Genomic DNA, 43175 nt, shown 5'->3' on the forward strand with positions numbered 1-43175 from the left:
TAAGTGTTTTTTCATCTCCATCAAATTGAACGGCTACAGTTTCAGCATGGTCTGTTTGTTTTAAATCTTCATAACTTGTTTTTTCAGTATTTCCATTAGCATAACCTACTTTAGTATTTTTAACTCCCTTAATGTCCTTAAAATATGCTTCAACTCCCCAAAAACATCCACCTGCTAAATATATTATTTTTTTCATTTTTTCTTTCTCCAATCATATTTTTTACTTGGTTTTCTAAATTTAAAACCCATGAGTGACTTAGATATAGATGACGCTAATAAAATCCCAAATGAAATTGCACTTGCTGTTACAAGTGTTTCAAATAGATTTGTGAAAGCTAAGGACTTTTGGTTATCTACAAAATAAAATAAGGTGTTATATATTCCCTTTCCTGGAACTAAGTTTATTATGCCCGGAATTATAAATAATATAGCAGGCATGTGAAAAACTCTTGCAAATATCTCTCCAAGAATACCTGTAACATAAGCTCCAAGTAATATTGGAAGAAAAACCCCTCCTATTAAATCTCCTGCTATGTTATAGATTAAAAATCCTATTGCACCAGCTAGTGCTGAGAATTTAATAGCTCTTTTTGGGGATGAAAATAACATAGCAAATCCTACTGATGAAATATAAGAAAAGATAAATCCTAAAAATAAGTGCATATTTCCCCCTTAAAAAATCGTCATTGGTACTGCAACACCTATAGCCAAGGCTAAGGATACAAATAAACTCATAGTTATTCCAACAAGTCCACTTGTAGAATCTCCACTCATTAAATCTCTTATTGAATTAGTTAAGGTAAATCCAGGAACATAAGGCATCATTGAAGATACTATAACATTTGCTGAATTAAATCCTACAACAAACTTACCTATTATAATAGTTAAGATTGAAACTAAAAGCCCTGCAATGAAATTTTCTATAAAATAACCGAACATTTTCTTTTCTACTCCTATAAAGAGGATATAAGTTATTAAAGAAACTATAAAGGTTACAGGTAAGTCTATAAAATTAGGATTCTTGCTATTAACTAAAATAGGGAAGGCCGTTGATGCAAGAACAGCTCCTATAATATTTATATATTTTTTAATTTTTGATGAATCCCTAATCTTATCTAATTCATATAGAGCTTGATCAAGACTGTATTCATGGTTACAAAAATTTCTAGAAAAAGTATTAACTTTATCAACCAAGATAAGATTATTACCCCTATTTTTTACACGCTTAACATTTGCATAGGTTTTGCCATCCACATTAAATGAGTACATCATAGCATTGAAGGTTGCGAATACATCTATATCTCTTGCATCATAAAAAGATCTTATAATTCTTTCTACAGTATCCTCAACCCTATAAATTTCCGCTCCATTTTTAAGCATCATAGCTCCTGCTCTTGACGAAATTTCTAAAAGTTTATTTATATCATCTTCATTATGTTTCATATTAGTTTCCTTTTCTAATATAAAAAACTTTCCTCAAAAAAATAAGGAAAGTTTTAGATATAGTCCTACATATTTTTATACTTTTTAATATTTTCTTGAGATAAGAAATTATAAGCTTCATTAATTTTTTGAAACTTTTCTGTGGCATTTGGATCATCACTTACATCTGGGTGGTATTTTTTTGCAAGCTTTCTATAGGCGAGTTTTATTTCATACTGATCTGCATTAGGATTAACCCCTAAAATAGAACAATAATTTTCATACTTTTCCTTAAAGCCTAAATCATTTACAAAGGCACCCTTATATCCATTATTATTCCTATATCCACTGTAGCCTTCATTAGAATCATAGCCTGTAAAGCTAAATCCTTTGAAAAATTCTTCAAATCTTTTATTGAATTCTTCTTGTTGTCTTTGTCTTTCTTCTTCAGCTTTTCTTCTTCTTTCTCTTTCTTTTTCCATCCTATACTTCTTAGCATAATCAGATATATTATCAAAACCCTTTTTATCTCCAGTAATAAGGCTATCCGCCTTATCATACATCCACTCTATTAGGGTATAGTTTCCATACCTTAAAAGTGAAATAAAGGACTTTCCTAAAAAAGGAACTACTGCTATAAGTAAGATTAAAAACACAAGCTCAGATGGCAAGGCTATGAAAAATATCGGAAATATAAAAATAACCGAACAACCTATTAGCATAAGAACTTGGCCTAATCCTTCAAAAATCATAACTATAGCATTTAATATATTAATTAATAAATTAAATATTGAATTTAATGCACAAGCTATACTATGGATGAATTTTCCAAATATAATTTTCAATTTTTTCTCTCCTATTATTTGATTATACCAAGTTATAATTTCAATGTCTAACCAAATAAATCTTCGTTATTAGAATTATAAAGCTTATAATATACACCTTTTTTATCTAAGAGTTCATGGTGGCTTCCTCTTTCAGCTATACCATCTTCTGTTAATACAATAATTGAATCTGCGTTAATAATTGTGGAAAGTCTATGAGCTATTGTAAGAGTAGTCCTTCCCTTGGTTAGCTTTTCAAGAGATTCTTGAACTATTGCCTCGCTTGTGTTATCAAGCGATGATGTAGCCTCATCTAGGATTAATATTGGCGGATTTTTCAAAAATACCCTTGCTATTGATATCCTTTGTTTTTGACCTCCTGAAAGCTTGACTCCTCTTTCACCAATATAGGTATCAAAACCATATGGAAGATCCATAATAAAGTCGTAGGCTCCTGCTAGCTTACTAGCTTCAATTATTTCTTCATCTGTGGTGTTTTCCTTACCATATTCAATGTTTTCTCTTATAGTTCCCCCAAATAGGTAAACATCTTGTTGAACTATACCGATATTATTTCTTAAAGATTCTAAAGTTAAATTATTAATGTTTATTCCATCTACTCTAATTTCACCTTTATTTACTTCATAAAATCTTGGTATAAGCTTAGTTATTGTTGACTTACCAGCACCAGATGGACCTACTAAGGCAATATTTTCTCCTACATTTATATTAAAGGATATATTATCTAATATCCAAGGATCATCTTCAGCTTGATCTGGATACTTAAAAAACACCTTATCAAATACAATGCTACCTTTAACATTTTTAAGCTCTTTCGCATCTTCTCTATCAAAAATATCACTTCTAAGATTCATAACCTCATTAAATCTTTCTATACCAGTTATACCTTTTTGGTATTGATCAGTAAACTCCACAAGTCTATTTACTGTAGCAATAATAGTATTAAGGTATAAAACAAATGCAACCAAGTCACCTGGGCTCATGCTTTTTTTGATAACAAAATATCCCCCGACCACGATCAAAACTCCATACATAAGTCCTGCAAATAATTGATTAATCAAATTATAGCTTGCCATGTTGTAGTATTTTACCTTTTTAATATCTACAAACTTATCATTTCCTTTTTTAAATTTCTTCTTTTCAAGTTCTTCATTAGCAAAAGATTTTACAACATCAATTCCTAAAAGAGTATCCTCAATCGAAGCATTAATTTCGCCTATTTGTTTTTTCTCACTTTTTACAGATTTTGAAAAGGCTCTTCTTTTAATCCTCGCTGCATAAACCATAATCGGAATTATTATATATATCAAAAGTGTAAGTTGTATGTTTATAGTCATTAAAACAATAAATGATATACTTAATTTTATAAAACCTATAAAAAATTCCTCTGGACAGTGGTGAGAAAATTCAGTTATATCAAATAGGTCTGTAGTCATCCTACTCATTAGCTGACCTATCTTTGTTTCATTAAAAAAGGCTGTTGACATAGTCATAAAATGTTTAAATATATCAGCCCTCATGTCCTTTTCTATATGAGCTCCCATAATATGTCCATATGATTGCATAAAATACCTACCTGCTACTTCAACTAATTTTGTCAAAATATAAAGTAATGTTAATTTTATAATAATATCAAAAGTTAAACTAGAGTTTGATGCATTGTCTGTCAATATTGATAAAAGTATAGGAAGCAAAAGTTCACATACAGTTGTCAAAAATGCAGAAAACAAATCTTTAGCAAGTATATCCTTATAGTTTTTATAATAAGGAATAAACTTTTTGATTAATTCTTTATCAGAATATGTTCTATTTTCCATTTCTCCTCCTTATCATAGATATTATACTATTTTACTATATAATATTGAGTAATTCACTTGATTTTTTTTGATATATTGTTAAAATATTAATGAGAAACATATAGGAGGAAACATGGCAAGGATAATTGAAAAAACAAACCTTAATAATTCAACCATTAAGTTTGTTGTAAATTCTCCAGATATTGCTAAAAGAGCAAAACCTGGTCAATTTATAATTTTAAGAATAGATGAAAAGGGTGAGAGAGTTCCCTTTACTATTTCTGAAACCGATGATGAAAATGTTACAATTATCGTTCAAATTGTTGGTGGAACTACCATTAGGATGAATGAATTAAAGGCAGGAGATGGATTCTTAGATTTTGTAGGTCCTTTAGGAAAACCAACTGAACTTGATCAATATAAGGGTAAAAACGTGTGTGTAGTCGGTGGAGGACTTGGAACAGCTATAGCTTATCCTCAAACAAAATACTTACATAGAATAGGTGCCCATACTGATGTAATAATGGGCTTTAAAAACAAAGACATAATTATACTTGAAGATGAACTAAAAAAATCTTCTGATAATCTATATATTACAACAGATGATGGTTCTTATGGAAAACAAGGATTTGTTACAGAAGTTTTAAAAGAAAATATAGAAAATGGAAAAAAATATGATTTAGTCTTGGCAATAGGTCCAATGATTATGATGAAAAATACAGCTCTTGTAACAAAAGAATATGATATACCAACTATAGTATCTTTAAACTCAATTATGGTTGATGGTACTGGTATGTGTGGATGCTGTAGGGTAACTGTAGGTGGTCAAATGAAATTTGCTTGTGTAGATGGACCTGATTTTAATGCCTTTGAAGTGGACTTTGATGAAGCTATGAATAGGGGTCGTAATTACCAACAAGAAGAAAGAGAACACATTTGTAGACTAACAGGAGATATAAGAAATGGCAAAATTTAATATGAGTAAAACTAAGGTTCCTATGCCTGAACAAAATCCAAGTGTTAGAAATAAAAACTTTGAGGAAGTAGCCTTAGGTTATGATTTAGAAATGGCTCAAGAAGAAGCTCAAAGATGTGTTCAATGTAAAAACAAACCTTGTGTAGGTGGTTGTCCAGTATCTGTAAGAATACCAGAATTTATCCATCAAGTTGTTGAAGGTAATCTTGATAAGGCTTATGAAATAATAGCAAGTACAAATAACCTTCCTGCCATATGTGGAAGAGTATGTCCTCAAGAAAATCAATGTGAAGGTGTTTGTACTAGGGCTAAAAACGGAGAAGCGGTAGCAATAGGTAGACTCGAAAGATTTGTAGCAGATTATCATATGAATAAAGATTATAATAAACCTGTTGAAGTTACAGGACAAAATAAAAAAGTCGCTGTAGTAGGAAGTGGTCCTTCAGGACTTTCTTGTGCAGCAGATCTTGCTAAACTTGGATATAAGGTTACTTTATTTGAAGCTTTTCACACTGCTGGTGGAGTATTAATGTATGGTATACCTGAATTTAGGCTACCAAAAACCCTTGTTCAAAAAGAACTTAAAAATGTAATTGGTCTTGGAGTTAAGCTTCAAAGAAATACTATAATAGGAAGAACAAAAGAGATAAATGAACTTTTTGAAGAAGGATATGAGGCAGTTTATATATCAACAGGTGCAGGACTTCCAAAATTTTTAGGAATTGAGGGTGAAAACTTAAATGGAGTTTACTCTGCAAATGAGTTTTTAACTAGGATGAACCTAATGAAGGCATATAAATTCCCAGAATATGACACACCAGTTCACATAGGTAAAAAAGTATGTGTTGTAGGTGGTGGTAACGTAGCAATGGATGCTGCAAGAAGTGCTAAAAGAATGGGTGCTGATGTAACTGTTGTTTACAGAAGATCATTTGAAGAGATGCCTGCAAGAGCTGAAGAAAGTCACCACGCCAAAGAAGAAGGAATAAACTTTATGAACCTTCACAATCCTGTCGAAATAGAAGGAGAAAATGGTTGGGTTAAGAAAGTTAAACTTGAAATAATGGAATTAGGAGAAGAAGATAAGTCTGGAAGAAGAAGACCAATACCTACTGGAAAATATGAAGAAGTAGACTTCGATTCTGTAATAATTTCAATAGGTCAATCCCCTAACCCACTTATCAAACAAACCAATGATGATATAGAAACCGAATCTTGGGGTGGAATTATAATAGATGATTCAACAATGACAACAAAAGATGGTGTATTTGCAGGAGGAGATGCAGTAAGTGGTGCTGCAACAGTAATCCTTGCTATGGGAGCTGGTAAAAAAGCTGCTGAAAATATTGATAAATACATCAAAAACAAAGAGAATAAATAATTTAAAAGAATAGGTTTAGATCCTATTCTTTTTTGATTTTGAAATTATATCTTTTATAATTTCAAATCCTTCTATAATTTCTTTTTCGCTCAAATTGGCAAAACCTAAGATAAAAAAACAATCTAGGCTAGATTTTTTATTAAATAAAAACCTACTTAAAGGTATTATCCTTATGGAATTTTTTTCTAGTAAGGACATAAATTTACCAATATCGACAGACTCGTCTATTTCAATGGGAAGTATAAGTGAATTTGGTTTTGAAATAAATTTAATTTCATTAATTTCTCCAATTTTTCTTACTATTAATTCGAATTTCTTATAGTAAATATTTTTCATCCTATTTATATGTTTTTCAAATTCACCACTTTCTATAAATGATGCTAGGGCCTTTTGTAAAAAGTTGGAAACTGTATTTGATAAATCTTTAAAATTTTCTTCATATTTTTTAAGTAACTTATCAGGTAAAACCATATAAGAAATTCTTAAAGATGGGGCTAGAAGCTTTGAAAAAGATCCAAAGTATATAACATCAGAGTTTTTGTCCATAGACTTTAAACTTTCTATAGGAAAACCTCTAAATTTAAACTCACAATCATAGTCATCTTCAATTATATATCTATTTTCAGACTTTGAAGCCCAATTAAGTAACTCCACTCTTCTTTGAATAGACATAACTGTACCCATAGGAAATTGATGAAACGGGGTTACAAAAACGCAAATTGACTTAAAGTCTGATATCTTATCTATCCTTACCCCATCCTTATCCATATCAAGAGGAATTGGATTTTCTAAATCAAAGGTGAAAAACTTATTACCAAAAGCATAACCTGGATTTTCAAAGGCATAAAGACTTTGGTCATTTAAAAGCATTTTCACTAGGGTAAATAAGTGTTCTGTTGATGATGATATAATGATATTTGAATAAGATATATCTATATTCCTTGCACTTTTAAGATAAGTTGATATAGCAGCCCTTAAAGGTTTATATCCCTTAAAAGATCCCTTATCTAAAATTTTAATATCTTTTTTATCGATAGCTTCTTTCATGTATTTTTGCATAATCTTATAAGGAAAGTTTTCATAATCTACCCCACTTATACCAAAATCATACTTATAAACTTTTATATAATCACTTTCTTTAAAATTTTCTCTCTTATCTAAGACAATTAAATCATCAATTTTTTTTACATAAAAGCCACTCTTATCCTCTGCTTCAACATAACCTTCTTCTTCTAATTTATAATAAGCTTTTTTTATTGTATTAACAGAAACATTTATGTCCTTTGATAAATTTCTAATAGAAGGAAGCTTGTCATATGCCATAATATCCCCATTAATAATCTTCTCTTTTAAAGCTTTATATATCTTCTCATATAGGAAAGATTCATCATTTTTTAAATTTAAATACATCTGTACCCCTTTATTTTCTATATATTGTTGCTTTTATTAGTTACAGTTTAACATATAATTGTAGGTAATTAAAGAAAGGAGAAAATTATGACTAGTAAAAATTTAAATGAAAGATATAAAAAAAGAGTAATAATGGACGTAATGAATGTTGAACAAGCAAAAATTGCAGAAAATTCAGGTGCAAGTGCTGTAATGGCTCTTGAAAGAGTTCCTGCAGATATACGTGTAGCTGGTGGTGTATCTAGGATGAGTGATCCTAAGATGATTGAAGAAATTATGAAAGCTGTCAAAATTCCAGTTATGGCGAAAGTAAGAATTGGGCACTTTGTTGAAGCTCAAATTCTTGAAGCTCTAGGAGTTGACTATATAGATGAGTCAGAAGTTTTAACAGTAGCAGATGACTATAACCATATTGATAAAACAAAGTTCAAAACTCCTTTTGTTTGTGGAGCAAGAAACATATCAGAAGCCTTGAGGAGAATTTCAGAAGGTGCTTCTATGATTAGAACAAAAGGAGAAGCAGGAACTGGTAATATAGTTCAAGCTGTAAGACACTTGAGAGAAATAAATAGAGAAATTGAAAGAATCTCAGTTCTTAATGATGATGAAATCTATTCTTATGCAAAAGACTTGGCAGTAGATGTTAATCTATTAAGATATGTAAGAGAACATAAAGAACTTCCTGTAGCAAATCTTTCTGCTGGTGGAGTTGCAACACCTGCTGATGCTGCCCTCATGATGCAATTAGGTGCATATGGCGTTTTTGTAGGAAGTGGTATTTTTAAATCTGGAAATCCAGAAAAGAGAGCAAAAGCTATAGTAAAAGCTGTAGAAAACTATGATAATCCCGAGATAATTCTTGAGATTTCAAAAGATTTGGGAGAAGCCATGGTTGGAATAAATGAAAATGAAATAAAAGAAATCTATGAAATGAGATAAATTTAAATCATAAATAATCCGAAAACTACTGCTATTATAAACTTAAAGTGTTTTTGAGGTTAAAAAAGGATCTGTGAATTGTTTACAGATCCAAATAACCTTTTTTTAAAAACTTTTAATTAATAAATATTCAACTAAAACAAGTGAATTTAAACAATTTATCAACTTATTTAGTTAGTAGCTCTTTAAGCCAAATTTCATCTTCAGGATCATTAGAATATCTTTTTTGGATATCCAATGATTTAATAGCCTTCATATCATCATCACTGAGTTCAAAATCAAATATATCTATATTTTCTTTTATCCTTGCAGGATGAGATGATTTTGGTATAACCATAGTTCCTCTTTCTATATGCCAACGCAAAACTATTTGGGCAGGTGTTTTATTATATTTATTAGAAAGATTCTTTATTACATCTTCTTCCAAAAGATTAGATCTTCCCCTAGCAAGAGGTGACCATGCCTGGTGGACAATTTTATTTTCTTTTAAAAACTCAAGCGTTTTAGAGTTTTGAAAATGAGGGCTTGATTCTAGTTGATCAAGAACTGGAGCTTCTCCTATTTTTAAAAGCTCTTTTAGTTGCTTTATTTCAAAATTACATACTCCAATAGATTTTACAATACCTTGCCTTTTATATTCTTCAAAAACCTTCCAAGCCTTATCATAATCCTTACCATACCAATGTAATAAAATAATATCTATATAATCTGTCTGTAAATTTTCAAGTGATTCATCTATAGATTTTTTTGTTAAGTCTTCTCCAAAATATGTTGGCCAAACCTTTGTTACAAGTTGATATTCTTCTCTTTTCTTATTGGAGTTTTTAAGCTCAGCCCCTATTATATCTTCATTATCATAAAATTTGGCTGTATCTATATATTCATAGCCAGACTCAAAGGCAGCTTCTATAACATTTGCCATCACTTTTCTTTCTGTTATTTTGTAAGTTCCTAAACCTATTTGAGGTATCTTTTTATTATCATTTAACTTAATATACTTCATATAAACCTCCTATTTTTATATATTACCCTTATTCTTATGTTATAATCAAAGTATGAAAACAGTAATTATTACAGGTTCGTCAAGAGGAATTGGTGAAGCCATAGCAAGAAAATTAAATAAATCTTATAAATTGGTCTTAACTTATAATAAAAGTGAAGAAAAAGCAATTAAGCTTATGGAAGAACTTAGACAGGACAATCCTTTTGTTATAGCTGTTAAATGTGATGTAAAAAAGAAAGAAGACATAAATAGACTATTTGATTTAGCTGAAAAAAACTTCAACAATGTTGATATACTCATTAACAATGCTGGAATTTCATACTTTGGACTAATACAAGATATGAAATATGAAAAATGGAGGGAACTTATAGATACAAATCTCTCTTCTATATTCCTTACTTCAAAAAGAGCTATTCCAAATATGATCAAAAATAAAGATGGGGTCATTATCAATATTTCATCTATATGGGGTGAGTTCGGATCAAGTATGGAAGTTGCTTATTCAGCGTCGAAGGGAGGTATAAATGCTTTTACTAAAGCTCTTTCAAAAGAACTTATACCATCAAATATAAGGGTAAACGCCATAGCTCCTGGTATAGTTGATACAGACATGACAAAAAATGACCTTACATATGAGGATATATTATATCTTAAAGAAGATTTAATCCAAAAAAGATTTGCAAATTCAGAAGAAGTTGCAAATCTTATAGAATTTTTAATATCAGATAAAGGAGCTTATATTACTGGCTCTATTTTTGATATTAATGGTGGATTTTATTAATTTCCTCAAATTCTTTAAAGTTATACCAGTATATATATAACTTTGAAACTTTTTTAGATAAGGCTTCTTCGATAGCTTCTTTATATATTTGAAGTTGTCTATCATAAAAGCCTTCTCTTTTTATAGTGTCAGTTTTAAAATCTATAAGTATAACGTCGTCCTTTTCAAACATCATATCTATCTGACCATTTACATAAAAGTCAAAATATTTCATAAGAAAAGATTCTTCTTTCTTTATATTTATATCTTTCTTTATAAGATCTTTTATTATTTTTGAATTGTAAAAAGCCAAAATCTTATCAATTTCTATATAAGCTAAATAATCTTTTTTGATTTTTCCCAAATTTACCAACTTATTTAACTGTTCTTTAACTTCATTCTCACTGTAAACTTTCACTTCTAGTTCTTGAAAAACTTTATGAATTAAAGATCCCTTATCTGTTGGAGTTAGTTTAATCTTATCATCAATAAAAGATGGTTTTCTAAAATCCAATTCAATCTCCTTTATATCAAAAGATGATTTTTCATACCCTTCACTAGATTTATCAAAATCTTTAGCAATTTCTGTTACTGATTTTTTCAAAGATCTATTAGTTTCATCAAGTTTAGGATAAGTAAAATCGTGGATTTTTTTAAGATCCTTATAAATATTTTCATCAATTGATTTTGAATCTATGAAATCATCTACAGACAAGTATTCTTTTTCTATACCCTTAATCTCTTCGTTTATATAAGAAATTTCTAAAGAACCTCCTGAAAAGCAATCTGTTGTAAAATCCTTATCAATAAACTCACCCATAATCTTATCTTCCATAAGAATTTTTATAATCCAATCCATATAGGAATTCAAATCTAGAAGAGAATCTTTACTATCAAGTTTTAATAGGCTGTCTTCATCCAAATCTTTTTTACCAACTATTATAAGTTTTCTTTCACAACGAGTTAGGGCTACATATAACACTCTCATTTCTTCTCTTTTATCAGAAAGCTTCGACTTTTCAAGTATTAAATCTCTTCTTATTGATGAGATTTTAACCTTATTAGTCCAATCAGCTACATTTATTCCTATTCCTAAATCCTTATCTAATAGTAAATCTTCTTTGCTATTTTGGGTATTAAATCTTTTAGCTGAATCTGCAAGAATTACAACCTTAAACTCAAGCCCCTTTGACTTGTGTATTGTCATAATTCTTACAAGATCTTCTTCATCTGATAAATCTCTTGAACTTTGAAGATTTCCTTTATTTTGTCCTTTAAGATTATCTACATATGATAAAAATCCAAATAATGAATTATCATTAGTCTTATCATAATCATCCATTAGTTCTATAAAAGCCTCTATATTTTTTACCCTTTCATCACCCCTATCTCTTGCCTTAAGAAAATCATATAGTCCTGATTTTTCAAAAATAGTATTAGCAAAATCAAAAAGGTTTGATAAAGATAATATATAGGTAAAGTCTGTAAAGATTGTTAAAAAATCCGAAATCTTTAAGGCAATTTCATCATCAAACATTTCATGATAGGATTCAAAAGCCTTATAAAATTCTCTTCCCTCACCTTTTAACCTTATAAGAGATAAATCATCTTCACTAAAGTTAAATATCTCACTTCTAAGTATAGCCAAAAGGGTTATATCATCCTTTGGGTTTGCTATATATTTTAATATATTAATAAAGAAATCAACTTCTATTGTGTTAAATGATATTTTAGATATATCAGATACAAAAGGTATAGACGCTTTTTTTAGCTCATTTTCAATTAGATAGGACTTTGATGATGACCTAAGTAAGATTGCTATATCTCTATATTCGATTCCAGATTTTATAAGATTTTCTATCTCATTTACTATATATGTTTCTTCTTTTATATTTTTATTTAATGCTCTTATAGAAACCTTAGGATATGGATCGTCAAATTTATTGTGAGGATTTAACCTATGATTATCATCTTTGTAGGCTATATTTGATAAATCTTTTGTCATTAGCCTATCAAATATATAGTTATTAAAATCGATTATATCCTTATCAGTTCTAAAGTTTTTAGATAAGTTTATCCTTGTAGATTTTGAATCTTTCTCATATAAGTCAAGTTTTTCTAAGAACAATTCTGGTCTTGCATTTCTAAAGCCATAAATTGACTGCTTAACATCTCCTACAAAAAACAAATTGTTATCTCCTTTAATTTTATCAACTATATAATTTTGTATATCATTTGAATCTTGGTACTCATCAAAGAATATATATTTAAACTCAGATTTAAGTTTATTTCTTAAATCTTCATTTTCTAATAAATTTATAAATTCATGCTCCATATCAGAAAAATCCAAATAATTTTTCTCTCTTTTTTTTCTTTTGTATATCTTCGAAAAATCTTTTACTAGTCTATTTATCTCTTTTAGTAATCTCTCTTCTAAAGGATTAAAAAATGACCTTGTAATAGAATCTGTATTTTTAATCATTTCCTTTAAAGCATTATAATCATCCTTATATGAATTCTTTTTTTGCTTTATATAGGAGTTATTATAAGGATCATCTGCTTTTGACTTTGTTACCATACGTGCTAGCGAATTATCAAATAAATTAACCACTCTATCCCAATTGCCATCATTTATATGAGTTAATATTTTTTCAAATAATTTCCTATCTTCTTCAATCATTGAAATATACTTATCTCTCATAGCCCTATCTATTATATAAGTCTCAAGGACTATGGCTTTTTTAAGTAAATCTTTTACCTTTTTCTCTATGAATTCAGTAAATTTATTAAAATCATTATCTATATTTAGCTTTTCATCAAGCCAATTTTCTGGATTAATTTGACTTTGGCTAAAATCATAGACTTTTTCTATTACATATTTAGCATCTTCATCATTACGACTTTTAGCAAAATTATGTAAATATTGCCTAAATGAATCATAATCTTTGGCATAATTTTCTTCAAATAATTCATCTACTGCATCTTTTCTTAATATAGCTTCTTGTGAATCGCTTGCTATCTTAAAGCTAGGAGATAGTTTATCTACTAGATAAAAATTCTCCCTTAACATATCAGCACAAAAAGCATGAAGAGTTTTTATATAAGCATCATTTAATGATCTAATCTGCTCTTTTATAAAAGACCTATCAAAATTTTCTTTATTTAAAAGTTCATTTAATTTAAGTCTTATCCTATCTTTCATCTCAACTGAAGCCTTGTTGGTAAAGGTAACTATAATCATCTCCTTAATTGAGATTTTTTCTTCAAGCATAAGTCCTACTACCCTATCAACTAAAACTCTCGTTTTACCACTTCCTGCAGCAGCCGAAACAATTATATTTTTACCTCTTTCATTAATGGCTAAGGCTTGATCTTTTGTAGGATTGAACTTACTCATTATCGAGCTCCTTTTTTATATCTTTAATACTTAAGTTCTTATCTATATCCTTAAATTTGTCTTGATCTATACTATAGTCGAATTTACAAATAGATCTATATGGACAAATCTGACATTCATAAGTAGATTCATTTATCCTTATAGGATTTAGGGCTATATTTCCACTTTTAATTTCTATTATATAATTTGAAATAAGTTTTTTAATAAACCTTTCAAGAACTTCTTCTTCCTCTACAGTAAATATATTTTTTGCTCCTCTTTGAATTTTAAATATATCTGAATTTTTCCCATCATAATCTGTATCAAGAAGTTTTAAAACTTCTTCATTTATCTTAATTATAAGTCCATTCATTTTAAGTTTATCATTATAAATTTTTTCTATATTTTCTTTATCATAACTTGACTTAAGACTTTTGACCTCATCTTTTAGAGGAAGATAAAAGCTTGCTACAGGTTTTAAATAATCTTTACTTTTCTCTGAAATTTTTCCCTTTACAGAAATCATATATACAAACAATTGAAGTTCAATTCCATTAAGGATATTTTCAATTTTTATATCTTTTGAACCAGTTTTGTAGTCTATTATTCTTATATAGTCGCCATACTTATCTATTCTGTCTATTCTTCCTTCAAGATAATTTTTACCATCTACATAGACTTCTGGGTAGGCTTGATTTTTTCCATACTTTTCTTCAACAGTATCTATCTTAAATCCACCTTGTTTAATTTGTTCTAGTATTTTTTTAGATGAATTCTTACTGGATTCATATATATTTGATAGAATAAATTTGTTTTTATTATCACTTGCCCTAACCTTATCAAGTGAAAGCTTAATGGATTGCTTAAAGTTATCTTCTACAAGCTTATCTAAACTTTCCTTATCTATCTTATCTATATCTTCATTTATAAGTTTTCTAGAAATCTTCTCCATATTATAATGAACTATGTTACCAAGTTCCATATAGTCAATATCTAAGCTTTCTAAGTCTCTTGCTTTAAGTCCATAATTTACAAAATACTTATAAGGACACTTGGCATATGCTTCTATTTCTGATACAGTGAACTTATTTTTATTATATAAATTAAATGCTATATTTTTATTTAAGATCTTTTTATCTTTACTATAATTAAAGCCCTTTAAAAATAAGTCATAAGATCTTGTTTTGGCATCATTGTAAATTTTATCTTCCTTTGAATCTTTTTTAAATTTTAGATAGGTTCTTGTTATATTTTTCTCATCATCCTTTATTTTTTCATTTCTTTTAACCTTCCACAGATTTGCATAAGAAAACTCATCAAGCTTATCTTTTGAATACTTCAATAGGTCATATCTTTGGCCTATTATTTTTCTTATACTTGCTTTTGGAAAAATCTGTATGATATCAGCAAGACTTGATGAAATATTCATAGCTTCATTTGACTTATTTATGAGAGAATAAGAAAAGAAAATTTTCTTAGATGTAGTTATCATCCTCAATAAATTAAGTAATTTCTTATCATCCTTATTATCTTCATATATTTTAAGATTTATATTTTCATTTTTTAGTTGATTTTTTTCTTTTTCAGAAATTAAAGTATATGAATTGTTAGAATTTGGAAAATATAGGTCATTCATACCAATAAAGATTTTAATATCCCTATCATTGATTCTATCTTTATCAAAATCCCCAATTAATACTTGATCTATGGCAGGTGGAATGATTGATATTGTAGTGTTTTCACAAGCTTTTTCTATAAGCTTATATATCATATTTAAACTAATCATACCTTCACCTAAAATAGCTACAACTTGCTCTAATATAGTCATAAACTTATTCCATATTTGACTATTTTCTTCATATATAGAAAGATCTTTTTCTTTAATATTGTCTTGATAATGTCTAAATCCATTTTTTATAATATTGTTGTCGAGTGTATAATATATAAGATTTACAAGTTCACTTGCCTTATGTATGTCTTTCCTATACTCATAAAGTGGTTTTATAAGCTCAACTATTGATTTTCTAATAGAATTTACAGCTAAAAGTTCTTTTTGCTTCTCATCTTTAAGCTCTTTTTTCCCTTCATAATATTCTTCATCAAGTTCAAAATACTTGTCTTCGAAAATCATAGAACCTTTTATTTTTCTCTCACTCATATAATTTTGAAAGCTAATTACTCTTTGAAGGGAATTTTCTCCAAAATCTAGCAAACCACTTCTAATAAAGCTTTCTAAATCTTCTTTTCTAAAGTTAAAGACGATTATCCTAAGTAAAGATAGCCAAGTTTTGAGAACAGAATTTTCTGTCATTTTTTTAGACTTGTCTATAAATATAGCTATATTAAGCCTATCAAAAATTCTTTTTATAATATTTTCATACTCACTGGCATTTGCCATTACTATGGCTATTGATGAAAAAGAAGTTCCTTCTCTTATTAGTTTTTCTATAATTAAACTTGCATTTTCGACTTCATTTGTTGATGAAATAGACTCGAGAAAATATATATTTTGAGGCTCTTTAGGATAAATTTTTGGCCTATATTTTTCAAAATTTTCATAAAGATGTTTTATATCTTCAAAAGAATCTCTTTTATTTATTGGTATAATCCTTATCTTATCAAGTTCTTTTAATCTTTCTATGAAATTAAATCCTTGATCAAATATGGATAAGTCATTTGACATATTGTTTTCATAATATTCCTTATCTACAGATATAGACACACTTATTTTTGCTCCTATTTTTATTAATTCCTTAATAAAATCAAGTCTTAAATCAGATAATAAATCAAACTTATCAAAATAAAAATTAGTGTTTTTTAAAAATTCACAATTTTTAATATTTTCCTTTATAAAAGATAACTCATCTTCACTATCAAGATAAGTTTTTTTAATCTTCTCACAGTATTTGTCATAAATAAGCTTAATTTCCTTAAATTTAAGTCTTGTCATAGAGTCTATATTGTCATTTTCTTCTATTGATTTAAAAAAATCATCATCAAAATAGTATTCCTTGATATTTGAAAAAAATTCAGATAACTCATTTACAAAATCTACATCATCAGCTTTATTAGAAAAAATTTTTAGCTTATCATCTAATTTGTATAAAATAGATGTAATAATAATTGTCTTAGATGTTTTACTCAAGCTCTCTTTTTTATTTATAGTAAGTCTTTGTTTTAAGTAAGTAATTAAAGACTTAAATGATAAAACCTTAGCATCCATAACAGCATTAAATTTTATGCTATTTATAAAATCCATATCACTTTCAAGAGTATATTGTTCTGGAACTATTAAAAAAGATTTTTCCTTATTTTCTAGTTTATTTTCTATTTCCTTATATATATAAAGTGAATTTTCTTCTGGAAATTTACTCATAATTATATTAATCATACAATGACCTCCAAACTTGAACCATCAGTTTTTGAGTATGTGACTTCAATTTTTGCATCAATTGCATCTTTTAATTCCTTAACATGGGAAATTAGACCTATAAATTTATTGTTATAAGATAGTTTTTCTATAGTTCTTATAGTCTTATCTAAATAATCATCAGACAATGTTCCGAAACCTTCATCTATAAATAAAGTATCTATTTTAATACCACCATTTTCTTGACTAATAGCATCTGATAGACCAAGGGCTAAGCAAAGTGATGCAATAAAACTTTCTCCACCAGAAAGTGAAGCTTCGCTCCTAAGTTTTCCAGTATTGGCATCTAATATTTCTATATCAAGACCAAAGTTTTTTCTTTTGTCAGAACTTTCAGTTTTTCTTTTCATAATGAATTGTCCATCAGTCATATCTTTAAGCCTAATATTTGCATAATGTAAAATTTTTCTAAAATAATTAGTAAGGACAAATGTTTCAAGATTAAGTTTTTCTACACCTTTTTTCTTAGACAATGAACCATCGCATATCTTTGATAACTTATACAAAATTGCATCTTCTTTATGAAGTTCATTTAGGTTTCTATCTATACTTTCTATTTGATCTTTAGTATTAGATAATTTAGATAATCTTAGTTTTAAGTCAAATATTTTATCATCTATTTTCTTAACATTACTTTTTAATAAACTTATCCTATCTAAAACAATATTTAAATCAATTAGTTCCTTATCTTTATATTGCTCCAAACTTTCAATTTTTATTTCAATAGTTTTAAGCTTATTAAAGTATTCCTCAATTTCATCTTTTTTAGATAAATATTCTTTAGCCTTACTAAGTACTAATAAAAACTCCTTCTTACTTTCAAAGTGTTTATTCAATTTCTCCTTAAATTCCCCCTCTTGTAAGTCTCTTCTTTTTTTATTTTCCTCTATAAAACTATCATATGTTTTATCTAAAGAGATTAATGATTCATATTCTTTATCTATTGCATAAAGTTTTTCCTCATAATCTTTAATCATTTTTTCATCTTGCTCTAGTAAATATTTTTCTTTTTTTGATTTTTCTAAAATCTCATCATTATTATAAATCCCTAATTCCTCTTTTTTTATATCATGTTTTTGCTCAAGTTTTTCAATATCATCAAAATTTTTAAATCTTGAAAGCTCTTTTTTATAAGAATCTATTTCTTCATTTAAGTCATTTAATTTTTTATCTAAGATTTCTTTCTCATCACTTATAGCTTTTGACTTCTCTCTTGCTTCCTTTATTTCATCTTTTAATTTGTCTAGATTTTTATCTAATTCTATTTGTCTTCCTTTATAAAAGTTAGATTCTTTTAGGTCATAATTTATAGAAAACTTTCTATTTTTTTCATATTCTATATTGTTTCTAATACTTATATATTCCTCATTTATCTTATCAAAGTCTAAATCTTCTATATCTAGAAAGGTAATCTTTTCATAGTGGATACTTCCACAGACTGGGCAGACTCCCCTTTCATCAATCTCTTTTCTAAAAGTATTAATTATTTTGTTTCTTCTTATGTTTTTAGCTTTTTTAAGTAAGCTTTTGGACTTTTCTAAGTCTTTAGATAAGTCTACAATATTTTTTTTAGATATATTAAATTCTTCAATTTTTTTATCATTTTCTATAGAAAGATTATATAAATTTTTATTTTCATGATTTATCTTATTTGCTTTAAGTCCCTTATCATTTAATTCTTGAATTTTATCATTAAGCTTAATTATAATATCTGATTTTTCATTGATTTTATCTTTAAGTAAATTTCTTTCTTCATCTTTTTTTTCTATCAAGGATTTTAATTCTTTCGATTTTTCAAAGTCTTTTTTAAATTTATTTACTTCATCTGCTAATATTTTTAATTCATCAAAGTCTTTTAATATCTCATTAGCCTTTAAAATATTTTCTCTTTTTTTACCAAGTGATGATTTTACTTTATCTATCTCATCTTTTTCATTATCCAAAGACTCTTTTGATATTTTTAAATACTCTAATTTTTTTCTATTTTGAGATTTTTTCTCATCATATGTTTTAATATTTTTCTTACTTTCACACAAGTTTTTATAGTAAGGATAAAGCATATCTGCTTTTTGACTTAAGTACAATTTTTCTTTTCTTTCTAAGAAATCTTCTTTTTTTATTAATAGTTTACTTTTATCATTTTTTAAGTTATTAAGATTTTTAATTTGATCATTTTGATTTTTGTATAAACTATATTCTTTGTTTTTATCTTCAAGATTAATATTTACCTTATTTTTTTCAATTTCTATTTTAGATAATTTTTCTCTTGCTTTTTTACTATAATTATCTATAATATCATAGATTATCTTAAAGTCTTTAAGCTCTATTTGCTCATCAGTAATTATATCATCAAGAAATTCATTTTTTCTTATTTCTATTTTCAAACTTTTTGATATGTTATCAAGGTTTTTTTTAGAGTCCCTACTTTTTTCCTTTAATAATTCTTCTATATCTTTATAGATATTAGTTCTAAATATTTTTGATAAAAGTTCCGCCTTATCATCAGATGAGGATTTTAAAAACTTTGAGAATTCTCCTTGGGCAAGAATCATGACCCTATTTAATTGATTGTTATCAAGGCCAATAATTTCTTTTATAAGCCTATCAACATCATTTATCTTATCAGCTAATAGTATTTCCTTACTATCTTTATATTCATACAATTGTGCACTATGTTTTACACTTACATTATGTCTTGTCTTTTTGGCTATTTGATTTGGAATTCTTTTTACCCTATAAAGTTTTCTATCTATTTCAAATTTCAAATCTACATAAGTTTCTTTATCATTGCCACTTAAAAAATCACTTCTTATATCTTTTTTATCAAAACCTTCTCTTTGAATTTCTCCAAATAAGGCAAAACTAATAGCATCAAAAATTGAAGTTTTTCCACTACCAGTATCTCCTGATATTAGAAATATCTTTGAATCATATAGCTTTGTAAAATCTATAGAAGTTTTATTCTTGTATGTCATAAAACCATACATTTCTAAACTTATAGGCTTCATTCTAGCACCCTTTTTAGTATACTTTCTTCATTTTCCGGCATTTTCTCATCCATTTTAAATTCATAAAATTTCTTAATTATTTCAAGAGTTGATAAATTTTTGATATCTATATCAATTTTGTCACTTATATCTAGGTTTTGATCATATTGATATTTTATACTAACAGCATTTGGAAATTTAAGCTTTAACTTTGCCATCGGTGAATCAATTGGGTTTTTATCCTTTAAGATAAATTGTATATAATCATTTGAATCTTTCATTTTTAAGATTTTCTCAAAATAATTATCTATTACTCTAAAATCATTTAAAGCTTTAATCTCTATTTCTTTTATCTTTAGATTATCATTTAAGTCTATTATACTCACAGTTTTTCTTTGATTTACTTCTGAAAAAGAATACTTCATAAAACTTCCAGAATATCTTATTTTTTCATCTAGAACAAAGTGCTTTCTATGGAGGTGTCCTAATGCTACATAGTCAAATTTCATAAATAAATGAGCATCCATTGCATCATTTCCACCAATGCTTAAGGGTTTTTCTCCCTCTTGTATTTCTAATGTATCTTCATTTGCACTTTCATTAGCATAACAATGGCTTATAAGAACATTTCTATCCTCATAATCAATATCTTTAAGTAGTATCTTATATAAGTCATTAAAACTTTCTATATTTGGATCTATTTCACTTCTTGCACGAGCAAGGGATATAAATGGTATAGGATAGAAATTAATAGTACCAAATGAATCTTCAAAACTAATTTTGTTAAAAAAACTGTCTCCATAAACAAAATAATTTGATTTTTCAAAAAAACTCTTAGAAATTTCTAACCTTTTTCCTGAATCATGATTGCCTGCTATAGCAATTACTTTCTTTTTAAATTTGAAAACAAGACTATTTATAAAGTCATCATAAACTTTCATAGCTTCATTTTTTGGAATGGATGTATCAAAAATATCTCCTGCAATGATAATTAAATCTACATTTTCTCTTTTAACAATATCAAGAATCTGATCCAATCCATACTTTTGCTCCTCAAGTAGAGAGTAATTTCCAATCATTTTACCTATATGAAGATCTGATAAGTGAAGAATTCTCATTAATTTTCCCTCACAAAAATAAGTTCATCTTTTGTTGAGTTATATTGATCATAAATATAGTCATCTATCTGAATCTTTTTAATATCTTCAATATCACTTATTTTTTCATTAATAAGATATTTCAACATCTTTCCACGCATTTGCTTTGTATAAGATACTATTGACCTTATCTTGCCATTTCTATTCTCTTTAAATGTTAAGGTCAGAAGGATTTGCCCTTTTTTTAGATATTTTCTTAATAGAGAGGAATATTCTTTGCTGGCAAGATTAATTATATAGTCTTCATCTTCATATACTTTTTTATAAATCTTATCAGCCCAAAATCCATGCATATCTAATTTTTTAGAATCCATGTAGAGCCTATAATCACTTATACCTGTAAAGGGTCTGCATAAACCATAAAGTGCTGATATTATATAAACGTGATTATTTAAATAATCTAGATCATTAAAATCTTCTTTATTAAATTGCTTAAAAACTAAACCATCATAGGAAAAAAGAGCTGGATTTTTTAAATTATCAAAATCAAACTCCTTATAGTCATAATATGCCTTTATAGCAAGCTCATCGTTGCAAGAAAACATATTGGCAAGATCCGAAATACTATATTGTCTCATCATTTCTACAAGCTCTCTTGTCTCTCTTTCAAATATTAAATCTTCTGTTTTTTCTCTATCATATTGTATAAACCTTTTTGCAGGTGAAATTATAATCTTCATATCTAACCTTTCTATTTATCTCTTTTAATAATTATAACATAGAAAAATAAGCACAAAAAAAGAGTCAATGCATATTGTAAATTTCTATCTTTGCAATATTACACGTTTCTCTTAGATAATTTACTAACAAACTTACTTTCTCATTAAGATCAAACTATCTTAGAGAGACTTGTAATTGATTTTGCAAAGATTAATTCAATTTGCATCAACCCATCTTTTTGAATTTTTGGATTATTAAAGAAAGTACCATTCCAATTACTGCTATAACAACTATAGCCCCTCCTGGCTTTATTCCTAGATAAAAACTTGCTGATATACCTAACATCATATAAATTATTGCTATAATTATAGACTTTATAAAAGTTTCCTTATATGATTTTGATATCATAAGTGAACTTGCAACAGGTAAAACCATTAAAGATGATATCATCAAAGCTCCTACTGTTTTTGCTGAAATAGCAACCGTTATTGCAGTTAAAAATGTAAATATAGATGATACCAGTTTTGAATTAACTCCAGAAAGTCTCGCCATTAAAGGACTAATAGAATTATAAAGAAGTGGATAATAAAGGTAAAGACTAAATAATAATACTAGTAAAAAAATCACGCTTACTATAATTAAATCTTCCTTAGATACACTTGTTATTGAACCAAATAAAAATGATTCAAAACTCGTTCCACCAGGTGTAAAATCCGACATAATAGCTGCAAGTCCTATACCAAGACTCATTATAATTGCTGTTGCCATATCTCCAAAACTATTAAATTTTTTCCTTATTAACTCAATTGCAAAACTTGCTATAATACATATTAATACAGATGTAAATATAGGATTTATACCAATTATAAGTCCTAGGGCAACCCCTGCAAGTGATGAGTGAGAAAGAGCATCACCTATCATTGATGTCCTTCTATTTATCATCACAATACCAATCATAGGTATTATTATAGAAAGCATTAGTCCTACAAGTAGGGCTCTTTGCATAAATGCATAACTAAGCATCTACTATCCTTCCATTCTTAAGTCTAATTTCTCTTTTTGAAAAATCTCTTACAATATCCATCTCATGACTTATCATAAGAATTGTGATATTGTGTTTGTCATTTAAGTGTGTTAGAAGCTTTAAAAATTTTCTTTTAGATTTTTCATCAACCCCAACTGTAGGCTCATCTAAAAGAAGTACTTTTGGATCATTGACCATAGCTCTAGCTATCATAACTTTTTGAGCCTGTCCTCCTGAAAGCTTGTTAAAGGGCTCATCTATCAAATTCCCTATATTTAAAATATCGAAAATATCATCTACCTTTTCAAAGCACTTTTTACTTGGTCTATTAAAAATATTGAACTTATTATATAAGTTTAATACTACATATTCCCTGCTAGTTATGGGAAAGGACAATTTACTGGAATCATTGATTTGGGGTACATAACCAATTTTTGTATAGTCATTAAAGTCTTCTATAGCTTCTCCAAACAACTTAATCTCTCCAGATTTCTTTTTTAAATCATTTAATAGCAATTTTATTAAAGTAGATTTTCCCGATCCATTTTCACCTTGAATCGTCAAAAAATCTCCCTGATAAAGGTCAAAACTTAACCCTTTAAGGATATCTTCCTTATTATAGGAAAAATATAAGTCTTTAACTTCTACCTCTTTCATTTATTCTAGACTGCTTTCTATTAATTCGAGATTTTCTTTAAGTAATTCTTGAAGAGTTTTATTTTCTTTCAAATCTTCATCATTAGCATATTCTATAGTGTTTATAGGCTTTATATCAATAGATAATTCATCGGCAAGAGTTTTTACATTTTTATCAGAACCACCTTTTTCATAAAATACAACACTTATATTATTATCCTTAATGTAGTCTATAGCTTTTTTCATAGTATTAGCATCTGTTTCATTAGTAGATGTAATTGAAGTTAAGGCAATTTGTTCGAGATTATAATCTCTTGCAAGGTATGAGAAAGCTTCATGGTCAACTAAAATCTTTCTATTCTTCTTATTTTTTAATAAGTCACTATACTTACTGTCAATTTCTTCAAGTTCTTTTTTTATTTTTTCAAAGTTTTCTTGGTAATATTCTTTGTTAGTTGAATCTATTTCTCCTAATTTATTAGCTATATTATTAGCTTGAATTATTACATTCTTAGGAGACAACCAAATGTGTGGATCGTATAAACCATGCTCATGATGATCCCCTTCATGGTGATCATGTTTATCCTCATCTTCATGATTATCGTGTTTATCTTCATGGTGATGGTCATCTTCTTCTGATTTTATTAAATCAACACCTTTTGATGAGTCTAAAATTTCTACATCTACTGAATTTCTCACACTATCTGCCCATGATTCCAAACCTGCTCCGTTTAAGATAAGAAGCTTTGCACCTGAAAGTTTTGCCATTTCTTTTGCTGATGGTTCAAAATCATGAACTTCTGTATTAAGATTAGTAAAAGATTCTACATTATACTTATCCCCTGCAATTTGTTTTGTTAAATTATATATAGGATAAAAAGATGCATAAATAGTTTCTTTGTTTTCACTTTTATTTACTTCATTTGAATTTATTTTATCTTTCGTTTCATTTTTTGCACACCCTGTTATAAATACACAAAGCACTAACAAGATACCTAGTAATTTTCTTTTCATATAACCTCCTTCTTGCAAATCATTTGCAGTGAATATTATATTATTATTTTATTTTTTGTCAATATGGTATATTATTAAAATAGAGGTGAAAATGGTGAATATAGAAGAAATACTAAGAGACAAGAAGTTGAGAGTTACCAAAAAAAGAATATTAATTTTAGAAATTATTATTGCAAATGAAGAACCTGTTTCTGCTGAAGAAATTTTTGATATATGTAAAAAAAAGAATAAAAATCTAGATCTATCAACTATTTATAGAAATCTAAATACAATGGCTGATGAAAATCTTCTATTAAAAAATACAAATTCAGACGGTATATCATATTTTCAATTAAATGATATTAACCATAAACACTTCATAACTTGCATAAGTTGTAATAGGAGGTTTATTTTAGATAATTGTCCTATACATAATATAGAAGACGAAATAGAATCAGAAACAGGCTTTTTGATAAAAGGACACAATTTTGAATTTACAGGAATATGTCCTGATTGCCAAAAAAAGCTCAAAAAAAATTAGGCCAGATGGCCTCAGATTGTCGACAAAGAGATTGTGTAAAGCACCAACAGAAGAACTAGTCTTAACAAACCTAGACATATTTGAAGATAAGTGATGTAAAAAGTATCCTATGTGTGTAAATTCATGGCAAAACAATTGGACTTAAACTTCTAACCTACTTCAAATACCCAGAAGGAATAAGAAAATTAATACATACAACAAAGACAAAGGAAAACTTCAATAGACAACTAAGAAAAGTAACTAAAAATAAAACAATATTTCCAAATGACTGCGCACTACAAAAAAGCTTGTACCTTGCAATGGTAGATGCCTCAAGCAAATGGGCAAGTAGAATTTGTGGCTGGGATCAAATCTTATCCCAATTATCAATATTTTTTGAAGGGAGGTTTTAAAAACAGGTAAAAAAAACTATAAAATCAGCTGGAAATTTTCATGAAAATTTGACAGTTTATTCAGTTCGTATAAAATTAAAATAAGCTCCATCCTATAGGAATGGACAGAGATTGATACATAAAAAATTGTATCAACCCTTACCCTTTTATCAGGAGTCAGGTTGATACATAAAACTATTTACAGACCCGACCCTCTTATTAAAGAGTAAACTTTCTTAATTCTTTCATATTTTTTATAAGGATTTTTCCCTTATCTTCTAAATCTATGATTCCCATATCCTCAAGGTAAGATAATTTTCTAGACATGGTTTCTCTTGATATACCTGCGTATGAAGCAAGCTCTTGGCGTGTTATATTTGTATCAAGTAGAATAGTTCCATTATCTTTAACCTTTCCATAGATTCCAATTAAATCAATTAATAGCTTTGCAACTTTCATATCAGCATTTATTACAATAAGTCTATCTATGAGTTTTTCACTTTTTCTTATTCTCTTATAAGATTGGTCTATAAGTCTTCTAAGAAAAATCTTGTTGTTTATAAGTACACTAAAGTCATATTTATCAAGCTCAATTATCTTGACATCACTTGTAGCAAGACCATGATATATATAATCTTCGTTTTTCAACATGTTGTGTCCTCCAACAAATTCACCTTTGCCATAAATATATAGAATTTGTTCGCGTCCATCTGATATTAGCATGAATATTTTTATAAAACCTTCATATATTACAAACATTTTTTCTGGCTTATCTCCAGGAGAGAAAACAGTTTCTCCTTTTTTATATTCTTTTATTTTAACATCTTTAGAAAGTCTATCAAGTTCTTTTTTTGTCAAAAAATTAAATAAGTCAATTTTTCCATAATCAAGGCTCATTTTATCACTTTTGCGTTTTTTCTTTTACGCTTTCCTTTCTATACAATTCTAGCAAAGAGTTAGCGTAAGATTCAAGTGACTTAGCTTTTTTCTTATCCATTGCTTCAACACCTTTTAGTTTATAGTCTTTTCCGATTTCCTCATATTTTTTTATTCCTAGGGTGTGGTAGGGTAGAATTTCAATTTTCTCTATATTTTTACTTATTGGATGAATGAATTTAACAAAGTTTTCCATATCTTCTTTGCTATCAGTAAAGCCTGGGACCATGACATGTCTTATCCAAATAGGGGTAAAGGAGTTTTTTATATAGTCTATAAATTTCAAAAGCTTATCATTTGAAAATCCAACCATTTCCTTGAAACCTAGGATGTTATAGTGTTTTATATCTAAAAGTATAAGATCGACTTTATCTATTATTTCTTCGTAGTAATTACTATTTCCAATTCCTGATGTATCAAGACATACATGGATATTTTCTTTATGTAGACTATCTATCAATTTGATTAAGTCTTTTCCGTGAATAAGAGGTTCTCCACCTGAAATAGTTACACCGCCACCATTTTTGAAATAAGGCTTCATTCTTTTTGCTTTTTCTACAAGATAGTCTACACTTACTTCTTTACCCTTTAGTGTATTTTGGGTGTCAGGATTATGACAGTAAATACAGTGAAGAGGACAACCTTGTAAGAAAAATATAGTTCTAATTCCTGGTCCATCAACAAGTCCCATAGTCTCTATAGAATGTAATCTTAGCATATTGTCCTCTCCTTATCTTTTATTTTAATATATTTAAGCTATATCGTGGAATGTCCTTTGAAGAACTTCTCTTTTTTGCTCATTTGTTAACCTATTAAATCTTACAGCATATCCTGAAACCCTAATAGTCAAGTTTGGATATTTTTCCGGATTATTGTAAGCATCCATCAATTTTTCTCTTTGAAGGACATTTACATTTAAATGAAAGGCATCTTGTCCAAAGTAGCCATCCATTATATTTACAAGATTTTCTACTCTTTGTTTATTTTCTTTACCTAAGGCATCTGGAACTATAGTAAAAGTATTTGAAATGCCATCTTCACAAACACACTCATATGGAAGTTTAGCTACAGAATTAAGAGATGCAAGTGCACCATTTTCATCACGTCCGTGCATTGGGTTTGCACCTGGGGCAAATGGTTCACCAACTTTTCTTCCATCTGGTGTGGAACCAGTTTTTTTACCATACATTACATTTGAAGTGATTGTAAGGGCAGATAGGGTATGGTGGGCGTTTTTATATGTTGGGTGTTTTTTAAGTTCATCTGAGAAATAGGATAAAATTTCTACAGCAATATCATCAACTCTTGAATCATCATTCCCATACTTAGGGAAGTCCCCAAAAGTCTCAAAGTCAACCGCTATACCATCTTTATCTCTTATTGGCTTAACTTTAGCATATTTTATGGCTGAAAGTGAGTCAGCAGCAATTGAAAGACCCGCAACTCCACACGCCATATTTATCTTGACTTTTGTATCTAAAAGACCCATTTGTCCAGCTTCATATGCGTACTTATCATGCATGAAGTGAATAGTATTTAAAGCTTTTATATACATTTCAGCAACTTCCGCTAAAACTTTCTTGTAGTTTTTCATTACCTTATCATAGTCAAGGTAATCATCTTCAATTTTTTCTATATCATCAAATACTTTTATAAATGACCCATCCTTATTTCTCTTCTTTTCATCAATTGAACCATTTATAGAGTAGAGGAGTGATTTAGCTAGATTTGCACGTGCTCCGAAAAATTGCATTTCTTTTCCAACTTCCATAGCAGATACACAGCATGCTATAGCATAGTCATCACCATACATATTTCTCATCAAATCATCATTTTCATATTGGATTGAATCTGTATTAATTGACATTTTTGAACAGTAATTTTTCCAAGCTTTTGGTAAATCTTTTGCCCAAAGTACAGTCATATTTGGTTCAGGAGATGGACCAAGATTTGTAAGGGTGTGAAGGAAGCGGAAGGCTGTTTTTGTAACAAGACTTCTCCCATCTAGTCCAATACCACCGATTGATTCTGTAACCCAAGTTGGGTCTCCACCAAACACTTCATCATATTCAGGTGTTCTTAAGTGTCTTACAAGTCTTAGTTTAATAACAAGTTGATCTATTAATTCTTGAGCTATCTTTTCATCAATTAGTCCTTTTTTCATATCTCTTTGGATATAACAGTCTATGAATGTAGTATTTCTGCCAAGGCTCATTGCAGCACCATTATTTTCTTTAACTGCAGCAAGATATCCAAAATATAGCCATTGAACAGCCTCTTTTGCATTCTCAGCTGGTCTTCTTATATCAAAACCATACTTATCTGCCATATTGATAATTTTACCTAAAGCCCTAATTTGTTCAGAAACTTCTTCCCTAAGTCTAATGGAAGCTTCTATATCTTCTTCACTTATAGGAAGTCTATCTAAGTCTTTTATCTTTTCTTCAATTAGTCTATCCATACCATATAGAGCTACTCTTCTATAATCACCGATTATTCTACCACGTCCATAGGCATCTGGAAGACCTGTTAAAAGTCCTACTGAACGAGCCTTTCTAATTTGCTTCGTATAAGCATCAAACACACCTTGGTTGTGAGTTTTTCTGAATTCTTTAAAAGTTTTTTCTAAAGTTTTATCCATACTTTGACCATAAGCATCTAGTGCTTGTTCAACCATCCTATATCCACCATATGGATTTACAATTCTTTTAAGAGCTTCATCTGTCTGAAGACCAAATATAACTTCATTTTCTTTATCAATGTAGCCTTCGTCATATCCATCTATTGTTGCAAATCTTGTAGTATCAGCATTTCTATAATTTTCAGTGACTTCTTTTTTAATCATTTCATCAACTATATGGTGAAGTTTTTTAGTTTTTTCACTCATACCTACTAAAAAAGATTCATCACCTTCGTAGGGGGTGTAATTTTCTAGGATAAAATTACGAACATTTATTTCGTCTTTCCAAATCTGACCCTTAAAATTTTCATATGCCTTCATTGTAGCCTCCTATAATTTATGTTAATTTAAATAGTTTCTTTATTTATATGTCAATTATATAAGGAAGGGGAGAGTTAAGTCAGTGATTTAAATCACATAATAAAAATTTTTATGAATTTATAATGAATTTTAGAGAGTAATAAAAAGTAGATGAAAATTGATTTTCATCTACTTTTTTATATTATTTTTTCCTAGGATTTTCTATAGCTGCTTGTGCTGCTGCAAGTTTTGCTATAGGAACTCTAAATGGTGAACAAGATACATAGTCAAGTCCTACTCCATATAGGTATTTAACTGTAGTTGGCTCTCCACCATGTTCTCCACATATACCTAAGTGAAGGTTAGGATTTGCTTTTTTGCCCTTTTCTACTGCAGTTTCTACTAAGAAACCAACACCCTTTTGATCTAGTACTTGGAATGGGTCTTTTGCAAAGATGTCCTTATCAAGGTATAAGTCTAAGAATTTACCAGCATCATCTCTTGAAAGTCCAAATGTCATTTGTGTAAGGTCATTTGTACCAAATGAGAAGAAGTCAGTTATTTCTCCAATTTCATCAGCTGTTATGGCAGCTCTTGGGATTTCAATCATTGTACCTAGTAGATAGTCGATTTTTTTACCTTTTTCTTCAAATACTTTTTCAATTTCATCTTTTACTTCTTCTTTTACATAAGAAAGTTCTTTTGCATCAGATGAAAGTGGAATCATTATTTCTGGAACAACTTTAATTCCATCTTCATGACAATGTAAAGCAGCTTGAATTATAGCTCTTGCTTGCATTCTTGAGATTTCTGGGTATCTTACCCCAAGTCTAAGTCCTCTAAATCCAAGCATTGGGTTTACTTCTTCAAGGTCTAATATCCTTTTCTTAACTTGAGCTATTTCCATATTTAAGTCTTCAGCTAGAGTTCTTATCTCTTCTTGTCCACGTGGTAAGAATTCGTGAAGAGGTGGATCTAATAGTCTTACTGTAACTGGTCTTTCACCCATGAGTGAGTAGATTTTATAGAAGTCATCTTCTTGCATTGGAAGAATTTTATCTAGGGCTTCTTTTCTAGTTTCTTTATTGTGAGCTAGAATCATCTTTCTTACTTGGAAGATTCTATCAGCTTTAAAGAACATATGTTCTGTCCTACATAAACCAATTCCCTCTGCTCCAAATTCGAGGGCTTGTTTAGCATCATTTGGTGTATCGGCATTTGTTCTAACTTTCATATCACGATACTTATCAACCCAACCCATAAATTCACCGAAGTCACCTTCAAGTTTTGGATTTTGTGTTTCAAGCTCTCCTAGATAGATATTTCCTGTAGAACCATCTATAGAGATTATGTTTTCATCTGTCAACTCTTTACCGTCAACTAATACAACTCTTTCATCTTCTATAACTTCTATATCATGGGCACCAGATACACAACATTTTCCCATACCTCTTGCAACTACGGCAGCATGGCTTGTCATACCACCCCTTGCAGTTAGTATTCCTGTAGCTGATACCATGCCTTCTAAGTCTTCAGGGCTTGTTTCTTCACGTACAAGAATTACATCAACACCCTTAGCAGCTCTTTCCTTAGCTTCTTTTGCTGTAAAGGCAATATAACCTACAGCAGCTCCTGGACTTGCTGCAAGACCTTTTGCAATTGGGGTATTTTCATCTATTGCTTTTTGAGATAGGGTAGGGTGAAGGATTCCATCTAAGTCTTTAGGATTTACCCTAAGAATTGCTTCTTTTTCATCGAGTAGGCCTTCATGAACCATATCTACAGCAACTTTTACTGCAGCTTGAGCAGTTCTTTTACCATTTCTTGTTTGGAGTAGATATAATTTACCATCTTGTATAGTAAATTCCATATCTTGCATATCTTTGTAATGTTGTTCAAGTTTTTCGCTTGTGTCATAGAATTCTTGGTAGACATCAGGCATAGCTTCCTTTAAGGTGGCAATTTCTTTAGGTGTTCTAACTCCTGCTACTACGTCTTCACCTTGAGCATTTATTAAGTATTCACCAAATAGTTTGTTTTCACCTGTAGCTGGATTTCTTGAGAAAGCTACTCCTGTACCAGAATTATCACCCATATTACCAAATACCATTGATTGAACATTTACTGCGGTTCCCATAGAATCATCAATATCATTAAGTTTTCTATAAAGGATTGCTCTTTCGTTATTCCATGATGCAAATACTGCAGTTATTGACGCATCAAGCTGTTCTCTAGGATCTTGTGGGAAGTCTTCGCCTTTTAGAGTTTTATAAACTAACTTGTATTCTTCTACAACCTCTTTTAAATCTTCTGCTGTAAGGTCAGTATCTTCTTTTACACCATTTGCTCTTTTCTTGGCTGTAAGTACTTTTTCAAAATTATTTTTATCAATTCCCATAGCAACGTCTGCAAACATTTGTATAAATCTTCTATAAGAATCATAAGCAAATCTTTCGTTATTTGTTTTTTTGCTAAGGCCTATAACTGCATCATCATTTAAACCAAGGTTTAAGATTGTATCCATCATACCTGGCATTGAAACAGGAGCACCACTTCTTACTGATACTAATAATGGGTCTTCGGTAGAACCAAAGGTTTTCTTATTGTGTTCTTCAAGGTCTTTGATATGCCTTGTGATTTCATCTTTTAGACTGTCCCAAATCTTTTTATCTTCCTTATAAAATCTTGCACAAGCTTCTGTTGAAACTGTGAAACCATATGGTACATTGATGCCCATATTTGTCATTTCTGCTAGATTTGCGCCCTTACCACCAAGTAATGAGCGCATTGATTTGTCGCCCTCGTTAAAATTGTATACGTATTTTTCTGTCATTTTTTTCCCCTTTCGTATTCATTTAACGTATTAACTATGATATCAGAAGTTTCTTCTATTGACTTATTTGTAACATCTATAATTTTACAAGATAAGTCATCCATAATATCTTTAGCATATTTAAGTTCTTTTCTTATTTCATTAATATCTGAATACTTACTTTCACTGAAGATATTTAAACTTTTCAGTCTTTCTTCCCTAAGACTTTTTAACCTATTCTCATCTATAGTGAGACCAAAAATCTTATTTGAATCTATTTCAAATAATTCTCTAGGTAGGCTTGCCTTTAATAGTATAGGTATATTACATACCTTAAGACCCTTACTAGCAAGATAGATAGATAGGGGGGTCTTAGATGACCTAGAAACTCCAATAATAGCTATATCACAAGCTTTTAGTGATCTAAAATCCTTACCATCATCATATTTTATGGCAAAGTCAAAAGCATTCATAGTCTTAAAGTGAATGCTCTCATAAAGACTTTGGCTAGAGTACCTATTTTTAGGTTTTAGTTTGAGTTTTTTTGATAAATTCCTTATAGAATATCCAGTAATGTCTACATATGATATATTATTTAGCTCACAAAAGTTATTGATATACACATTCATCTGTGAATCTTGAAATGAGTGGTAGATGAAAAAGTTTTCATTAGTCTTTCTTATAAATTCTAAGTTATCTTTCAAAGAATCAATATCTCTTATATCAGGATATATATTTATAATAGTATCAACATCAAATTGACTAAGAGAAACTTTTACAATTTGCTCAGTTGCATATCCGCTAGTATCTGAAAGAATATTTATACTTAGCTTCATTAAGCTACCACCTCCTTACATTAGATTCTAATATAATTATAGCATTTTTTTATAAAAATCCAAGCATAATAATCGTTTTCTATTTTTATATATTTATACAAGCTTATATTTAAAGGCTTTTATTTTATCTTTTCCTTTTATTCGATATTTATGGTATTTTTTCTATTTATTCATAGAAAAGTATAAAAAAAGGAATAATATAAGAATATTGACATTTTTTTAAAGTAAAATATAATGATTAAAGAATTAAATACTAAACTTTGACAAAAAGGAGTAGTAGGTGGATCTTTATAGAGAGAAGACGGTTGGTGGAAGTCTTTAAGAAAAACCTATGAAGGTTAGTTTGAAATAGTTTAATTGTAGCATGCATATATGCAAATAAGAGCCTTTTATAAAAGGAATATAGGTGGTAACGCGATAATCTCGTCCTAGAGAATGTGTTACCATTTTTTAATTTATTTTAGTTAGGAGATTTTATGCAAACAAAGTACGAACCTAAAGATTTTGAGAAAGATATTTATAAAAAATGGGAAGAGGGTGGCTATTTTAAGTCAAAAGTTAATAAGGATAAAAAACCATTTACTATAGTTATGCCACCACCAAATATAACTGGAAAACTTCATCTAGGTCATGCCTTAAATAATACTATTCAAGACATTATAATCAGATATAAGAGAATGCAAGGTTTTGAAGCTTGTTGGATACCGGGAACAGATCATGCCTCAATTTCAACTGAGGCTAAGGTTGTTGAAAAAATAAGAAATGAAGGAAAGAGCAAGGATGAGCTTGGTCGTGATGAGTTTTTAAAAGAATGTTGGGATTGGACCGAAGAATATGGTGGAACCATAAAAAAACAATTAAGAACGATAGGAGTTTCTTGCGATTGGGATAGGGATTCCTTTACTATGGATAAAAATCTTACAAAAGCTGTAAGACATGTCTTTAAAAAGATGTATGATGAAGGTCTAATCTATAGGGGAAATAGGATTGTAAACTGGGACCCTGAAGCAAAAACTGCTTTATCAGATGCAGAAGTATATCATAAGGATCAAGAGGGACACTTATGGTATATAAAATATTTCTTTGAAAATAGTGATGATTATATAACCATAGCTACAACAAGGCCTGAAACCATGTTTGGAGATTTGGCAGTAGCAGTTAATCCAGAAGATGAGAGATTTAAGGATAAAATTGGGAAAAACTTAATACTTCCTCTTGTAGGAAGAAAGATTCCCTTAATTGAAGATTCCTATGTAGATATGGAATTTGGTACAGGTTGTGTAAAAATCACTCCATCCCATGATCCTAACGACTTTGAAGTTGGAAAAAGACATAAGTTGGGACAATGTGTAGTTATAGATGAGGCTGCCCACATTAAAGAAGGCTATGGTAAATATTCAGGTCTTGATAGGTATAAGGCAAGAGAGCTAATAATAGAAGATTTAGAAAAAGAAAATCTTTTAATTAAGACTGAAACTATAGAGCATGCTGTAGGTTATAGTGAAAGGACAAAGGTTGTTATAGAACCATTGATTTCTAAACAATGGTTTGTTAAGATGGAAGATCTTGCCAAAAAAGCAATAGAAGTCTATAAAAATGGTGAATTAAATTTAATTCCAGAATCTATAGGAAAGACCTATATGAATTGGCTTTTAAATATTAGAGATTGGTGTATATCTAGACAATTATGGTGGGGCCATAGACTCCCAGTTTTCTATACTGAAGATGGAGAGATTATTGTGTCTGAAGATGATCCAGATGAAAATGGAATGCTAGAAGGTAAGAAGGTTACCCAAGAAGAAGATACCCTCGATACTTGGTTTTCATCAGCTCTTTGGCCTTTTGCAACCTTAGGTTGGCCTGATGAAACAGAAGATTATAAATACTACTTCCCAACAGATATTCTTGTTACTGGCTATGATATAATCTTTTTCTGGGTTATAAGAATGGTATTTTCTTCTCTTTATAATACAGATAAGATTCCGTTTGACCATGTTTTATTCACAGGTCTTATAAGAGATCCTCAAGGTAGAAAGATGTCAAAATCCCTTGGAAATGGAGTTGATCCAATTGATGTAGTAAATAACTATGGCGCAGATGCCCTAAGGTTTACAATAATAACTGGGAATTCTCCAGGAAATGATATGCGTTATGATGAAAAAAGAATTATTGCAAGTAGAAACTTTGCAAATAAACTTTGGAATGCAACAAGATTTGTTTTAATGAATATAGATGAGTCTGACGATGTAGAATTTAAAGATTTTGACCTAAGTCTTGAGGATAAGTGGATACTTAAAAGATTAAATAATGTTATAGAAGAGGTATCTAAAAACCTAGATAAGTATGAAATTGGTCTTGCTGCAAGTAGGATTGAAGACTTTATATGGGAAGAGTTTTGTGATTGGTATATAGAATTTGCCAAGGAAAGACTAAACTCAGAAGATGATAAGGCTAAGTCCACAGTTAAAAAAGTTTTAGTATATGTTCTAAAAGATATGATAGCCCTTCTTCATCCTTTTATGCCATTTATAACAGAAGAAATCTACAAGCAATTGCCAAATAAAAAGGATATGCTTATAGTTGAAGATTGGCCAAAGGCTAGTGATGACTTTAACTTTGATAATGAAGCAAGAATTGTAGATGGAGCAATTGAAGCTATAAAATCAATAAGAAATCAAAGACAAACTTTAAATCTTGGTTCAAAAACTAGACAAGATCTTGTAATATATTCATCTGATGAGAAAACAAGAAGTTTCTTAGATGATTTAAAGGGTCAATTTATTAATCTTTCTAAGTCTGGTGAAATATCTATAATAGCTGAAGATAAGGAAGTAGAAGATGCAGTAAATCTTATCTTTAATGACTTTAAAATATATATTCCTTTAGAAAATCTTATAGACTATGATAAGGAAAGAAAAAGACTAAGAGATGAGATTAAAAATATTGAATCTGAAATAAAAAGAGCAGAAGGAAAATTAAACAACCAAGGTTTTGTATCAAAAGCACCAGAAAAAGTAGTAAATGAAGAACGCGAAAAGCTTGAAAAATATCAAGACCTTTTAGAAAAAACAAAAGAGTCTTATAAGGAAATTGAATATAAGTAATGTATAAAGATTTTGCCTATATATATGATAAACTATCTTTTGATTTGGAATATGAAAAGTATAGCCAAAATATAAAAAGACTATGTGATGAATATAAGATAAAAAAAGTTAAGATGTTGGAGTTAGCATGCGGCACTGGTATGCTAACCCAATACTTTTTTGATGATTTTGACCATATAGATGCCCTTGACTTATCTCAGTCTATGCTTGAGGTTTTTTCTAAAAAACATCAAGAAGATAATGTAAGCTTATATAATTACAATATGGTAGATTTTTTAAATGAAAATTCGTATGATTTAATAGTAATCCTTCTTGATTCTATAAACTATGTTACTGATGAAGATGAGTTGAGAAAATTATTTAAAAATTCTTATAAGAATTTAAAAGAAGGTGGACTTTTAGTCTTTGATATAAATTCAGCCTATAAAATGGATCAAGTTTTCGGGTCGAACTCGTTTGTATATGAATATGAAGATATATTCTACACTCGGGATAATATAAAAGAAGGCGACATAATTGATATGGAACTTAATTTTTTTATAAAAAATAATGATGGTTCATACAAAAGAATTGTAGAAAATCAAATAGAAAGATACTATTCAATAGATTTTATGAAAGCCTTACTTAAAAACAATAACTTCACTGATATAAAAATATTAGATGAGGACACATTTGCCCAAGTCAAGGATTATAGCTTAAGGATTTTATTTTCTGCTAGAAAGGATAAAAATGAAAGAAGGTAGGGTTAAATTTTTTGACAATAAAAGAGGATATGGTTTTATTGAAACAGATGGTGGAGAAGATTATTTCTTTCATTATTCTGAAATTATATCTGATGAGTCTTACAGGACTATAAAGAAAGATACTAAGGTTGAGTTTGAGACAAAAGATTTTGGTAGGGGAAATACTGCCTTTAATGTAAGGGAGATTGGAAGATGAAATATATAATTGTTTTATTATTTTTTATCCTTCTACCTCAAATCTTTTATGCCTTTAAGTATAAAAATTATAAAGATTTAAAAAATGGATCTAGGTTTTTTATAAAAGAGGAAAAAAACCTTAAGGATAGGAAAAAAATAATTTTAACTAATAGCGATGGATTCGATTTATATGTAAATTTATTTGATTTAGAAAAGCCCAAAGCTGTAGTTCAGATAATCCATGGAATGCTAGAACATTCTTTAAATTATTTAGAATTTGCAAAATACCTAAATGATAAGGGATATGCTGTAGTTATAGCTGATAACAGGGGACATGGGAAAAGTATTTCAGAAAATCATCCTTCAGGCTTTATAAGAGACTATCATGAGCTTATAGATGACCAGGTAATTGTAAATAAGTATATAAGGATGCTTCATAAGGACAAAAAAATTTATATGCTTGGTCATTCCATGGGTTCCTTAATTGCAAGAAATTATTTGAAAGAGAATGATCAAACTATAGATAAATTAGTTCTTACAGGAACTGTTTCTTATATTCCAATAGCTAGTATAGGTGTATTTTTGGGAAATATAATCTCTTTTTATCTAGGAGAGAAAAGAAGGTCAAAGCTTTTAGATAAACTATCAGGAATCACTTCAAAAGATTCATCTTGGATATCTTATAATAAAGAAAATATAAGGATAAAGGAAAATGATCCAATGAGGCTTAATGGATTTCTTGCAAAAAGTAATGTTTCTTTGTTTTCCCTTGTAAAAGGACTAAATGAAAAGAAAAAATATAAACTTAGAAATAAGAACCTCCAAATCCTTTCTTTAAATGGAATAGATGATGATGTGACAGGAGGAGAAGAAGGAATAAAAAGAAGCCTTGGTATTTTAAAATCATTAGGATATGAAAATATAGACTATAAAATATATGACAAAATGAAGCATGAAGTTTTAAATGAAGAAAATAACATAGATGTTTTTGATGATATAAATAAGTTTTTTAACATTGAATAAGTCTTAATTTTTATAATGATGAAATTATAAAGATAGAATATAGTCTTTAAAATCATTAGTTTATAAAAATAAAGTATGTGTTTGGATAAAATCAAATAAAACAGAAGAAAATTAAGCATATAAGCTTTTTAAAATATTATATTTAATATTAAAATCTTTGGGTAATTATATAATAAGAAAGAGAGGGGATATTATGAAGATATTAGTAACAGGATTTGATCCTTTTGGTGGAGAAACTACTAATCCTGCTATTGAGTCGGTTAAAAGAATTGATGAAAATATAGAGGGTGTAGAAGTTATAAAACTTGAAATACCAACAGTATTTCACAAATCAGCAGATGTGCTTGAAGAAAAATTAAAAGAAGTTAAACCAGATGTTATTCTTTGTGTAGGTCAAGCTGGTGGAAGGTACGATTTAACTGTTGAAAGAGTAGCTATAAACCAAGATGATGCAAGAATAGAAGATAATGAAGGAAATCAACCTATAGATGTCAAAATTAGAGAAGATGGTAAAAATGCTTACTTTGCATCAATTCCTATAAAGGCTATGGTTGAAGAAATTAAAAAAGAAAATATTCCAGCCTCTATTTCAAATAGCGCTGGGACCTTTGTTTGTAACCATATAATGTATCAAGCACTTTACTTGGCTGAAAAATATGGAAATATTAAAGCGGGGTTCATCCACGTACCATTTTTACCAAATCAAGTTTTAGATAAGCCAAATACAGCTTCTATGAACCTTGATGATATAGTTAAGGGACTAAATGCTGCGATTAGAGCTATAGTAAATCATGATGGTGATGACTTAGAAGTTACTGGTGGACAAATAGCATAGTTTTAGTTTGCTGCTATAAGGCTTTAGCTTTATAGCAGTTTTCTATATTTGATTTTTATGCTATATTTGTAAAAAAGGAGGATACGTGAAGTTAATTATAGAAGGCTTATCCAAATCATTTGGCAAAAAGGAGGTTTTAGAAAATGTAGATTATGTATTTGAAGAAGGTATAGTCTATGCACTTCTAGGAAGAAATGGCTCAGGTAAGACAACGCTTTTTTCTCTTATAAGTGAACAGATAAAAAAAGACGAAGGAAAAGTTTTCTTAGAAGAGGATGGGGTGAAAAATGAGATAAACTTCAAAGATGTATTTTTCATGGTGGCAGAACCAAATCTTCCCAAATTTCTTACAGGAAGAGAGTTCATTAAGTTTTTTATAGAAGCCAATAAGGATAGGATAAAGGATAAAAAACCTATAGAAGATTATTTTAAGATCGTAGATTTTGATATAAATGATATAGATATACTTATCCAAGGTTATTCGACTGGAATGAAAAATAAACTTCAAATGCTTATGTTTTTAATACTCAGGCCAAAGGTTATTCTTATGGATGAACCGCTTACAAGCCTTGATGTAGTAGTTCAATTTGAGACGAAAAAGATTATAAGAAAAATCCATAAAGAGCATATAATAATTTTTTCAACTCATATCCTACAACTTGCCAAAGATATTTGTGATAACATAGTTCTACTACATAATAAAAATCTTCAAAAGGTTGACGAATCTATCAAAAATGATAAAGACTTTGAAGATAAGATAATTACTCTTTTAACTACATCTGATGATAGTATAAAAGTGCTAGATAAAAACTTTAAAGATTTGGAGGATGAGTATGAATCATTATCTTAGTTTATTTTTAACAAGTGAAAGGATTAAGGTAAGTGAGGTCTTCAATGGCCTTATCTATGGGATTAGAAAAATCCCATTGATGGGTAAATACTTAGGTGATAAGTATTATTTTTATGATTTCAAACAGATAATGCATACCTTTATACCGATTTTTTCAATTATTTGGCAAATTATAAAATCTTTTTTAAGTTTTATTTTTGTAATAGCTGTAAGTGGTGTTTGGGTAAAACTTATAGGTGATATTGGAAGTGATTTAGGAATATCTATTTTAAGTTCTTTTCCTAAAAGTGGTAAAGAACTCCTTTTTACTTGTCTTCCCTTTGTCGTATATATTGCCTTTAATCTTTTAGGAAACAATATCTTAGATAATGGTTATAAGTTTAATGATTTAAGTAAAAATTTTAATTATTATCCTAAGGACTTGGCTATGATTTTTACATTTTTTGAGCCATTTTTATGCTTTATAGGTAGAAGTCTTGCCTTTTGTATAGTATCCTTATTACTTGCAGGTATTAATCCAGTCTATACTTTTTTATACAGCTTAGGTCTTTACTTTTTTATCATAAATATGACAGCCTTTTGGACAAGGATAAATGGAGATAGAAAAGAAGAATTTATTAAAAATCCTTTTGTAAAAATTATTTTGGTTTTATTTTTTGTTTTTCTTATATCATTTCTTACTCTTTTAATAAGAGTTGATATAAAAGTATTAAGCTTTGTTTTTTTGCTTTTAAATTTATTTGGAATATACTTTTCAATAAGTTTTTTAAAGAATTTTAGAGCTTATGATAATATGATAGAAAAGGCTGTAAATTCTTATAGTGAGCAAATGAAAAAGGCAGAGAATACAAATAAAAGTTTAGTTGAGCTTAAAGATAAAGATATAAGGGTAAATAAAAAAATAAATGTAGAGGGATTTGAGTATTTAAATAGACTATTTTTCTTAAGACATAGGAGAATTTTATATAAACCAACTCTTATAATGACAGGTATTTTTATACTGGTTGGTTTTGGATGTTTTTGGATTTTATCAAGACTTAAAGTAAGCTCAGATGAGGTATATAAAATCTTGATATATGCTATACCAATAATATCCTATATACTTTTTAAGCAAGATAAGATTCTTATAGCTTTTTATAAAAATTGCGATTCATCACTTTTGTATTATGGTTTTTATAGGGAAGATAAGAAGTTATTAAAAATGTTTTGGTTAAGATTTAGGGATATATTTAAGATTATGCTTATTCCAATTATTGCTATGACCTTGATTTATATGTTTTTTTTCCTTAAATTTATAGATGGGGATATAGTTAATTTTATTCTTCCTATAGTTTATATAATATTAAATGGGATATTTTTTACTGTTTTACCTTTATTTCAATATTATTTATTTCAACCCTTTGATAAGGAAGGCAATCAAAAATCAATCCTAGTTGTGTTAATGAATTTAGGAATATATTATATGTTTATCTTTGCATTTCCATCATTAATGGTTTACTTGGGGGAAATTAAATTTATGTTGGCAATGTCGGTATTTATTTTTTTATTTGCCTTACTTGCTAGCTTTTTAATATATAAGTTTTCATCAAAAACATTTAAAATCAAAAATTAAAAAAGAGCTGTTAGACAACTTAACAGCTCTAGAATTTTATTTATTTTCTTTTAAGTATCTTTTTCTATCTATTCATAATAGAATCAGGTATCATTTTACTAGTCACATAAATTAAAAATGGCAAAACAATAGCATCATCTAATATTCCTAAAAATGGAATGGTATCAGCAATTAAATCAGCAGGCATAATAGCATAAGCTATTGCAAAAAGTCCCAAAAACTTTGCTAGCTTTGGTGTATTTTTATCCCTCATAGCTCTAAAGTATACTGGAATAAAAGTTGATATCTTTGAAAAATTATTTTTGAGCATATAATCCCTTTTCTTTCTTTTATAAATATATTTAATTTCTAACTTAATTATACTTTGATTTTTCTTTTTGTAAATTAAAAATCTTAAAGCTTGATTTTAATTGTTGATTTAAATAACTATATTATGCAAAATGATTTTTTCAAGTTATAATAGTATAAAAGGAGAAAAAATGACTTTACAAGTAATAAATAAAGATATTTTAAAATTGAATGTAGATGCTATTGTAAATGCAGCAAATATAGATCTTTTAGAAGGTGGAGGAATTTGTGGACAAATTTTTAGAGCTGCAGGAAGAAAAGACTTAAAAAAAGCTTGTGATAAGCTTTCACCTATAAAAACGGGGCAAGCTGTTATTACAGATGGGTTTAATTTAAAACAAAAATATATAATCCATACTGCTGGTCCAATATATAATGAAATTTATAAGGAAGTGTGTAGGAAACTTTTAGAAGATTCTTATATGAACTCCTTAAAGCTTGCCAAAGAAAATAATATTAAATCAATTGCTTTTCCTCTTATTTCAACTGGAATCTATGCATATCCTTTAAATGAAGCCTTTATGATAGCAAGGAATACTATAGAAGAATTTCTTCATGATAATGAAATGGAAGTTTATCTTTCGATTCTTGGCAATAGCTTAATTAATTTAATAATGTCTTAATCATAGAATTCTTTCAGTAAAAATATTAATAATATCTAAAGCATAAGAGCTGATTTCTAATTAGAGTAATTAAAATTAAGCCAGATATGTAGACTTATAGCAATATTACTAAAGATTGCTAAATACAGAAAAAGTTTTTGTAAAACACTTTTTGATTAGAAAATTGATACATTATTTATGGATAATTAATACTCTATAAGGCTGAAGTATATAGATAATATATCAAACTAATCTAATATTAATTGATATAGGGCTAAAAATCATAGAATTAATGATATAGTCAGTAAGATATTTGATTAAGTGAGAGTTGAAATATGATTAAAATAGAAAAAATTAAGTGATAATTAGAGACTGTGTAAAGTTTTGTGTATAGAAACCTCCTGATTAGGGTAAAGAAAAACTAACCAGGAGGAATTTTTATGCCAAGAAAAAGACCAGAAACAAGAATAAGTAAAATAGCAAAAATGTTAATTGAAGAATATCAGCCTCAAAGTGCACAAGATATTCAAGAAGCACTAAAAGATCTTTTAGGCGATACAATGCAAGAGCTTTTAAAAGCAGAATTAGATGAGCATTTAGACTATGAATA

Annotated in this window: 35 protein-coding genes and 1 pseudogene; 15 read left to right on the top strand and 21 right to left on the bottom strand. The window is 28.7% G+C overall.

Going from position 1 to position 43175, the window contains the following annotated elements; translation table 11 throughout:
• The 5 genes from SOR60_RS05270 to SOR60_RS05290 form a co-directional block, all read right to left on the bottom strand.
• A partial coding sequence (locus SOR60_RS05270) for a peptide-methionine (S)-S-oxide reductase (RefSeq protein ID WP_320595419.1) occupies positions 1-196 on the bottom strand: 196 nt, incomplete at its 3' end.
• Positions 193-663 (bottom strand): threonine/serine exporter family protein, encoded by a 471-nt coding sequence (locus tag SOR60_RS05275; RefSeq protein ID WP_154539241.1) that lies wholly within the window; start codon positions 661-663, stop codon positions 193-195. The genes SOR60_RS05275 and SOR60_RS05270, both read right to left, overlap by 4 nt.
• A 9-nt stretch (positions 664-672) precedes the next feature.
• Complete coding sequence (locus SOR60_RS05280; protein WP_154539243.1) at positions 673-1443, bottom strand: threonine/serine exporter family protein; 771 nt, start codon at positions 1441-1443, stop codon at positions 673-675.
• Between the two features lie 65 nt (positions 1444-1508).
• Positions 1509-2267 carry a J domain-containing protein gene (locus SOR60_RS05285; RefSeq protein ID WP_320595420.1) on the bottom strand — a complete coding sequence of 253 codons (759 nt, stop codon included), beginning with the start codon at positions 2265-2267 and terminating at the stop codon, positions 1509-1511.
• Positions 2268-2314: 47 nt separating this feature from the next.
• Positions 2315-4084, bottom strand: a complete 1770-nt coding sequence (locus tag SOR60_RS05290) for an ABC transporter ATP-binding protein (protein ID WP_176269446.1) — start codon at positions 4082-4084, stop codon at positions 2315-2317.
• 112 nt (positions 4085-4196) lie between these two features.
• Between SOR60_RS05290 and SOR60_RS05295 the strand changes: the two genes are divergently transcribed.
• Entirely contained in the window at positions 4197-5039 is an 843-nt protein-coding gene (locus SOR60_RS05295; RefSeq protein ID WP_154539249.1) for a sulfide/dihydroorotate dehydrogenase-like FAD/NAD-binding protein, read from the top strand.
• Positions 5026-6420 carry an NADPH-dependent glutamate synthase gene (gltA, locus tag SOR60_RS05300; RefSeq protein WP_154539251.1) on the top strand — a complete coding sequence of 465 codons (1395 nt, stop codon included), beginning with the start codon at positions 5026-5028 and terminating at the stop codon, positions 6418-6420. Before SOR60_RS05295 ends, gltA begins: the two co-directional genes overlap by 14 nt.
• A gap of 15 nt (positions 6421-6435) precedes the next feature.
• Here gltA and pdxR read toward each other — a convergent pair whose 3' ends face one another.
• Positions 6436-7830: a MocR-like pyridoxine biosynthesis transcription factor PdxR gene (pdxR, locus tag SOR60_RS05305; protein ID WP_320595421.1), complete on the bottom strand. Its 1395-nt coding sequence runs from the start codon at positions 7828-7830 to the stop codon at positions 6436-6438.
• 87 nt (positions 7831-7917) lie between these two features.
• On the opposite strand from pdxR, the gene pdxS reads away from it, so the two are divergent.
• Positions 7918-8769: a pyridoxal 5'-phosphate synthase lyase subunit PdxS gene (gene pdxS, locus SOR60_RS05310; RefSeq protein ID WP_154539255.1), complete on the top strand. Its 852-nt coding sequence runs from the start codon at positions 7918-7920 to the stop codon at positions 8767-8769.
• A gap of 166 nt (positions 8770-8935) precedes the next feature.
• Here the strand turns inward: pdxS and SOR60_RS05315 are convergent, their stop codons facing one another.
• Positions 8936-9772 carry an aldo/keto reductase gene (locus tag SOR60_RS05315; protein WP_320595422.1) on the bottom strand — a complete coding sequence of 279 codons (837 nt, stop codon included), beginning with the start codon at positions 9770-9772 and terminating at the stop codon, positions 8936-8938.
• Positions 9773-9824: 52 nt separating this feature from the next.
• Here SOR60_RS05315 and ymfI point away from each other — a divergent pair, with 52 nt between their 5' ends.
• Complete coding sequence (gene ymfI / locus SOR60_RS05320) at positions 9825-10553, top strand: elongation factor P 5-aminopentanone reductase (RefSeq protein WP_154539259.1); 729 nt, start codon at positions 9825-9827, stop codon at positions 10551-10553.
• Here the strand turns inward: ymfI and SOR60_RS05325 are convergent.
• The 8 genes from SOR60_RS05325 to SOR60_RS05360 form a co-directional block, all read right to left on the bottom strand.
• Positions 10534-13929, bottom strand: a complete 3396-nt coding sequence (locus SOR60_RS05325; protein ID WP_320595423.1) for a UvrD-helicase domain-containing protein — start codon at positions 13927-13929, stop codon at positions 10534-10536. The two genes, ymfI and SOR60_RS05325, sit on opposite strands and share 20 nt — an antisense overlap.
• Positions 13922-17299 (bottom strand): PD-(D/E)XK nuclease family protein, encoded by a 3378-nt coding sequence (locus tag SOR60_RS05330; RefSeq protein WP_320595424.1) that lies wholly within the window; start codon positions 17297-17299, stop codon positions 13922-13924. Before SOR60_RS05330 ends, SOR60_RS05325 begins: the two co-directional genes overlap by 8 nt.
• Complete coding sequence (locus tag SOR60_RS05335; protein WP_320595425.1) at positions 17296-20346, bottom strand: AAA family ATPase; 3051 nt, start codon at positions 20344-20346, stop codon at positions 17296-17298. The genes SOR60_RS05330 and SOR60_RS05335 overlap by 4 nt, the downstream gene beginning before the upstream one ends.
• Positions 20343-21443, bottom strand: a complete 1101-nt coding sequence (locus SOR60_RS05340; RefSeq protein ID WP_154539267.1) for a metallophosphoesterase family protein — start codon at positions 21441-21443, stop codon at positions 20343-20345. The genes SOR60_RS05335 and SOR60_RS05340 overlap by 4 nt, the downstream gene beginning before the upstream one ends.
• Positions 21443-22162, bottom strand: a complete 720-nt coding sequence (locus SOR60_RS05345) for a YaaA family protein (protein WP_154539269.1) — start codon at positions 22160-22162, stop codon at positions 21443-21445. Before SOR60_RS05345 ends, SOR60_RS05340 begins: the two co-directional genes overlap by 1 nt.
• A gap of 205 nt (positions 22163-22367) precedes the next feature.
• Positions 22368-23165 carry a metal ABC transporter permease gene (locus tag SOR60_RS05350; protein ID WP_154539271.1) on the bottom strand — a complete coding sequence of 266 codons (798 nt, stop codon included), beginning with the start codon at positions 23163-23165 and terminating at the stop codon, positions 22368-22370.
• A complete protein-coding gene (locus tag SOR60_RS05355; protein ID WP_154539273.1) occupies positions 23158-23823 on the bottom strand; it encodes a metal ABC transporter ATP-binding protein in 666 nt (221 codons plus the stop codon). The genes SOR60_RS05350 and SOR60_RS05355 overlap by 8 nt, the downstream gene beginning before the upstream one ends.
• Positions 23824-24816 (bottom strand): metal ABC transporter substrate-binding protein, encoded by a 993-nt coding sequence (locus SOR60_RS05360; protein ID WP_320595426.1) that lies wholly within the window; start codon positions 24814-24816, stop codon positions 23824-23826.
• Between the two features lie 91 nt (positions 24817-24907).
• Here SOR60_RS05360 and SOR60_RS05365 point away from each other — a divergent pair, with 91 nt between their 5' ends.
• The gene (locus SOR60_RS05365) at positions 24908-25336 is read left to right on the top strand and encodes a Fur family transcriptional regulator (RefSeq protein ID WP_154539277.1); all 429 of its coding nucleotides are present in this window, start codon (positions 24908-24910) and stop codon (positions 25334-25336) included.
• A gap of 188 nt (positions 25337-25524) precedes the next feature.
• A complete protein-coding gene (locus tag SOR60_RS05370; protein WP_320595436.1) occupies positions 25525-25728 on the top strand; it encodes a transposase in 204 nt (67 codons plus the stop codon).
• Positions 25729-25926: 198 nt separating this feature from the next.
• Here the strand turns inward: SOR60_RS05370 and SOR60_RS05375 are convergent, their stop codons facing one another.
• The 5 genes from SOR60_RS05375 to SOR60_RS05395 all read right to left on the bottom strand — a co-directional run bounded on the left by SOR60_RS05375 (position 25927) and on the right by SOR60_RS05395 (position 33271).
• A complete protein-coding gene (locus SOR60_RS05375) occupies positions 25927-26604 on the bottom strand; it encodes a Crp/Fnr family transcriptional regulator (RefSeq protein ID WP_320595427.1) in 678 nt (225 codons plus the stop codon).
• 4 nt (positions 26605-26608) lie between these two features.
• Positions 26609-27361: a pyruvate formate-lyase-activating protein gene (gene pflA / locus SOR60_RS05380; protein WP_320595428.1), complete on the bottom strand. Its 753-nt coding sequence runs from the start codon at positions 27359-27361 to the stop codon at positions 26609-26611.
• A 33-nt stretch (positions 27362-27394) separates the two neighbouring features.
• Positions 27395-29644, bottom strand: coding sequence for a formate C-acetyltransferase (gene pflB, locus SOR60_RS05385; RefSeq protein ID WP_320595429.1), 2250 nt, complete (start codon positions 29642-29644; stop codon positions 27395-27397).
• Positions 29645-29825: 181 nt separating this feature from the next.
• Positions 29826-32456, bottom strand: a complete 2631-nt coding sequence (gene ppdK / locus SOR60_RS05390) for a pyruvate, phosphate dikinase (protein WP_320595430.1) — start codon at positions 32454-32456, stop codon at positions 29826-29828.
• Complete coding sequence (locus SOR60_RS05395) at positions 32453-33271, bottom strand: pyruvate, water dikinase regulatory protein (RefSeq protein WP_154541178.1); 819 nt, start codon at positions 33269-33271, stop codon at positions 32453-32455. The genes ppdK and SOR60_RS05395 overlap by 4 nt, the downstream gene beginning before the upstream one ends.
• 476 nt (positions 33272-33747) lie before the next feature.
• Here SOR60_RS05395 and SOR60_RS05400 point away from each other — a divergent pair, with 476 nt between their 5' ends.
• From SOR60_RS05400 to SOR60_RS05430, 7 genes are all read left to right on the top strand, one after another.
• On the top strand, positions 33748-36375 hold the full coding sequence (locus SOR60_RS05400; RefSeq protein WP_320595431.1) for a valine--tRNA ligase: 2628 nt from the start codon (positions 33748-33750) through the stop codon (positions 36373-36375).
• The gene (locus tag SOR60_RS05405; RefSeq protein WP_154541174.1) at positions 36375-37118 is read left to right on the top strand and encodes a class I SAM-dependent DNA methyltransferase; all 744 of its coding nucleotides are present in this window, start codon (positions 36375-36377) and stop codon (positions 37116-37118) included. Before SOR60_RS05400 ends, SOR60_RS05405 begins: the two co-directional genes overlap by 1 nt.
• On the top strand, positions 37105-37314 hold the full coding sequence (locus tag SOR60_RS05410; RefSeq protein ID WP_320595432.1) for a cold-shock protein: 210 nt from the start codon (positions 37105-37107) through the stop codon (positions 37312-37314). Before SOR60_RS05405 ends, SOR60_RS05410 begins: the two co-directional genes overlap by 14 nt.
• Complete coding sequence (locus tag SOR60_RS05415) at positions 37311-38318, top strand: alpha/beta hydrolase (protein ID WP_320595433.1); 1008 nt, start codon at positions 37311-37313, stop codon at positions 38316-38318. Before SOR60_RS05410 ends, SOR60_RS05415 begins: the two co-directional genes overlap by 4 nt.
• Before the next feature lie 193 nt (positions 38319-38511).
• The gene (gene pcp, locus SOR60_RS05420; RefSeq protein WP_154541168.1) at positions 38512-39153 is read left to right on the top strand and encodes a pyroglutamyl-peptidase I; all 642 of its coding nucleotides are present in this window, start codon (positions 38512-38514) and stop codon (positions 39151-39153) included.
• 85 nt (positions 39154-39238) lie between these two features.
• The gene (locus SOR60_RS05425) at positions 39239-40003 is read left to right on the top strand and encodes an ABC transporter ATP-binding protein (RefSeq protein ID WP_320595434.1); all 765 of its coding nucleotides are present in this window, start codon (positions 39239-39241) and stop codon (positions 40001-40003) included.
• On the top strand, positions 39987-41615 hold the full coding sequence (locus tag SOR60_RS05430; RefSeq protein ID WP_320595435.1) for a hypothetical protein: 1629 nt from the start codon (positions 39987-39989) through the stop codon (positions 41613-41615). The genes SOR60_RS05425 and SOR60_RS05430 overlap by 17 nt, the downstream gene beginning before the upstream one ends.
• 64 nt (positions 41616-41679) lie before the next feature.
• Here SOR60_RS05430 and SOR60_RS05435 read toward each other — a convergent pair whose 3' ends face one another.
• The gene (locus SOR60_RS05435) at positions 41680-41925 is read right to left on the bottom strand and encodes a YkvA family protein (protein ID WP_154541162.1); all 246 of its coding nucleotides are present in this window, start codon (positions 41923-41925) and stop codon (positions 41680-41682) included.
• Positions 41926-42094: 169 nt separating this feature from the next.
• Here SOR60_RS05435 and SOR60_RS05440 point away from each other — a divergent pair, with 169 nt between their 5' ends.
• Positions 42095-42586, top strand: a complete 492-nt coding sequence (locus tag SOR60_RS05440) for a macro domain-containing protein (RefSeq protein ID WP_154541160.1) — start codon at positions 42095-42097, stop codon at positions 42584-42586.
• 419 nt (positions 42587-43005) lie between these two features.
• Positions 43006-43175: pseudogene (locus SOR60_RS05445) on the top strand (IS256 family transposase); the annotation flags it as partial.

It is taken from the genome of Anaerococcus porci, from assembly GCF_034090325.1.
GTDB classification, from domain to species: domain Bacteria; phylum Bacillota; class Clostridia; order Tissierellales; family Peptoniphilaceae; genus Anaerococcus; species Anaerococcus porci.

What these genes read in the sequence shown, in the direction of transcription:
- SOR60_RS05355 (WP_154539273.1), bottom strand. Translation starts at nt 23,823, where the DNA reads ATGAAAGAGGTAGAAGTTAAAGACTTATATTTTTCCTATAATAAGGAA.
- SOR60_RS05315 (WP_320595422.1), bottom strand. Translation starts at nt 9,772, where the DNA reads ATGAAGTATATTAAGTTAAATGATAATAAAAAGATACCTCAAATAGGT.
- SOR60_RS05405 (WP_154541174.1), top strand. Translation starts at nt 36,375, where the DNA reads ATGTATAAAGATTTTGCCTATATATATGATAAACTATCTTTTGATTTG.
- SOR60_RS05415 (WP_320595433.1), top strand. Translation starts at nt 37,311, where the DNA reads ATGAAATATATAATTGTTTTATTATTTTTTATCCTTCTACCTCAAATC.
- pflB (WP_320595429.1), bottom strand. Translation starts at nt 29,644, where the DNA reads ATGAAGGCATATGAAAATTTTAAGGGTCAGATTTGGAAAGACGAAATA.
- SOR60_RS05435 (WP_154541162.1), bottom strand. Translation starts at nt 41,925, where the DNA reads ATGCTCAAAAATAATTTTTCAAAGATATCAACTTTTATTCCAGTATAC.
- SOR60_RS05365 (WP_154539277.1), top strand. Translation starts at nt 24,908, where the DNA reads ATGGTGAATATAGAAGAAATACTAAGAGACAAGAAGTTGAGAGTTACC.
- SOR60_RS05375 (WP_320595427.1), bottom strand. Translation starts at nt 26,604, where the DNA reads ATGAGCCTTGATTATGGAAAAATTGACTTATTTAATTTTTTGACAAAA.
- SOR60_RS05400 (WP_320595431.1), top strand. Translation starts at nt 33,748, where the DNA reads ATGCAAACAAAGTACGAACCTAAAGATTTTGAGAAAGATATTTATAAA.
- ppdK (WP_320595430.1), bottom strand. Translation starts at nt 32,456, where the DNA reads ATGACAGAAAAATACGTATACAATTTTAACGAGGGCGACAAATCAATG.
- pflA (WP_320595428.1), bottom strand. Translation starts at nt 27,361, where the DNA reads ATGCTAAGATTACATTCTATAGAGACTATGGGACTTGTTGATGGACCA.
- SOR60_RS05340 (WP_154539267.1), bottom strand. Translation starts at nt 21,443, where the DNA reads ATGAGAATTCTTCACTTATCAGATCTTCATATAGGTAAAATGATTGGA.
- SOR60_RS05360 (WP_320595426.1), bottom strand. Translation starts at nt 24,816, where the DNA reads ATGAAAAGAAAATTACTAGGTATCTTGTTAGTGCTTTGTGTATTTATA.
- pdxR (WP_320595421.1), bottom strand. Translation starts at nt 7,830, where the DNA reads ATGTATTTAAATTTAAAAAATGATGAATCTTTCCTATATGAGAAGATA.
- SOR60_RS05345 (WP_154539269.1), bottom strand. Translation starts at nt 22,162, where the DNA reads ATGAAGATTATAATTTCACCTGCAAAAAGGTTTATACAATATGATAGA.
- SOR60_RS05430 (WP_320595435.1), top strand. Translation starts at nt 39,987, where the DNA reads ATGAATCATTATCTTAGTTTATTTTTAACAAGTGAAAGGATTAAGGTA.
- gltA (WP_154539251.1), top strand. Translation starts at nt 5,026, where the DNA reads ATGGCAAAATTTAATATGAGTAAAACTAAGGTTCCTATGCCTGAACAA.
- SOR60_RS05395 (WP_154541178.1), bottom strand. Translation starts at nt 33,271, where the DNA reads ATGAAGCTAAGTATAAATATTCTTTCAGATACTAGCGGATATGCAACT.
- SOR60_RS05280 (WP_154539243.1), bottom strand. Translation starts at nt 1,443, where the DNA reads ATGAAACATAATGAAGATGATATAAATAAACTTTTAGAAATTTCGTCA.
- SOR60_RS05440 (WP_154541160.1), top strand. Translation starts at nt 42,095, where the DNA reads ATGACTTTACAAGTAATAAATAAAGATATTTTAAAATTGAATGTAGAT.
- pdxS (WP_154539255.1), top strand. Translation starts at nt 7,918, where the DNA reads ATGACTAGTAAAAATTTAAATGAAAGATATAAAAAAAGAGTAATAATG.
- SOR60_RS05290 (WP_176269446.1), bottom strand. Translation starts at nt 4,084, where the DNA reads ATGGAAAATAGAACATATTCTGATAAAGAATTAATCAAAAAGTTTATT.
- SOR60_RS05330 (WP_320595424.1), bottom strand. Translation starts at nt 17,299, where the DNA reads ATGATTAATATAATTATGAGTAAATTTCCAGAAGAAAATTCACTTTAT.
- SOR60_RS05275 (WP_154539241.1), bottom strand. Translation starts at nt 663, where the DNA reads ATGCACTTATTTTTAGGATTTATCTTTTCTTATATTTCATCAGTAGGA.
- pcp (WP_154541168.1), top strand. Translation starts at nt 38,512, where the DNA reads ATGAAGATATTAGTAACAGGATTTGATCCTTTTGGTGGAGAAACTACT.
- ymfI (WP_154539259.1), top strand. Translation starts at nt 9,825, where the DNA reads ATGAAAACAGTAATTATTACAGGTTCGTCAAGAGGAATTGGTGAAGCC.
- SOR60_RS05410 (WP_320595432.1), top strand. Translation starts at nt 37,105, where the DNA reads ATGAAAGAAGGTAGGGTTAAATTTTTTGACAATAAAAGAGGATATGGT.
- SOR60_RS05325 (WP_320595423.1), bottom strand. Translation starts at nt 13,929, where the DNA reads ATGAGTAAGTTCAATCCTACAAAAGATCAAGCCTTAGCCATTAATGAA.
- SOR60_RS05295 (WP_154539249.1), top strand. Translation starts at nt 4,197, where the DNA reads ATGGCAAGGATAATTGAAAAAACAAACCTTAATAATTCAACCATTAAG.
- SOR60_RS05335 (WP_320595425.1), bottom strand. Translation starts at nt 20,346, where the DNA reads ATGAAGCCTATAAGTTTAGAAATGTATGGTTTTATGACATACAAGAAT.
- SOR60_RS05350 (WP_154539271.1), bottom strand. Translation starts at nt 23,165, where the DNA reads ATGCTTAGTTATGCATTTATGCAAAGAGCCCTACTTGTAGGACTAATG.